The organism is Streptomyces lincolnensis (assembly GCF_021173675.1).
Lineage (GTDB): Bacteria > Actinomycetota > Actinomycetes > Streptomycetales > Streptomycetaceae > Streptomyces > Streptomyces lincolnensis_B.
In genome coordinates this window covers 305,260-360,155 of record NZ_JAIHON010000011.1, presented here as the reverse complement: position 1 = coordinate 360,155, position 54,896 = coordinate 305,260, and the positions used below count along the sequence as shown (strand labels likewise).

Here is a 54,896-nt window from a genome sequence, read left to right as displayed (position 1 = left end):
CGTGCGGGCTCTCCTCGGCCACGCGCCGGTAGACGGGCAGGGCGCCGGCCAGCGTGACGATCACCAGCACGATGGTGGCGATGGGGGACAGGAGTCCCGCCGCGAGGGCGGCGATGCCGGGCTGGTAGCCGAGGGTGGAGAAGTAGTCGACACCCGTCAGGCACATCACCCGCCACCAGCGCTGGCCCTTGTGCGGGGGCTCCGGCTCGGCGTGCGGTCCCGTGTGGCCGCCGCTCCTGCCCATGTCGGAGAGGCCTTGGAGCATCCAGGAGCGCAGACGACTGGGCGGTGCGTGTTCGGTGGTGGCCATCGGGCGTGCTCCTGAGGTGCTCTCAGCTCGGTTCGGCCGCCGGTGGACGGCGGGTTCAGCGTATGCGGAGAGTGACGCCGGGGCCCACGGATGCAGTGGATGCGTGCGTCAAGCTTCCGTTAAGACTGGCCTGGTGAGCACCGTCGCGCACGGTGTGCGGGCCGGTCGGCGGGGCGGTCACCCAACGTCATGTCGGGGGTGGGTGTCCCCAGCCTTGATTCCGGTCCGTGGGAGGCCCTGTCGCGCCTCCGCGCCCTCTCGCGGGTGCGCTTCGTAATGTTCGCCGGTCAGGCCGAATGTTTCGCATGGGCGAATGCCCGCAGGGGCGGGGCGGCTTCGGTACGGGGCCCTCGGGCGCCGCTCGGGCGCCGCTGATCGGAGCGGACCGGCGGTGGCGGCGTCTGGTGCGGCGGGTCGCCGTAGACGGCCGCGGCGCCCTGGGGGACGTACAAGTCGACGGCCCGACCGAAGAAGCCGACGGCGCCCCTGGTGCGCGTACGGGCGCCCGTACGCCTGAACCCGGGGCTTTCCGGAACAAGTTGGTGAGGGGTGCCTCGAACATTCCCCGCGTACAGGGGGTTGCCACCGTTTGGGCGCTGTCTCTAGGGTGCGGCAACATAACGAAGCTTTCTGGATCTGTTCCGAAACTTTCGGTTCCCAAGGACGGACATGGACGCTCCGTCCCGTACTCAAGGAGCGCATCATGGGCGATCCGGCACTGTCCCGCCGCGGCTTCCTGGCGGTGTCCGCCGCAGCGGGTCTGGGCATGACGGCACTGAGCGGCTGCGGCGACGACTCGGACGGAGGGTCGTCGGACGGGACGACCACGATCGAGTGGTGGAACATCTCCACCACTCAGCCGGCGAAGAGCGTCTGGGCGGGCCTGGCCAAGAAGTTCGAGGCCCAGAACCCCAAGGTGAAGATAAAGATCGTTCAGCTGGAGAACGACGCCTACAAGTCGAAGATGACGGCGCTCATCGCCTCGGGGAAGCTCCCCGACATCTTCCACACCTGGGGCGGCGGGGTCCTCAAGCAGCAGGTCGACGCCGGCCTCGTGGAGGACCTCACCGAACGGACCAAGCCGTGGGGCGACGGTCTGCTCTCGGTCGCCAGGGAGCCGTATCTGCTCGACGACAAGGTCTACGGCATCCCGTTCGACATCGGCATGATCGGCTTCTGGTACAACAAGGCCCTCTTCCAGCAGGCCGGTATCACCGAACCCCCTGCCACCTGGGCCGCCTTCCTGGAGGCGGTGTCCAAGCTCAAGGCGAAGAACGTCATCCCCATCGCCCTCGCGGGCAAGGAGAAGTGGCCCGGCATGTACTACTGGGCCTACCTCGCGATGCGCACCGCGGGTGCGGAGGCACTCCAGAAGGCCTACGACGACAAGGACTTCACCGGTCCCGAGTTCGTCCAGGCCGGCGCGCACCTCAAGGCCCTCGTCGACCTCCAGCCCTTCCAGAAGGGCTTCCTCAACGCCGCCTACTCCACCCCCACCGGCCAGGCCGCCGCCGTCGGCAACGGCAAGGCGGCGATGGAGCTCATGGGCCAGTGGGCGCCGGTCGTGCAGGCCGACTCGGGCAAGGGGCTCGGCGACGACCTCGGCTTCTTCCCGTTCCCGGCCGTCGAGGGCGGCAAGGGCGCGATCACCGAGGTGTTCGGCGGAGGCGGCGGGCACGCCCTGCGCAGGGGCGCACCGCAGGCGGCCGTCGACTTCCTGAAGTTCTTCGCCTCCGAGGCCACCGACGTGGAACTGGTCAAGAAGACCGGCGTCATCCCGGTGGTACCCGGCGCCGAGAGCGCCCTGACCGACCCCAACATCAAGCAGGTCGAGGCCCAGCTGAAGGGCGCCACCGGGTTCCAGCTCTATCTGGACCAGGCGTACGCGCCCGCCGTCGGCCAGGAGGTCAACGACAGCGTGGCGGCGCTGATCGCCGGCTCCAAGTCCCCCGAGCAGGTCGCCCAGTCGATCACGCAGACCACGAAGGAAGAGCAGTAGCCGGCGATGACCTCCACGTTCCTCGCAGACAAGCGGAGCGGTCCCGACGCAGACCACCCGCCCCCGGAGACGGTCAGGGCCCGGGGGCGGGTCCGTCGGCGCGTGCTGCACTGGCTGACCGCGGTCGGCTTCCAGGTGCCCGCCCTGGTGCTGTTCATCGGGCTGGTCCTGCTGCCGATGCTGTTCGCGCTGTACGCCGCCTTCTTCCGCTGGGGCGGCTTCGGCATGCCCTCCGACTACATCGGCACCGACAACTTCACCCAGCTCTTCGACAACCCGGTCTTCCTCGGCGACCTGTGGCGCTGCCTCGTCCTGGTGCTGCTCTCGCTCGCGCTCCAACTGCCGTTCGCGCTCGCCATGGCGGTGCTGCTGAACCAGCGGCTGCGCGGCCGGGCGGTCTACCGGATGCTGTTCTTCGCGCCCTACGTCCTGTCCGAGGCCATCACCGGCGTGCTGTTCGCCATGATCTTCGCCCCGGACGACGGACTGGCCGACCATCTCCTGGGCGGCATCGGCCTCGACGGGCTGGGCGGGGAGTGGTTCGCCGATCCCTCCTACGTCATGGCGACCCTCTTCCTGGTCATGATGTGGAAGTACTTCGGCTTCCACATGATGCTCTACCTGGCCGGACTCCAGTCCATCCCGAAGGAGTTGACCGAGGCCGCGCTGATCGACGGCGCCAGCCCCTGGCAGCGGTTCCGCAACGTCACCCTGCCGCTGCTCGCGCCCACCCTGCGCATCAGCATCTTCCTGTCCGTCATCGGCTCGATCCAGCTCTTCGACCTGGTGTGGGTGATCACTCAAGGCGGTCCCGACCACCACTCCGAGACCATGGCCGTGACCATGTTCCAGTACGGCTTCAAGCGCTACCAGGTCGGCTACGCCAGCGCGATCAGCGTGGTCATGTTCGGCATCTGCCTCGTCTTCGCCCTCGCCTACCAGCGGTTCGTGCTCCGCCGCGACCTCGAAGGGGCCACCACGACGATGAGGGGAGACGGCAAGTGAGCCGCAGCAAGACCACGGCACGGACCCTGCCACTGCACCTGATCCTCGTCCTCGTCGGCGCGCTGATGATCGTGCCGCTGGTGTACGCGGTCCTGTCCGGTTTCAAGTCCACCGCCGAGCTCTCCAGCAACCCCTTCGGGCTTCCCGAACACTGGCTGGCCGGCAACTACACCGACATCCTCGGCGGTGGCGACTTCTGGCGGCTGGTCGGCAACAGCACCCTGATCGCGGTGGGGACGACCGTGCTCCTGGTGGCGGTGTCCGCGCTCTCCGCCTTCTCCTTCGCCCGGTTCGCCTTCCGAGGGCGGGAGGTGCTGTTCACCTTCTTCACGATGGGGCTGATGTTCCCCTTCGCGGTGGCGGCCCTGCCGCTGTTCCTGCTGCTGCGCTCCCTGGGCCTGCTGGACAACCCGCTCGGGGTGATCCTGCCGCAGGCCGCGTTCGGGCTGCCGATGACGATCATCATCCTGCGCGCGTTCTTCCGTGAGATCCCGGGCGAGTTGGAAGAGGCGGCCACCCTCGACGGGTGCAGCTCCTTCGGCTTCTTCTGGCGGGTGCTGCTGCCCATGGCCCGGCCGGCGCTCGGCACGGTCTCGGTGCTCGCCGTCGTCACCAGCTGGAACAACTTCATGCTGCCGCTGCTGGTGTTCACCGACAGCACCTGGTGGACGCTGCCGATCGGCGTCCAGCAGTTCCAGGGCCAGTACTCCGCCGAGTACGCCCGTGTCTTCGCCTATCTCGTCCTGGCGATGGTCCCCGCCCTCGCCTTCTACTCGGTCGCCGAGCGCCAGCTCGTCGGCGGACTCACCGCGGGCGCCACCAAGGGATGACCCCGCTGCCCGCGGCCGTACGGCTCGCCCACACACCCGCACGTGAGGAGTCGCACCATGCGCACCAACCGTCTCAGACTCGTCGGCGCCGCCGCCGCGATCCTGGTCGCCGCCGGGATCGGCGCACCCGCCGCCCAGGCCCGTGACACGGCCCCCGACCGGGCCCTGGGCAACACCTCCGCCCAGGCCCACGGCAAGCAGCCCACCCTCGCCGAACTCGCCCAGCGCCACGGCCGCTACTACGGCAGCGCCACCGACAACCCCGAGCTGGTCGACGAGCCGTACAAGGCCATCCTCGGCAGCGAGTTCGACCAGATCACCCCGGGCAACGGCATGAAGTGGTACGCCACCGAGCCCGAGCAGGGCGTGTTCGACTTCTCCCAGGGCGACGAGATCGTGAACCTCGCCCGGGCCAACCGGCAGAAGGTGCGCGGCCACACGCTCGTCTGGCACAGCCAGCTGCCCGACTGGCTGACCTCGCGCGAGTGGACCGCGCCCGAGCTCAGGGCCGTACTGAAGAACCACATCCAGACCGAGGTACGGCACTACCGGGGCAAGGTCTTCGCCTGGGACGTGGTCAACGAGGCCTTCAACGAGGACGGAACCTACCGCGAGACGATCTTCTACAAGACGCTCGGCCCCGGCTACATCGCCGACGCCCTGCGCTGGGCCCGCCAGGCCGATCCGAAGGTCAGGCTCTACCTCAACGACTACAACATCGAGGCGGTCGGCCCGAAGAGCGACGCCTACTACACCCTGGCCAAGCAGCTCAAGGCCCAGCGCGTCCCGCTCGACGGCATCGGTCTCCAGGCCCACCTGGCACTCCAGTACGGCTATCCCACCACCCTGGAGGACAACCTCCGCCGCTTCTCCCGGCTCGGGCTCGACACCGCGCTCACCGAGGTCGACATCCGGATGATCCTGCCGGCGACCGAGGAGAAACTGGCCCAGCAGGCCGACTGGTACCGGGACGTCACCGAGGCCTGCCTCGCGGTGCGCCGGTGCGTGGGCATCACCCTGTGGGACTACACCGACAAGTACTCGTGGATCCCGGCGTTCTTCGACGGCGAGGGCGCGGCACTGCCGTGGGACGAGCAACTGGCGCCGAAGCCGGCGTACTTCGCGATACGGGAGGCGCTGAAGAAGTAGACGTCGGCATCGCGGACCGTTCCCGGGTGCCCCCTAGGGGAGGGCACCCGGGAACGCCTGTGCGCGGGGGGCGTCGACGGTCAGACGGGGGCCGTGCTCGCCCGGACCACCAGCTCCGTGCCCAGCTCGATCCGCGGGGAGTCGGGCTGTTCGTCTCGGGCCAGACGCAGCACCGTGCGGACGGCCAGCTTGCCCATGTCGGCGAGCGGCTGACGCACCGTCGTCAGCGGCGGCGCCGACCAGCGGACTTCCGGAAGGTCGTCGAAACCGACGACGCTCATGTCCTCGGGGACCCGCAGCCCGCGCCGCCTGAGCGCCTCGATCGCGCCCAGCGCCATCTGGTCGCTGGCCGCGAACAGCGCGGTCGGCGGCTCGGGCAGGTCCAGCAGGGCGTTGCAGCCGGTGAACCCGGACTCGGGATGGAAGTCGCCGGGGACCACGAGGGAGCCGTCGACGGCGAGACCGGCTCCCTCCAGGGCCGCGCGGTAGCCGTCGAAGCGGGCCCGGGAGCACAGCAGCCGGGGCGGGCCCGCGATCAGGCCGATCCTGCGGTGCCCCAGGGACAGCAGGTGCTCGGTGGCCGCCATGCCGCCCGACCAGTTGGCGGCGCCGATGGTGGGGACGTCGAAGGCGGGGGAGCCCGCCGGGTCGACGACCACCAGCGGGACGCCGAGGATGCGCAGTTCCTCGTGCAGGACCGGCTCCAGGGCCGAGGTGACGAGGATGACGCCGTCGGAGGCGCGGGCGCGCAGATTGCGCAGCCATTCACGGGCGTCGCCGGTGCGCCCGTGGATCGCCGAGACGACCGTGCCGACGCCGGAGGCGTGGGCGATCTCCTCGACACCTCGGATGATCTCCACCGCCCAGGGGCTGTCCAGGTCGTTGAAGACGAGGTCGAGCAGCGCGGCGCGGGTGCCGGGGGCGGCCGGGCGCTTGCGGTAGCCGTACCGTTGCAGCAGGTCCTCGACCCGGGCCCGGGTCGACGGCGACACGTCGGACCGTCCGTTGACGACCCGGGAGACCGTCGGTACCGAGACTCCGGCCTCCCGGGCGATCTCCGTGATGGTGACCTTGCCCCGGGCCTCGTGCGCCGGCTCGGCGTCGGCCTCGCGTGCTGTCACTTCCCCACCTCCGTCGGAGTCCCTGCTCGTCGAGCAGGTCCACGAAACTTCCAGGAGTCTTCCGGAAAGTGGGGGTACACACAAGGGATTACAGGGAGTGATCGACCCTGGACATGCGTCGGGGCCGGTGCGCAGTCGGTTGCTGCGAGCCGGCCCCTGGAGTACCGCGGGCGGCGGGGTCCACCGCCCGTGCCGCTCAGGCGGCCGTCATCACCTGCACGCCGCCCAGCGGGCGGTGCGGAGCGATGACCCGTCCGTCCGGCAGGAGCTCACCGGTGTCCTCGAAGAGCAGAACGCCGTTGCACAGCAGACTCCAGCCCTGCTCCGGGTGGTGTGCCATGAGGCGGGCGGATTCCCGGTCGGCGGATTCGGCTGTCGGACACGGTGGCTGGTGCTGGCACATTGGTGGGATCTCTCGCTGTGTCGTGGTCATCTCGGTCCCCCGTTGCGAAACTCGGTCCGAACCCAGTGTTGCCCCACGGGCGTCAATCCGCAGGGATTTCGCATCACCATCTCTTCACAGGTTGATGACGCATCCCGCGTTCGGATGGTTCATCCCAACTGCACTGTCCCTTCGGGTGGTTCGGGATGGCCGGAAGAGGCTAGTCCGTGCGGGTAAGGGGCGCGTCCCGGCTCGTTCGAGCCTTTAACCGCTCGTACGAGCAATAGAGGTTCCGGGGGATTGTGCGAGGACGACTCTATGGGTGCCGAATACACAGTCGTACCCCGCTACCGGGAATTCGGCGGCGGGGTACGAGGGCGGTGCGCGGAATCTCAGGCCGGTGAGCCGAGCAGCGGGGCCGGGCTCGGGGTCACCCGGTGGGTCAGCACCGGGAGGAGCTCGGAGACCCGGTGCGGCCGGTGGGCGGCGATACCGGGCGGTGCCGGAGCCAGGGGGACGAGCAGGTCGGTGGCGGCGGGGTGGCCGGTGGCGGCGTCGGAGGCGCAGTCGCCGTGCAGCCAGAGCGTGAGCATGTACAGGCCGGGGATGGACAGCAGGCGCGGCTGGTACGCCTGTGTCATGGCCTCGGCCTGGCGCAGCGCGCGCTCGGTGGAGGCGATGTACGGGCCCTCGAAGAAGTGCGAGAAGGTCCAGCCGTCCGGCGTCAGCATGGTCTCGGCCGCGGCCGCCGCACGGCCGCCGCAGTTGATCAGGAAGCGCCAGCCGGCCAGCCGCGTGGCGGGGACGCCCGCCGGATCGACGCCGTCGAGGATGTGCACGGGCAGCGGAAGTTCGGGCGTGGCCGGTCCCTTCGCGTGGAGCAGGGAAGGGGTACGGGCCTCGCGGACCGCGGTGGGGGAACCGAGGGCGGTGAGGACGGAACGCAGGGCGGGCGCGGGAGCCGGGGGGACACGCAAAGGCATGGTGGGTCGCCTCTCATTCGACAGGCACGGGGGCGCGCGGGCGGGGCGGGGGCGGACGGCGCTGTCAGCTCACGGGGTCAGAGAGGCCGGAGTCGTGGTCCGGTGACCAAGGGGTGCGGGTGAGGCCTGCCGCACGTCACCCGACGGCAGGTTCGAGGGCCCGAGCGCCGGCCTTCTGCCTTGTTCGCGGAGTTTATACGACACATGTTCAGACGATGTTTCGTCTAGCCGCTTTCGCCGGGTCGGGCAAGGGTTCATTCGGTCGGCGATTCGCGGGAATCATCCCGATTCCAGGCCGGGCGCACAGTGATGACCTCGGGTAATGCTCCGGCGGCGGTCGGCCCATTCTCGTCGGCGTTTTTCACGAGTTTCTCGGGGAACTCGAAACCGCACACTGCACCATGCCCGGTGAATGTGCCACCGGTCACATCCGCCAGAGTAGCGGCTTCCGGGCCCGTCCGGGACGTTATCGATCGTCCTCGCTGGGCATCATCCCACCTGACCCGGGACCGACCGGCGGCCGGATTGATGGCCCGCCCATCCGAGGAGGGACGCTTCGATGGGGGAGAAGGTCGTGGCAGGCCAGTTCGACCTGTCCGATCGCCAGCGCTACCGCGACAAGCTCCGACAGTGCCTGACGGGGCTGGAGCGACTCCTGGCCGAGAAGCGGTTCGACCGCCCCAAGAACCTCATGGGGCTGGAGATCGAATTGAATCTCACGGGTGCGGACGGCATGCCGAAAATGCTCAACGCGCAGGTGCTCGAACGTATCGCAAGCCGAGATTTCCAAACAGAACTCGCCATGTTCAACCTGGAAGTCAACATAGCTCCCCACCGGTTGGGAGGCCGGGTATTCGATCGGCTCTCCGAGGAACTCCGCACCTCGCTGGCATATGCCGACAGGAAAGCCGGTGAACTCGACGCGGGAATCGTGATGATCGGCATTCTGCCGACGCTCGACCGGGACGACCTGGTGTCCTCCAATCTCTCCGACGTCGACCGCTACGCACTGCTCAACGACCAGATCGTCGCCGCCCGGGGCGAGGAGTTCGCCCTCGACATCGACGGCGTGGAGCGGCTGACCTGCACCTCGAAGTCCATCGCGCCCGAGGCCGCCTGCACCTCGGTGCAACTGCACCTCCAGGTCACCCCGGGCCGCTTCGCTGACGTGTGGAACGCCGCGCAGGCCGTCGCCGCCGCGCAGATAGCCGTCGGCGCCAACTCCCCCTTCCTGTTCGGGCGGGAGCTGTGGCGCGAGTCCCGGCCGCCGCTGTTCCAGCAGTCCACCGACACCCGCCCGCCCGAGCTCCAGGCCCAGGGGGTGCGGCCGCGGACCTGGTTCGGCGAACGGTGGGTCTCCTCGGCGTACGACCTCTTCGAGGAGAACCTGCGCTACTACCCCGCCCTGCTGCCGATCTGCGACGACGAGGACCCGCTGGCCGTCCTCGACGCCGGGGGCGTCCCGAAGCTCTCCGAACTCGTCCTGCACAACGGCACCGTCTACCGCTGGAACCGCCCGGTCTACGGCATCGCCGACGGCGTCCCGCATCTGCGCGTCGAGAACCGCGTCCTGCCCGCCGGCCCCACCGTCACCGACGTCGTCGCCAACGCGGCCTTCTACTACGGCGTCGTCCGCGCTCTGGCCGAGGAGTCGCGGCCCGTGTGGACCCGGATGCCGTTCGAGACGGCCGCGGCCAACTTCGACGCCGCGTGCCGGTACGGGATCGACGCGCGGCTCGTCTGGCCCCGAGGGGGCCGGTACGGCGGGACGTACGAGATCGACGCCGTCAGTCTCGTACGCGACGAACTGCTGCCGCTCGCCGAGGCCGGGCTGGACGCGTGGGGCGTCGAACCCGCCGACCGCGACCACTACCTCGGCGTGATCGAGGAGCGGTGCCGGCGCCGGGTCAACGGCGCGTCGTGGCAGTCGGCCACGTTCCACCGGGCCCTGGAGACCGGACTCTCCCGCGATGCCGCGCTCGCCGCCACGACCCGCCGCTACCGCGAGCTGATGCACAAGGGCGAGCCGGTGCACACCTGGCCGGTGGGGCTGCCGGAACCGGTGCCGCTGGGGTGAGTGCCCCGGGGTCCCTGGTCCCGGGGGTCAGCGCCCGTCGGTGTCCCGGGTGCCCGCCGCGACGACGGCCTTGAGGATGACCGAGTGGATCTGGGAGGGGTCGTCGACCTGCTGGCCGGAGCCGCCGGTGGACCGGGCGATCAGTTCGGCGTCCTCGCGGTCGGCGTCCGGGCCCACGGCGATCATGATCAGGGGGACCGGGCGCTCGGGGTTGGTGAGCCGCTCCAGCCGGGCGACGAGGTCGGCGCGCGCGATGCCGCCCGGGTCCTGGTTCACCCCGTCGGTCAGCACCACCAGCGCGTTGAACTTCCCCTCGACATAGGAGGAGGTGGCCGCCCTGTACGCGGCGAGCGTGGTGTCGTACAGGCCGGTGGCACCGTCGGGGACCGGCGCCAGGTCGCTGAACGCGGCCGAGAGGCGCTCGCGCTGGGTGCCGCCGTCCACCCGGTCGCCCAGCCGGCGGGTCGGCACGAGGACGCGGTGGTCCTTGGCGCCGTCCAGCCGCGTGGAGAAGTCCCACAACCCGATCTCGTCCTCGGGCGTGAACGTGGCCAGAGCCTGGAGCAGGGACGCCTTGGTGACGTCCATCCGCGACCGGTCCGTGCCCGGCACCCGCTCCGACATCGACGAGGAGGCGTCCACGACCGTGGTGATCCGGGCGCTCTGCACCGTGATCGTCCACACGCCCAGGGTCTCGTCGAGCGCGGTCTCGGGCGCCGGCTGGACGACGGGTGCCTCGTACGGCTGCGGACGACTGCCGCCGGCACCCCTGACCAGTGTGTCCGCCACCCTCTCGTCCGACGTCCTGAAGCCGCGGCTCTCCAGCAACTGCCGCTGCGCCGGCCGGTCCAGATAGTTCATGAACCGGATCGCGGCCCGGCTCTCGTCGGTCGTCAGCCCCGACCCGTCGACCAGCGTGTACGGATAGTCGAGCCGGGGCGAACCGTCCTTCGGGTAGAAGAAGTCCAGGCTGCCGCCGCCGTCGGCGGAGTTGTACGCGAACGCGGCCTGCTCGGTGAGCACCAGCGCCTGGTTCCGCTTCGGGTTGCCCTGTTCGGTGCCCGAGGAGTCGCGCGGCAGTGTGTCCAGGACCTGCCCGTCGGTGTCGGAGGTGCGCTGGGACAGGGCCTTCATCATCGCCGCGGCCCGGGTGTCGCCGCCCGCGCTCCCGGCGGCGGAACCGGCCAGCCGCGTGAGCGCGAGCAGCCCGGTCGCGCTGCGCGCGGGATCGGCCGCGCCGAGCCTGAGCGAGTCGTTCCGCAGGGCCGCGCCGGCCAGTTCCGACCAGCTGTACGTCTTCTTCGGCCAGCCCAGCGACTTCGCGGCGGCCGGCACCATCGCCATCCCGATCGGGGTGGAGGCGACATTGCCCACCTGGGACACGTCCGACCCGCCGCGGTCCGTCCGCAGCCGCTGGACCCACAGATCCGAGTCCGGCACCCACACCTGGAAATCGCTCTTCTCACCCGCCAGCAGTTCGTCCGCCACCTTGTACGCGTCCCGGGCGCTCACCGCGACCGCCAGACACCGTCCGTCGGAGGTCAGGTCGTCGTCCCGCGCCCGCTGCGCCGCGGTCCGCAGCGCGGGAGCCAGGTCGGGGGAGGCGGCGAGCCGCAGCCGTACGGGGTCGTCCTGGCAGGAGGCGCCGAAGGAGAACAGCCCGCCCCGGACGGCGGCCGCCGTGCCGCCGGCGACGGTGAGGACGAGGGCCGTCGCCAGGATCACCGCACGACGATGCGTCCGGGGCCGGGGGTCGCCGGCGCCCGCCCCATACTGATCGGGCAAGCTGTGACGTCCCATGACGGTGGTGCCCCTCCCAGTCGGCCTGCGGAACCTCGGCCGGAGTCCGGCCGTACGGCAGGCAGGAGGGAGGTACGCCCCGTACGGCGTCCGTCCCCCCGACGGCCTGTCGCGCACGATGTTCGTATGTGGTTTCGAGACCTTAGCGGGACGGCGATGGGGATGCGGCGGGAATACTGAACTGGAGTCAGGTGTGCAGTCAGAGACGGGCCCGGTGGCCGAATCTTCTCCTCCGGAGCGGCTCTCGCGACGGATCCTCCGGGACGAGGTCCTGCTCGTTCTGGGAGTCTCGCTCGGTGCGAGCGGTGTATCCGCTCTGATCAGCTTTGTCGGATCGGTCACCAGGCCGGGAGGTCTCAAGGACCAGGCGGCCACGCTCAACGCGTCGGCCGCGCCCGGCCGGCCGTGGCTGGATCTCGCCTGGCAGCTGTTCGGGATCACCTCGGCGCTGGTGCCCGTCGCCCTGGTCGCGCACTTTCTGCTGCGCGAGGGCCAGGGCCTGCGCACCCTCGGCTTCGACCGCACCCGGCCCTGGCCGGACCTCGGCCGCGGGGCCGGGATCGCCGCGGTGATCGGCAGTACCGGAATCGCCTTCTACCTGGCCGCGCGCGGTCTCGGCTTCAACCTCACCGTGGTCCCCGAGGCGCTGCCCGAGGTCTGGTGGAAGTACCCGGTGCTGATCCTGTCGGCGATGCAGAACGCGATCCTCGAAGAGGTCATCGTGGTCGGCTATCTGCTGCGCCGGCTCGGCCAGTTGGGCTGGACGCCGGGCACCGCGCTGGTGGCCAGTTCGGTACTGCGCGGCTCGTACCACCTCTACCAGGGCATCGGGGGCTTCATCGGCAACATGGTGATGGGCGTGGTGTTCGTGTACCTGTACCGCCGCTGGGGGCGGGTGGGGCCCCTGGTGGTGGCCCATTCCCTGCTCGACATCGGGGCGTTCGTCGGATACGCGTTGCTCGCCGGGAAGGTGGGCTGGCTGCCGACGGCGTGACCCGACGGCAGCTCTCTCCCCGTGCTGACGGCAGCTCTCTCCCGTCCTAGGCGAGCAGCTCGCCGTCGATCACCGTCACCGCGCGACCGCTCAACAGGGTGCGCTCGCCCCGCAGTTCGGTGCGGACGCGGCCGGAGCGGGGGGAGGCCTGGAGGCCGGTGAGCTCGGTGCGGCCGAGGCGCTCGGACCAGTACGGGGCGAGCGCGGTGTGGGCGCTGCCGGTGACCGGGTCCTCGTCGATGCCGATGTTCGGGAAGAAGCAGCGGGAGACGAAGTCGTAGCCCCGGCCGGGGTCCTCGGCGCGGGCGGTGGCGATGATCCCGCGCTCGGAGTGGGCGCCCAGGGACTTGAGGTCCGGGGCGAGGGCGTGCACGGTCTTCTCGTCGGCGACCTCGACCAGCAGATCCCCGATGTTCGGACCGGTGTCGAAGGCGGTGAGCGCCTCGGCACCGAGCGCCTCCGTCACCCCGGGCGGCAGTTCTACGGCGGTGAGCGGCGCCGTCGGGAAGTCCAGGGTGATCGAGCCGTCCGCACCGGGAGCGGCGACCAGGACACCGCTGCGGGTGGCGAACCGCACCGGTCCCTCGTGGGCACCGGTGGAGTACAGGACATGAGCCGTGGCGAGGGTGGCGTGGCCGCACATGTTCACTTCGGCGGTGGGCGTGAACCAGCGCAGCGCCCAGTCGGCCTCGCCGCCCTCGGGCAGGCGGTGGGCGAAGGCGGTCTCGGCGTGGTTGACCTCCAGGGCGATCTTCTGGAGCCGCTCGTCGTCCGGGAAGGCGTCGAGGATCAGGACCCCGGCCGGGTTGCCGGCGAAGGGACGGTCGGTGAAGGCGTCGACGATTCGGATGCGCATGCCTTGATGCTGGGCCATCCCGAGGCCGACGGACCAAGGCCAATTACGGTTGAGTGGACCGATTTCGGGGGCCGTTACCGTCGTCACGCCCCGGTTTTGCGGGCCAGGAAGGTACCGCTCCGCCGGGTGGCTCCCTCGGTGGGCTCCTGCACCAGCCGCGCGGTGACGACGAACCCGGCCTCTGCCAGCAGCCCGGCGATCCGGTCCGGCGGCAGCAGATGCGACTCGTAGGAGACGGGGTGGCCGCCGTACGCCTCCGTCGGACGCAGACGCTCGCCGTCGCCCACGTGACCGGCCAGCATCAGACGGCCGCCGGGTGCCAGCGTGCGGTGGAACTCGGCGAACACCGCCGGCAGGGAGTCGGGGGGTGTGTGGTGCGTGGCGTAGTAGGCCAGGACGCCACCGAGTTCGCCGTCGCCGGTCTCCAGGGCGGTCATCGACCCGACCCTGAAGTCCAGACCCGGACGTGCCCGCCGGGCGAGCTCGATCATCCGCGGCGACAGGTCGACGCCGAACACCCGTACTCCCAGGTCCGCCAGGTGCGCCGTGACCAGCCCGGGACCGCACCCCAGATCCGCCACCGGCCCGAGGTCGTCCGTCCGCACGACCTCGGCGAACGCGGTGAGCAGCGCGCGGGACAGCGGATCCAGTTCCGTGGGGCGCTTGACGACGGTCAGGTAGGCGGCGGCGACGGTGTCGTACGACTCCCGGATCGCGGCGAGATAGGAGGGCTCGGTCACCAGCGCGACTGTAACGGAGGGTCGGTGAGGACCGCCCACGGCTGATCTGTCCGCGATCCCTGGTCAGGAGGCGGGCTCGCCGAACCAGCGGGAGAGGTGGGCGTCCAAGTCCCGCTGATCGTCGCCGATCCAGGCGACGTGGCCGTCGGGGCGTAGCAGGACGCAGGGAACATCCAGTGCCGCGGTGGGGTCCGCGAGGTGATCGACCCGGTCCGACCAGCCGCCCACGGTCAGGCGTTCCGTGCGGTCCAGCAGCAGGCCGCGGCCGCGATGCAGCAGGGCGTAGAGACGGCCGTGTCGTACGTCGATGTCGGGCAGGCGGCGGCCGAGCAGGTCGGGGCCCTCGCCGACGTCGTAGCGGATGCCGGTCGCGGTGATCTTCTCGAAGAGCCGGCGGTTGACCTCGTCGACGTCCATCAGTTCGGTGAGCAGCCTGCGCACGGCCCGGGGGCCCGGTTCGGTGGAGTGCAGTTCCGTCTGGGCGCGGGTGTTGTCCAGCACGTCCTCGGCGACCGGACGGCGTTCGGTCTGGTAGGTGTCCAGCAGCGTTTCCGGCGCCCAGCCGCGGATCCGTGCGGCCAGTTTCCAGCCGAGGTTGAACGCGTCCTGGATGCCCAGGTTGAGGCCCTGCCCGCCGGTGGGCGGATGGATGTGTGCCGCGTCGCCGGCGAGGAGCACCCGCCCGACCCGGTAGCGGTCGGCCAGCCGGGTGGCGTCCCCGAAGCGGGACAGCCAGCGCGGGGAGTGCACGCCGAAATCGGTGCCGGCGACGGCGCGCAGCTGTTGTCTGAAGTCGTCGAGAGTGGGCGGTTCCGCGCGATCGCCGACTCCCGCGGCCGGGACGACGACGGGGACGACGATGCTGTACGCCCGCTCGCCGAAGGGCCTGAGCCAGAAGCGCTTGTCCATCGCGCCGATCTCGGTCACCTTGGCGGCGATCTCCTCGCGGGGCACCCCCACTTCCATCTCGCCCATCAGGGTCTCGGTCCGGGAGGGTTCACCGGGGAAGCCGACGCCGAGCAGCTTGCGCACCCTGCTGCGCCCGCCGTCACAGCCGACGAGCCAGCGCGAACGCAGCTGTCGGCCGTCGGCCGTCTCGACGGTCACCCCCTCGTCGTCCTGCTCGAAACCGACCACCGTGGCGCCGTGCCGGATCTGCGCACCCAGTCGGGTCGCATGCTCTTCGAGCAGCTGGACGATGACCGGCTGCGGGATGCCCAGCAGATACGCGTACGCGGGATCCAGGCCCTGGGGCGCCGGCTTGTCGATGGCGGCGAAGAGCCCGTCGGCAGGGCGCCGCCGTCCGTGTTCGCGCACGCGGTCCAGCAGTCCGCGCATCGCCATCAGTTCGAGGCTGCGCATGTGCAGAGCGACGATGCGGACGAACGACACGGGCTCGGTCTCCTGCTCCAGAACGAGTACCCGCACATCGTGCAGCCGGAGTTCGGCGGCCAGCGTCGCGCCGGTCGGTCCGCACCCGGCGATGATCACGTCGAACATGAGGTGGTGCCTTTCGGGAGTGCCTGATGGGGGAGGCGCTCCCGGCGACACCTACGTCGATCGCCCGACCGTGACCGGAAGGGGGAGCACCCACGTCGATACAGCGTTCATGGGTCTCACCTCCTCGGGCGGTGTCGCGGTCGACCGCACGCTACAAGCTCGGCATCGTCCCGTCCAAGCGTTTTCGAGTCTTGCCATGCGAACTATTCCGATATATCGTTGAGGTATCGCGACAGATCAACGATGGAATGGAGTGATGGCGATGCACAGCCACGGATACGAGCGTGGACATGGTGGAGCCGGGCGTCCGGGCCGAGGCGGTTTCGAGGGCCTGCGAGGTGCCTTCGGGCCCTTCGGGCCGGGTGGCCCCGGTGGTCCCGGCTTCGGCGGACCGGGCTTCGGTCCCGGGCCCTGGGGGCCCAGGGGGCGGGGTGGACCTCGGGGGAGGGCGCGGCGCGGTGACGTGCGCGCCTCGATCCTGGCCCTGCTGAAGGACCGGCCCATGCACGGTTACGAGATGATCCAGGAGATCGCCGAGCGCAGTGGCGGGGCGTGGAAGCCCAGTCCGGGCTCGGTGTACCCCACCCTCCAGTTGTTGGAGGACGAGGGCCTGATCACCAGTGCGTCCGAGGGCGGCAAGAAGCTGTTCTCGCTCACCGACGCCGGCCGCGAGGCGGCCGAAGAGGGCCCCGACGCGCCCTGGGAGGAAGCCTCCCGTGGCGTCGACTGGGAAGCCCTCGGTGAGATCCGGCAGGCCGGCTTCGGTCTGATGGAGGCCTTCGGGCAGGTCTGGAAGACCGGCAGCAAGGAGCAGCGTGAGAAGGCGCTCGGCGTCATCAACGACGCCCGCAAGAAGCTGTACCTGATCCTGGCCGACGAGGACTGACGGTCCTACGGCTCTGAAGAGGCGCCCCGCGGGAACGTTCCCGCGGGGCGCCTCTTCGTTTTCTCGTGGGGCGTCGGGGCGTCAGCCCACCAGGCCCGCCAGTTTCCGCAGCGACTCGTTCAGCGCGGCGGTCGCCGAGTCCTTGAGCTTGCCCGCCATCAGGGAGACCGCGGCGCCCGTGAACTCCCCGTCGATGCGGACCAGCGTGGCGTCGCCGTCCGGGACCAGGGTGTAGCGCGTGGCGACGGTCACCGACATCGGGCCCTTGCCGCGGAGGGCGAGCACCCGGGCCGGTTCCGCCTGTTCGACGGTCCACTCGACCTCGGCCGGGAAGCCCATCATCTTCATGTTCTCCTGGAAGGTCGCGCCCGCTTCCAGGACCGTGGGGCCGCCCTTGGGGAAACTCGTGTGGGTGGCGTTCCACTCCCCGTACGAGGGCCAGTCCGTGAGCTGGGCCCACACCTTCTCGGCCGGTGCCCCGATGCGGGACTCCGCGCTGACTTCGGCCATGCGACCACCTCTTCGTGACGGGCTACGGTGTCGCGGAACGTAGCGGCAGGACCCGGAACATTCAATACTGACGAACCGTCAGGATGGGTCAGCCCACGCGCTCTATCACGGCCGCGTCGAACAGGTCCCACGCGCGCGGGAACGCACTCTCGTCGTGGCAGTGCCAGGCGTCCCAGAACAGGTCGGCGAGCAGCGCGTCCTCCGGGGCGTACACCCGGTACACGTACTGCTTGCCGTCGACAGCCGGCAGCGCCACCAGCCAACACCTGCTCTCCATCTCCGTATGGGACGAACGGCGGCGCATCCCGGTTGCGTGCGGGGCGCAGGGCAAGGCGGCGCGCGCCCTTCGTGGGCGGAAGGGCGTGATCTCATCCGTAAGGAGGAGATCGTGGCTGTCCGGGTCCCCTTCCCGTGGGACGCGGAAATGCTTCCTTTCGTGGATGACCGAAGAGGGCGGGGCTGATGAGGTAGGGGATGTGCACCCCCGTATCCCCCGGCAGTCGGCCCTCCAGCCCGGCAGCCGGCGCCCGGTCCACACGGACGGCGATGCCAGCCTCGGCGCGGAGCTGGCAGCGGTGGTCTCCGGTGCCCGGCGGCGGGCGGTCAGGGACGGGGACCGGCAGATCGACACGGCTCATCTGCTGCACTCGCTCCTGGAGTTGGACCCCGGGGTGCGGACCGTCTTCGACGCCGAACCGCAGTTCGCCCGCCTGCTCGGCTATCTCGTGCAGCGCAGCATCGGCTACGGCCTGCGCTGGCAGGGCAGCGTGGAGGACTCCGGCGCCGTACCCGTGGTGACCCGTGCGGAGGGCTACTCGCCGCTGGCCGCCGGGGCGATGGAGTACGCCCGTGCGCGCGCCGACCGACGCGGCGGCGGCCCGCCCCTCGGCCTGGACCTGCTCGCCGCGATCGTCGTCGACCCGGAGGCTCGGGCGGTCGAGGTGCTGGAGCGCGCCGGGGTCGACGCCCGTGCGCTGCTCGCGCGGATCGACAGCCGCTCACGACGGGCCGTCTGACAACGCGCGTCGTTCGGCCGCGCGCCCCTTCTGGCCGCGCGCCGTCGATCCGAGCGTGCCCGCCCCTTGATCCGGTCCGCTCGGTGAGACAGGTGTCATGCGGGATGACGCTCATGTCGCCGCCTGCCATCATGTGCCCGTGCATACGTCTGAGAGCATCCAGAACCACCGGAACAGGGGCACGGGGCTGAGCCTCGCGCTCGTGTCCGCGCTCGCCTTCGGCGGATCCGGTGTGGCGGCCAAACCGCTGATCGAGGCGGGTCTCGACCCGCTGCACGTGGTGTGGCTGCGGGTGGCGGGCGCCGCCCTGGTGATGCTGCCGCTGGCCGTGCGCCACCGCGGACTGTTGCGCAGCCGTCCCGGTCTGCTCCTCGGCTTCGGCCTGCTCGCCGTGGCGGGAGTCCAGGCCTGCTACTTCGCCGCGATCTCCCGCATTCCCGTCGGTGTCGCCCTGCTCGTGGAGTACCTCGCGCCCGCTCTCGTGCTCGGCTGGGTGCGGTTCGTGCAGCGGCGGTCGGTGACGCGTGCCGCCGCGCTCGGCGTCGTGCTCGCGGTCGGCGGGCTGGCCTGCGTGGTCGAGGTCTGGTCGGGTCTCAGCTTCGACGCCCTCGGGCTGCTCCTCGCCCTCGGCGCCGCCTGCTGCCAGGCCGGCTACTTCGTCCTGTCCGACCAGGGCGGCGACTCCGGCGACCGGGCACCCGATCCGCTCGGTGTCATCGCCTACGGCTTCCTCGTCGGCACCGCCGTCCTGACCGTCGTGGCGCGTCCCTGGCAGCTGGACTGGTCCGTGCTCGGCCGCGCCGCGGACATGGACGGCACGGCGGTCTCCGGCGGTCTGCTGCTGGCCTGGATCGTGCTCTTCGCCACTGTCGTCGCCTACGTCACCGGAGTGCGCTCGGTGCGTCGGCTCTCCCCGCAGGTCGCCGGAGTCGTGGCCTGCCTGGAGGCGGTCGTCGCCACCGTCCTCGCCTGGATCCTGCTCGGCGAGCACCTCTCGGCCCCGCAGATCGTCGGCGGCGCGATCGTGCTGGCCGGCGCGTTCATCGCGCAGTCGTCGGCGCCGGCCAAGGGCTCGACGGATCCGGTGGCGAGCGGTGGCGCGGAAAGTGAGTTGTCGGCGCGCGAAACCGCCGCATAGCCTGCCCGCCATGCACACGAACGCGCTCGTCCTTCCGCCTCCGGCCGCCTGAGGCGGGCCTCCGGAAAACCGGGGTGTCCTCGGAACACCCCTGAGCCCGGCCCGACGCCGGGCGGACGGTGCTGCCCGCAGACGAAGTCCGTGGACCCCGCCGAGCGGGTGTCCTTCCCCGAACTTCCGCGCACGGTGCGCCCCTTGAGCGCGCCACGCGCGTCTGCGGAGAGAACGCGTGTCGAATCCTGTCTCCGGCCTGCCCGTCGGGCGAGGCCTCCTCTATCTGATCGTCGCCGGAACCGCCTGGGGCACCGCGGGCGCGGTCGCCTCGATGGCCTACCGGTCCAGTGACCTGGGACCCGTAGCCCTGTCCTTCTGGCGGTGCGCGGCCGGACTGGTCCTGCTGCTCGCCGCCCGCCGCGCTCGTCCGCGTGTGCGGAACGCCGTAGCCGAACCACTGCGCCGGAAGGCGCTGCGGATCGGGGTGACGGGCGTCGGTCTGGCGGTGTTCCAGACAGCGTATTTCGCGGCCGTCGCCGCCACCGGGCTGGCCGTGGCCACCGTCGTCACCCTCGGCGCCGGGCCCGTCCTCATCGCGCTCGGGGCGCGGCTGACCCTGGGGGAGCGGCTCGGGCGCGGCGGGATCCTCGCCGTCGCCGGCGCGCTCGCCGGCCTCGGGGTGCTGATGCTGGGCGGCGGGGGCGCCACCGTACGTCCCTGGGGCGTCCTGCTCGGGCTGGTCTCGGCGGCGGGCTGCTGTGTGATGACCCTGCTCACGCGCCGCTGGGGCGCGGACGCGGGAGCCGACGCCTTCGGTACGTCCGTCGGGGCGTTCGCGGTCACCAGCCTCTGCCTGCTGCCCTTCGCCCTGTCCGAGGGCCTGGTCCCGCACACCGCCGAACCCGCCCTGCTCCTGGGCCTGTTGGTCTACATCGCGGCGGTGCCCACGGCCCTCGCCTATGCCCTGTACTTCGCGGCGGCCGTCGTCGTCCGGCCGGCCACCGTGTCCGTGATCATGCTGCTGGAGCCGGTGAGCGCCACCGTGCTGGCCGTCACGCTGCTGGGAGAGCGGATGACCCCGGCGACGCTCGTCGGCACCCTGCTGATGCTCGGTTCGGTCGCCGGTCTCGCGGCCGCCGAGGCGCGCGGGGCGGTACGGAAGGAGGAACCGGTGTTCGTCTGAGACCGGGGGCCCTTCGTCGCCGCAAGGCTCTGCCGAAGGGCCCCTCGCTCAGGCTCCGCGTCGCCGCAGCAGGTGCTCGTGCGCCGCCGCGTCACCGGGGCCGCCCCGGGCGGCGAGCTCGCCCAGGATGCGGTCCTGCACCTGTGCCGACCTGTGGCTCGCGTACTTGAACTTCGCCCGCACGCCGGTCACTTCGAGCCGCAGGCCGCGAATCCCCGACAGCATCCGCCCGTACGGCACCTCGCCGACCGCCACCGGCACGGAGCCGCCCTCCGGCTGGAAGTGGCCGACCTGGCGGTTGAGGAGCGTGGCCTTGGCGGCCGGGTCGTCCACGACATGGGCCCGGCACCGCAGTTGCACCGCCGCGTAGAAGCTCGTGGGCGTGCCGTGCTCGGACGGGCCGTCCGGGTCGGCCTGCCAGGGGCCGGGCACGTACGCGTAGTCGTCGACCACGCTCAGCAGGACCACCGGGTCCGCCTCCAGCGCGCCCCACAGCGGGTTGGGCCGGGCCAGGTGGGTGAGCACCTCGCCGCGCTCGGGGTCGTAGACGAAGTGCAGGGGCTGGACGAACGGCGGCTCGCCCGCAGGGCCGTTGACGCAGAGCTGGCCGAAGTCGTGGACGGCGAGCCATCGTTGCCACTCGGTGTCGTCGTGGGGCGCGTCCCAGGGGTGGATCAGCATCACAGGACCGCCAGGTAGTCGGGGAGTTCGGTGCCGGGGTCGAGGTCGGCGTCGGCGACCGGGGCGGCGTAGCCCTTGCGCAGCGGGACGACGCCGGCCCAGTGGGGGAGGGCGAGGTCCTCGGGCTCGTCGTCGACACCGCCGGTGCGGAGCTTGGCGGAGACCTCGTCCAGGTCGAGGCGGATCACGGCGGTGGCGGCCAGCTCCTTCTTGTTGGCCGGCCGGGAGTCCGCGGCCCGGCCGGGCACGACGTGGTCGACCAGCGCGTCCAGCGCGGCCCGCTTCTCCTCCGGGTCCCGCACGTCGTGGGCGACGCCGTGCACCACCACCGACCGGTAGTTGATCGAGTGGTGGAAGGCCGAGCGGGCCAGGATCAGCGCGTCGACATGCGTGACCGTCAGGCACACCGGCAGGCCCGGGTCCGCCTGGCCGGTCATCCGCAGGGGGCGCGAGCCCGTCGAGCCGTGGACGTAGAGCCGGTCGCCGACCCGGGCGTACAGCGTGGGCAGCACGACCGGGGAGCCGTCCCGGACGAAGCCGAGATGGCAGACGTAGCCCTCGTCGAGTATCGAGTGCACCAGGTCCTTGTCGTAGGAGGCCCGGTCGGCGGAGCGCGTGGGGACGGTGCGGTCGGTCGGGGTGTAGGCGGCGGATGTCCTCGTCGGCTGGGTCCCCTGCATGGCGTTCTCCATTGCACTAGTGCATACTTGTCTTTGTGCTAGGAGAGTATCGGATCGAAGGTCGGGGCGCAGCGGAGATTGCGGCCAGTGTCGAGCGCGCGGTCGGGGCCGGTGACCTGGTCCCGGATCAACTGCTGCCGCCCATGCGGGAGTTGGCGGCGCGGCTGGGGGTCAATCCCAACACCGTCGCGGCCGCCTATCGGATCCTGCGGGAGCGCGGGGTCATCGAGACCGCCGGGCGCCGGGGCAGCCGGGTGCGGCCCAAGCCGGCCACCACGGGCCGGGAGCACATCCGGGTGGAGGTGCCCGAGGGCGTGCGGGACGTGTCGAGCGGCAACCCGGACCCCGCGCTGCTGCCCTCCGTGGCGAAGGCGTTCGCGGCCGCCGCCGAGCAGAGCGACCGCGAGCCGGTCCTGTACGGGCACGCGGAGCTGGAACCGGGGCTGGCCCGCCGTGCGCGTGCGGAACTGGCCGCCGACGGGGTGCCGGACGGCCCCCTCGCCGTGCTGTCCGGGTCCCTCGACGCGATCGAGCGGGTCCTCGCCGCACACCTCAAACCGGGAGACACCGTCGCCGTCGAGGACCCGGGCTGGGGCAGCCTCCTCGACCTGGTCCCGGCCCTCGGCCTGCGTACCGTCCCGGTCGGCGTCGACGACGACGGCCCCCGCCCCGACGACGTCCGGCGGGCCCTGGAGGCCGGGGCGCGCGTCCTGATCGTCACCGGCCGGGCGCAGAACCCGACCGGCGCCGCGGTGAGCGCCCCACGCGCGCGTGCCCTGCGTTCCGTGCTCCGCGCCCACCCGGAGACCCTGCTCATCGAGGACGACCACGGCCACGGGATCGTCGACCTGCCCCTGCACTCCCTCGCGGGCGTCACCCACCACTGGGCCTTCGTCCGCTCGGTCGCCAAGGCCTACGGCCCGGACCTGCGGCTCGCCGTCCTCACCGGCGATCCCGTCACCGTCGACCGGGTCCGCGGACGGCAACGGCTCGGGCCCGGCTGGGTCAGCCGCATTGTCCAGCGTGCCGTGCTCCGGCTGTGGACCGACGGCGCCCTCGACACGACCGCGGTGGCCGCCGCCTACCGCGAACGCCGGACCCTGCTGATCGACGCCCTGGCCGACCACGGCATCGAGGCCCACGGCCGCACCGGCATGAACGTCTGGATCCCCGTCCCCGACGAGACCGGCGCCGTCGCCCGCCTCCTGCACGCCGGCTGGGCCGTCGCCCCCGGAGCCCGCTTCCGCATCGCCGCCCCACCGGCGGTCCGTATCACCGTGTCCACGCTGACCGCGCGGGACGCCGAGGCCCTGGCAGCGGCGGTGGGAGCGGCAACCGGCCCCACACCGGCCCGACGGTACGGCTAGACACGGGCTTGGGTCTCCGCCCTTCAGGGGCGCGGGGAACTGCGCGACAAGCCACAATGCACCCGCAGCCGCACACGGATGGCGACACACCACCCCATTAGGCGCCCCGCCGAACCTGAGTAAGCGCCGCCCCCGCCAGAACGATCACCGCCCCCACCGGCGTGGACCAGCTCAAGGACTCACCCAGCAGCACCACACCCGCAATCGTGGCGATGACCGGAATGAAGTACGTGACCATCTGAGCCGTCGTGGGGCCGACCTCGGAGACGAGCCGGTACTGAAGCAGAAAGGCCACCCCCGTCCCCACCGCCCCCAACGCGACGACGGCGAGCAGCGGCACCACCGCGAACCGCCCCGGCAGCGAGGTGAACAACGGCGTCACCACACCGAGTTGGACCGTGGCCAGCAGCAACTGCGCCCCGCTCATGGACAGCGGCGACCGTCCGACCCCCGCCAGCGTGCGGCGGACGTAGATCCAGCCGACCGGATAGCTGAGCGAGGCCAGCAGCGCCAGCCCCGTGCCGGTGGCATCCACGCCGTGGAAGCCCTGCCACGCCCCGAGGGCCGTCAGCACACCCAGGAAACCGAGCCCGAGCCCCGCCACCCTGACCCGGCTCGGCCGGTCCTCGGAGAGGGCGACCAGGGACAGGGCCATGCCCCACAGCGGCGAGGTCGCGTTGCAGATCCCCGCGAGCGTGGACGGGATCGTCAACTCGGCGTAGGCGAACAGCGAGAACGGCAACGCGTTGAGGAAGAACGCGGCGACGGCCAGATGCGCCCAGACGCGTATGCCCCGCGGCAGCCGCTCCCGCCTGACCACCATCACCGCGGCGAGCACCGCCGTACCGAACACCAGTCGCCCGAACGTCACCTGGAAAGGGGCGTAGCCCTCCGTGCCCACCTTGATGAGCAGGAAGCTGAAGCCCCAGATGAGCGCGAGGACGCCGAAGCGCAGGCGCCAGTCGAGCGTTCGGCGGGGCCGGATGACGGAACGGGCAGGGGTGCTGGTGGCGGAGGCGGTGGTCATGGACGTAACGATGAAGCAGCCCACCTCTTAGAACAAGCGAGATTTCGCGACCGGTATCTCGTAGTATCGCTTACATGTTGAACCTGGAGCGCCTGCGCACCCTCGACGCCCTCGCGCGGCACGGCTCGGTCAGTGGCGCGGCCGAGGGCCTGCACATCACGACGTCGGCCGTCTCCCAGCAGATGTCGAAGCTGGAGCGGGAGGTCGGTCAGCGGCTCCTCGCCAAGAACGGCCGGGGTGTGCGGCTCACGGACGCGGGCCGGCTGCTCGCGGAGCACGCCGCGCGCATCCTGTCGCAGGTGCAGCTGGCCCAGTCCGACCTGGAGGCCCAGCGCGGACAGGTCGTCGGAGAGCTGAGGCTGGTGGCGTTCCCCAGCGCCCTGCGGGGGTTGTTCCCCGCCGCGCTCGCCGCCCTGCGCGCCGACCACCCGGCCCTGCGCCTGCGTTCCCGGGAGCTGGAACCGGAGGAGGGGGTGAAGGCGGTGCTCCGGGGCGACGCCGACCTCGCGGTGGTCCTCGACTGGTACAACAAGCCGCTGCCCATGCCGCAGGGGCTCGCCAAGGCGCCGATCCTCGACGACCCCGTGGAGATCGCCCTCGCCGCGGGACACCCCCTCGCGGGGCGGGACGAGGTCGACCTGGAGGACTTCGCGGACGACGACTGGGTGGCCTGGCCGGAGGGCGAGTTCTGCCACGAGTGGCTGCTGTACACGCTGCGCGCCAAGGGCATCGAGCCCCGGATCGCCCATCGAGCCGAGGAGCACCACACCCAACTCGCCTTGGTGGCAGCAGGGTTGGGTGTCTGTGTCGCGCCCCGGCTCGGCCGCGACCCGATGCCGCCGGGCGTGCGGGCCGTGCCGGTGCGTCAGCGGGTGCGCCGGTACATCTACGCCGTGTGGCGCCTGGACGCCGACCGCCGCCCGTCGATCCGGGCGGCGGTGGAGGCACTGCAGGGCGCGGCGGGGCGGGTGGTCTGACGGGCACCGGATCAACCGCCCCAACAATGAACCGACCTGGGGCCTACACGGACCCCAGCTTCCGGAAGTCCCAGGAGACGATCTTGTCCGGCGTCAGTCGCACCCACGCGTGCCGGCCGTCGTGCGGGAGCTCCTCCATGTGGAAGTTCTTGCGGGCGAACAGGGTCTCCGGCGCGTCGAGTTCGGCCCGCAGCTCGCCGGTGCGCGGTATCTCGCCCACGAACTCGACCGTGCCGGACAGCTCGACGCCGCGCAGTTCGTCGTACTCCTCACCCGTGTCGACCACGATCGCGACCCGCGGATCGCGCCGCAGGTCCGCCCAGCGCTTGCTGCGCACCACCGAGTAGAGCCACATGGACGTGCCGTCCCACGCGAACCACAGGGTGCTCACATGCGGGGCGCCGTCCGCGGACACGGTGGCGACCCGGCAGGTGCGCTGGCTGGTGAGGAACTCGTCCAGCTCACCGGGCGTCATCATGATCTTGCGACCCCGGCGCTGAGTGACGGTCATGCATCCCCCTCTTTCTCTCACGTCGTGTCAGAGGAGATCCTGTGATCCTCTGACATCACGTCAGAAAAGGATGGGTCGTCTTCCGTCCCCGCGCAATGGTGGCTACCCTCGCCCGCTCCACGCCGTGCGCGACAAGGGGGCGACCATGCCGTCGTACGACCGGCTCAACGACCTGCTCGACCCCGAGACCACCGTCCTGCTCACCGTCGAGTGCCAGCAGGGCGTGGTCGGACCCGACAGCGCCCTGCCCGAACTCGCCGCGGTGGCACGCTCCTCGGGTGCCCTCGCCAACGTGGCCCGGCTGGTCGCCGCCGCGCACGAGGCCGGCGTCCAGGTGATCCACGCGATCGCCGAACGCCGTCCCGACGGCCGGGGAGCCAACCGCAACGCCCGCCTCTTCCGGGCCGCCGAACGCCTCCCCGTCCAGCAGCTCTCCGGCACCGCCGCGGTCCGGGTCGCGGGCCCCATCGAGGTCACCGAGGAGGACTTCGTCGTACGACGACTGCACGGCCTCTCGCCCCTCCAGGGCACCGATGTCGACGCGCTGCTGCGCAACCTGGGCTGCCGCACGCTGGTCGTGACCGGTGTCTCGGCCAACGTGGCGATCCCGAACGCCGTCTTCGACGCCGTGAACCGCGGCTACACCGCCCTCGTACCGACGGACGCCATCGCGGGGGTGCCCTCCGACTACACCCCCGCGATGATCCGGAACACCCTCGCCCTGGTGGCGACCCTCGCGACCACGGACGAGGTGCTGGCCCGTCTCCTCCGGGGACCGCGCGGGGCGGGGCGCTCCTGAACCCTCACGCGAGGGTGATCGAGTCCCCGCTCACCGTGATCTTCTCGGCGGGCAGCGCCTGGGTTGCCGGGCCCTTCTTCACGCTGCCGTCGGTGACGGAGAACTCGCTCTTGTGACAGGGGCAGGTGATCACACCGTTGGCGATCCCCGACACGGCACAGCCCTGATGGGTGCACTTCGAGGAGAAGGCCTTGAACTCGCCCGCCGTGGGCTGGGTGACCACCACGCCCTGATCCTTGAAGATCTTGCCGCCGCCCTCCGGGATGTCCGCGGTCTTTCCCAGGACGGCGCCGGAGGACCCGGAGGACCCGGCGGAACCGGACGAGGCGGAGGACGACGATGACCCTCCGTCGTCCGACCCGCATGCGTTCAGCGTGAGGGCGAGCCCCGTCGCGCCCACCGCCGCCACGACGGTGCGGCGGCTCGGTGCCGAAGCGGGATGAAGCGATTCGCTGGCCATGCTGACGTCCCCTTCCACGGGTACCTCTCGAACTGCCCTCAGGTACGCGCCCGGAGTGCCGGTTGTTCAGCCGCACCCCAGTAGCCTGGGGCGATGCTCAAGGAAGTCATCGCGACCCGCTTCATCACGCCCCTGCGTGAGGGTGGCTCGCTGCCGGGGCTCGTCGAGGCCGACGATCTCGGGACGTACGTCATGAAGTTCACCGGCGCCGGGCAGGGCCGCAAGACGCTGGTCGCCGAGGTCGTGTGCGGGGAACTCGCCCGACGACTCGGCCTCCGGGTGCCGCGGCTGGTCGCGATCGACCTCGACCCGGACCTCGGCCTCGGTGAACCCGACCCCGAGGTGCAGGGCCTGTTGAAGTCCAGCGGCGGCACCAACCTCGGCATGGACTTCCTCTCCGGCGCGCTCGGCTTCGACCCGCTCGCCTTCGCGGTCGACGCCGAGGAGGCGGGCCGGATCGTCTGGTTCGACGCGCTCGTCAACAACGTCGACCGCTCCTGGCGCAACCCCAACCTGCTGCGATGGCAGGGCGAGGTGTGGCTCGTCGACCACGGCGCCACCATGATCTGGCACCACAACTGGCCCGGCGCCGAGGCATCCGCGGCCCGCCCCTACGACGCCTCCGACCACGCCCTGGCCCCCTTCGCGCCGGACGTCGCCCGGGCCGCCGCGGACCTGGCCCCCCTGGTCACCGAGGACCTCCTCGCCGAGGTCACCGCCGAGATCCCGGACGTCTGGCTCACCGACGAGCCCGGCTTCGACACACCCGACGACCTGCGACGGGCCTACGCGCGCCCGCTGCTCGCGCGCGCCGCCGCCGTCCACGACCTCGTCCACGGCATCGGAGGGAACCGGTGACCGAGCGCCACATCATCAAGGGCGGCCGGAGCGACGGCCGCGACGTCTTCGAGTACGCCCTCCTGCGCGTCGTCCCCCGCGTCGAGCGCGGCGAGTGCATCAACGCCGGCGTGCTCGTCTACTGCCGGGCCAGGTCCTACGTCGGGGTGCGCACCCACCTCGACGAGGCCCGGCTGCTGGTCCTCGACCCGGACGCGGACGTGGCCGGTGTACGGGCCGCGCTGCGGGCCGTCGAGGGCGTCTGCGCGGGCGGCACGGCGGCCGGACAGGCGGCCGGTGACGACCCCGGACGGCGCTTCCGCTGGCTGATCGCACCGCGTTCCACCGTCGTCCAGCCGGGGCCCGTGCACACCGGGCTCACCACCGATCCGGCGGCCGAGACCGAGCGGCTGCTGGAGCTGCTGGTCAGGTAATGGATCACCTGCCGGTCGGGTAATGGATCACACCCGGCTCGTGGGGCGTTGACACCGCGTGCCACTGCTTCTAGCGTCACGTCTGCCGAAGGTACTAAGCGGTCGCTCACCCAGCGGACGCACTCTCTCTAGGGCGAGGAGAACCAGGAATGTCCACCACTGAGCAGCGGGTCGCCGTGGTCACCGGCGGAGCGCGCGGCATCGGGGCCGCCACCGCCGTACGACTGGCCGCGGAGGGCCGCGCGGTCGCCGTGATCGACCTCGACGAGGCCGCCTGCAAGGACACCGTGGAGAAGATCACCGCGGCCGGCGGCACGGCCCTCGCGGTCGGCTGCGACGTCTCCGACGAGGCCCAGGTCGAGGCGGCCGTGGCCCGTATCGCCGCGGAGCTCGGCGCCCCGACCATCCTGGTCAACAACGCGGGCGTGCTGCGCGACAACCTGCTGTTCAAGATGAGCGTCGCCGACTGGGACACCGTCATGAACGTGCACCTGCGCGGCGCCTTCCTGATGTCCAAGGCCTGCCAGAAGCACATGGTGGACGCCGGCTTCGGCCGGATCGTCAACCTCTCCTCGTCCTCGGCGCTCGGCAACCGCGGCCAGGTCAACTACTCGGCCGCCAAGGCCGGGCTCCAGGGCTTCACCAAGACCCTCGCCAAGGAGCTCGGCAAGTTCGGAGTCACCGCCAACGCCGTCGCCCCCGGCTTCATCGCCACCGAGATGACCAAGGCCACCGCCGACCGCGTCGGCATGGGCTTCGAGGACTTCAAGGCCGCGGCCGCCACCCAGATCCCCGTCGCCCGCGTCGGCGAGCCGGACGACATCGCCAACGCGATCGCCTTCTTCACCGGCGAGGCCGCCGGCTTCGTCTCCGGCCAGGTGCTGTACGTGGCCGGCGGACCGCTCGACTAGGAAACGGGAAACGGGACCATGACTGCACTGCCTGAACTCTCCGGCAAGGTCGCCCTCGTCACGGGCGCCAGCCGCGGCATCGGCTACGGCGTCGCCGAGGCGCTCCTCGCGCGCGGCGACCGCGTCGTCATCACCGGCCGCAACGAGGACGCCCTCAAGGAGGCCGTCGAGAAGCTCGGCGCCGACCGGGTCGTCGGTGTCGCCGGCAAGGCCCACGACGAGGCCCACCAGGCCGTCGCCGTCGAGCGCGCCATGGAGGCCTTCGGCCGCGTCGACTACCTGGTCAACAACGCCGGCACGAACCCGGTCTTCGGCCCGATCGCCGACATGGACCTGAACGTGGCCCGCAAGGTCTTCGAGACCAACGTCATCTCGGCGCTCGGCTTCGCCCAGCGGACCTGGCACGCCTGGCAGAAGGACAACGGCGGCGCGATCGTCAACATCGCCTCCGTCGCGGGCGTCTCCGCCTCGCCCTTCATCGCCGCCTACGGCATCAGCAAGGCCGCGATGATCAACCTGACCGTCCAGCTGGCGCACGAGTTCTCGCCCGGGGTCCGGGTCAACGCGATCGCCCCGGCCGTCGTGAAGACCAAGTTCGCCCAGGCGCTGTACGAGGGCCGGGAGGCGGAGGCGGCCGCGGCCTATCCGCTGGGCCGGCTCGGCGTGCCCTCCGACATCGGCGGCGCCGCCGCGTTCCTCACCTCGGACCAGTCCGACTGGATCACCGGTCAGACGCTCGTCGTCGACGGCGGCATCTTCCTGAACGCCGGCGTGGGCTGACCTTCGGCAGCACGGCACGGGCGCCCGTCGACACCGGGCGTCCGTGCCGTCCCACCGCGTCCGCGGCCGTACGGCACGGGCTGCTCTCACGGCCGATGACAACGTCGTCATGGAAATTCGATCAACAGGTCGATTCGAAGGTGGGTTCAGCGGGCGGAGCGCTGCGGTAAGGTCTGCCAACTCTTGGTACGGCATTTCGAGGAGCAAGCGCGTGTTCATCCGGAACCGGTACCTGCCGCCGCTCGCGGCCGTCGCGTCCATATCCGTGCTGGCCGGATGCGGGGTGTTCTCCTCGGACGCCTCCGGAGACGACAAGCCGGTCGTCGTGGGGACCACCAGTGCCCCCGCCACGCTGGACCCCGCCGCCTCCTGGGACAACTCCTGGGAACTGTTCCGCAACGTCTACCAGACCCTCCTGAACTACAGCCCCGGCACGTCCGAGCCCGAGCCCGACGCCGCCGAGAGCTGCGAGTTCACGGACAGCTCCAGCACCGTCTACAGCTGCACCCTGCGCGAGGGCCTGAAGTTCTCCGACGGCGACCGGCTGGACGCCAAGGCCGTCAAGCACTCGTTCGACCGGATCAGGTCGATCAACGTCAACGGCGGCCCCGCCGGACTGCTGGGGACCCTGGACCGGGTGCAGGCCAAGGGCGACCGTGAGGTCGTCTTCCATCTCAGCCAGCCCGACGCCACCTTCCCCCTGGTACTCACCACGCCCGCCATGTCGATCGTGGACCCCGAGGAGTACCCCGCGGACGAGCTCCGCAAGGACGGCGGGATCACCGGCTCGGGGCCCTACAGCCTCTCCTCCTACGAGGAGGGCAAGAAGGCCGAGCTGGTCCGCAACGGCAACTACAAGGGCATCGCGGACCGCAAGAACAGCGCCGTCACCATCCGCTACTTCCAGCAGTCGACCGAGATGGTCAAGGCCCTCAAGGACAAGCAGATCTCGGTCATCTACCGCGGTCTCGGCGCCTCGGACACCGTGGACATCGAGGTCAACCAGAAGGCGGAGGGGCTCCAGCTCGTCGCGAACCCCACCACCGAGATCAGCTACCTGGTGTTCAACCCCAGCGACCCGTGGGCCGCCAAGCCCGCGGTCCGCAAGGCGGTCGCCCAGGTCATCGACCGCCCGGCGCTCGCCCACAACATCTACAAGGACACCGTCGAGCCGCTGTACTCGATGGTCCCCAGAGGTCTGGTCGGCCACACCACGGGGTTCTTCGACGACTTCGGCGCCCCGAGCGTGACCAAGGCGAAGGAGATTCTCACCCAGGCGGGGATCACCGACCGCGTCCCGCTGACGCTCTGGTACACCAGCGACCGCTACGGCTCGACCACCAAGCCGGCCTTCGAGGAGCTGAAGCGGCAGCTCGAAGCCTCCGGCCTGTTCACGGTCACGCTCAAGAGCCGCCCCTGGAAGACCTACGTGGAGGGCTACCAGAAGGGCGAGTACCCGGTGTTCGGGCGCGGCTGGTTCCCCGACTTCAACGACGCCGACAACTTCATCGCGCCCTTCGTGGGCCAGCAGAACGCGCTCGGCACGCCGTACGACTCACCCGAGATCACCGGCAAGCTGCTGCCGCAGTCGCGCGCGGAGAGCGACCGGGCGGCCGTGTCCGACCAGATCGAGGCCGCCCAGCAGATCCTCGTGGACGACGCCCGGCTGCTGCCGCTGTGGCAGGGCAAGCAGTACGTCGCCGCGAACGAGGAGATCGCCGGCCTGGAGAAGGTCATCGACCCGGCGACGATGATGGTCATGTGGGAACTGTCCTGGAAGACCAGCTGGTAGCAGCCCGGTTGTGCGGTCAGTGGGGCCGGCTGTCAGTGGTCGCCTGTAGGTTCTGAGGACTGGAAGCGACCGCCCGACGGGGTGGCCCCACCGCAGTGACCGCACACCGTAAGGAAGTTGACGTGACCGACATCGCCATGCTGCCCGAGTCCTGGCGCGGGGTTCTGGGCGACGAACTCCAGCAGCCCTACTTCAAGGAGCTGACGGACTTCGTCGAGGAGGAGCGGGCGAAGGGCCCCGTCTACCCTCCGCGCGAGGAGGTCTTCGCCGCCCTCGACGCGACGCCGTACGAGGGCGTGAAGGTCCTCGTCCTCGGCCAGGACCCCTACCACGGCGAGGGCCAGGGCCACGGTCTGTGCTTCTCGGTCCGCCCCGGGGTGAAGACCCCGCCCTCGCTCCGCAACATCTACAAGGAGATGAAGGAGGAGCTCGGGCACGAGATCCCGGACAACGGCTATCTCATGCCGTGGGCCCGGCAGGGCGTCCTGCTGCTCAACGCGGTGCTCACGGTCCGCGGCGGCGAGGCCAACTCGCACAAGGGCCGCGGCTGGGAGAAGTTCACCGACGCGGTGATCCGGGCGGTGGCCGAGCGGCCCGACCCGGCCGTCTTCGTGCTCTGGGGCAACTACGCGCAGAAGAAGCTCCCGCTGATCGACGAGAGCCGGCACATCGTGGTCAAGGGCGCGCACCCCTCCCCGCTGTCGGCGAAGAAGTTCTTCGGCTCCCGCCCGTTCACGCAGATCAACGAGGCGATCGCCCAGCAGGGCCACGAGCCGATCGACTGGCGGATCCCGAACCTGGGCTGACCTCGCGACCGGGCCGGTTCCCGCCCGACCGGCCCGGTGCCGCCTGACGGGGATTGTCGGTGGCTGCGGTTAGGGCCTGTCCGGCGGATCAGGTCGCATGCGAGTCACGGTGCCCGATCAGTGCCGGTGAGCGGGGGTCTGGTGCGTGCAGTTGCAAGGCGGAGGAGGGCGTCGACGCGGAGCGTCGGCAACCGACGACAACGCGGCAGATGTGCGTGCCAGGCCCGCGCGTCCGCGACATGATCCGCCGGACAGGCCCTAGCGTCGGGACGGACAGCCCACGAGTGTGCGGAGGACGCGGTGGCGGAGCGACAGGGGCAGGCGGCCGTGGACGGATTCATGACGCGGATCGGGCAGGTCGCCATGCTGCATCACGCGGGCGACCGTGAGGAGGCCCGTCGGCGCTTCCTCGATCTCTGGACGGAGATCGGCGAGGACGGCGACCCGCTGCACCGCTGCACGCTCGCCCACTACATGGCCGACACCCAGGACGACCCCTTCGACGAACTCGCCTGGGACCTCAGGGCGCTGACGGCCGCCGAGGAGCTCACCAACGACCGGCTCCAGGCCTACGAGGGTGCGCTCGCGGTGCGCGCGCTGTACCCGTCGCTCCATCTGAACCTGGCCGCCGACTACGTGAAACTCGGCCGCACGGAAGCCGCCCGCACCCATCTGCGCCGGGCGCGGAGAGCGTCCGACGCCCTGGGCGACGACAGTTTCGGCGACGGGGTACGGGGAGCGATCAGCCGCCTGGAGCTACGGCTCGGCGAGGGGGACGGGTCCGGTGGACGGGCGTAGGGCCTGATGGGACGGGATGGGACGGGTCCGGTGGACGGGCGGGCGTAGATCCTGACGGGACGGTTCCGACGGGCGAGAGGCCGCCGAGGCGGCGGCCCGAAGCGGCGGCCCGCGCACCGCTCCGGTACCTCAACGCCCGTACGTCTGCTCGCAGATCATCGCCTCCGGGCTGTCCGCCCGCCACTTGCCGTACTGCTTGCCGAGGGCGCAGACGTCCTGCTGGTTCCGGGGAATCTTCCTGGCCACGTCGGGGATCTCGACCTGTGGCCGCCCGGGCCGGCGGACCTCGGGCCCGCGCTGTTCCGGACGCTCGGGGCGGACGGGGTGCGGGCGCGGCGGCTGCTGCGGGCGTGCGCGGAGCGAGGGGGCGACACCGTGCGTCGCGGCCGTGGACGCCGTCGGGGTGGGCCGGCGTGACGGGCCGATCATTTCCAGGGCCTCGCGGGCCGGTGCCTGCACGATCTGCGGCTCCGACGGCCCGTCCGGCCGGGGCACCGACGGCTGGGACGGCGCCGCCGGCGGGCCGGACGCGGGCGGCCGCTGGATCGTCACACAGCCGGCGAGAGCCGAGACAGCCACGGTGACCAGGAGCGTTGCGGTGGTGGTCGTTCGTTGCACCCGCGCAACTCTGGTGGGTCGAGCCGCTTTTGGGACAGTGGACAAGCGGAGGTTGCCCCACACGGGTGATCTCCGGCCCCGTACGGAGGGCGTGTGCCCGTCCGGGGTGACGTCAGTCCCCGATGGCGCCGTCGACGCGCTCGCGGATCAGGTCGGCGTGGCCGTTGTGCCGGGCGTACTCCTCGATCATGTGGGTGTAGATCCAGCGCAGGTTGAACTGATCGCCGGTGCGCTTGCTCCTGCCCTCGGAGACGTCGTCCAGACCGAAGCGGGCCGCGTTGTTCCGGGCGGTCTCGATCTCGGCCTGCCAGGTGGCGTACGCCTCCTTCCAGGTGTCGGCCTCGGTGAGGTGGAACTCGCCGTCCGGGTCGGCGTCGCTGTAGTAGATCGGCCCGGGATCGTCGTCCACCAGGACCTTGCGGAACCAGCCCCGCTCGACCTCCGCCATGTGCCGCACCAGCCCCATCAGGGACAGCTCGGACGGCTCGACCGCGGCGGTCCTGAGCTGCGCGTCGGACAGCCCCTCGCACTTCCAGGCCAGGGTCTGCCGGTGGTAGTCGAGCCAGCCCTCCAGCATGGTGCGTTCGTCGGCGGTGGTCGCGGGTTCGGCGCGTTCAGTGGTCATCCCCGCATCCTGACCCAACTCACCCCTGGTCACCAGCGATTTCCGGCGCCGGGGACGGCTCGCAGGCCGGTGGTCTCCGTGACGGCCGTATGCTTCCGGCAGAACCCGGCAGCAACCGTTGGAGGAGAGCTTTGTGAAGGTCGGCTGCATCGGACTCGGTGACATCGCTCAGAAGGCGTATCTGCCGGTGCTCGGCAGCCGTCCCGACGTCGAGTTGCACCTTCAGACCCGCACCCCCGCGACGCTCGCCCGGGTCGCCGACAGCCTGCATCTGCCCGAGGAGCGGCGCCACGCCGACCTGGACGCGCTCCTCGCCGTCGGGCTCGACGCGGCCTTCGTGCACGCGCCGACCGCCGTGCACCCGGAGATCGTGACGCGGTTGCTGGAGGCGGGCGTACCGACGTACGTCGACAAGCCCCTGGCGTACGAACTGGCCGACTCCGAGCGGCTGGTGGAACTCGCGGAGGCACGCGAGGTCTCGCTCGCCGTAGGCTTCAACCGGCGCTACGCCCCCGGGTACGCGCAGTGCGCCGACCACCCGCGCGAGCTGATCCTGATGCAGAAGAACCGGATCGGGCTGCCGGAGGAGCCACGGTCGATGATCCTCGACGACTTCATCCACGTCGTGGACACCCTGCGGTTCCTGGTGCCCGGACCGATCGACGACGTGACCGTCCGCGCCCGCACCGAGAACGGGCTGCTGCACCATGTCGTGCTCCAGCTGGCCGGGGAGGGCTTCACCGCGCTGGGCGTGATGAACCGGCTCAGCGGATCCGCCGAGGAGGTCCTGGAGGTGTCAGGGCAGGACACCAAGCGCCATGTCGTCAACCTCGCCGAGGTGATCGACCACAAGGGCCAGCCGACCGTGCGGCGGCGCGGCGACTGGGTTCCGGTGGCCCGGCAGCGCGGCATCGAGCAGGCGGTGCTCGCCTTCCTCGACGCCGTGCGCGCCGGCAAGGTGCTCAGCGCCCGGGACGCGCTGGCGACTCACGAACTGTGCGAACGGGTGGTACGCGCGGTGCGGGAGCGGGCCGCCTGAGCCGCAGGACCCGCACCCCCTCGGCGACGGCCCACCCGGCGAGGACCAGCAGCGCCCCGTGCAGCACCCAGTCGCCGTGGCGGACGTACGGCGTGACACCGCCCGCCAGCGGAACCTCGTACACCCGGGTGGTGCTCGCGTCCGTACCGAGCCACGGGCCGACGCGCCGGCCGCTCGCGTCGTAGACGGCGGAGACGCCCGTCAGCGTGGCGTGCACCATCGGGCGGCCCGTCTCGGCGGCGCGCAGGGCGGCGAGCGTGGCGTGCTGCTCGGGGGCCCAGCTCTGCTGGAACGTCGACGTGGCGGACTGGCCGACCAGGATGTCCGCGCCGTCCTCGGTGAGATGGCGGGTCATGTCGGGGAAGGCGGTCTCGAAGCACACCATCGGGCCGATGCGCAGCCCGTGCCCGGCGTTCATCACCACCTGCTCGGAGCCCATCCTGCGGTCCTCGCCCGCCGCCTTGCCGACCGAGGTGGCCCAGCCGAGCAGGGAGCGGGCGGGGATGTACTCGCCGAAGGGGACCAGCCGCATCTTGTCGTAGCGGTCGCCGGTCAGGCCCTCGGGGCCGACGAGGACCGAGCTCTTGTAGATGCCGGGCTTGTCGGAGCGCCGGGCGTCCACGTTGACCAGGATGTCGGCGCCTGTCGCGCGGGAGAGCGCGGCGATTCTGCGGGCCAGGTCGGGCCGGTCGCCCAGGTCGAAGCCGACGCTGCTCTCGCCCCACACGATCAGGTCGAGGTCCTGTCCGGCGAGCCGCCGGGTCAACTGCTCCTCACGGTCGAAGCGCTTGTCGCCGCCCGTCACCACACCGGGCTGGACGACCGCGATCCTGGCCGTGCCCTCGGTCGCGGGGCGCGGCGACCACACCCAGGCCGCCGAAGCCGCCACGGCCGCGGCGGCCAGTCCGGCCAGAGCCGGCACCCGCGCCGCGCGGAGCGCGGCCAGGACGGCGACCGCCACGTTCACCGCCACCACCAGGAAGCTGAGCAGCCACACCCCGCCCACCGAGGCCAGCCGCAGCGCCGGTTCCACCTGCCACTGGCTGGCGCCTAGCACACCCCAGGGCCCGCCGAGCCCCTGCCAGGACCGCACGAGTTCCACCGCCAGCCAGCCCGACGGCAGGACGACGAGCGCGACGGCGATCCCGGCCCGCGAGGGCGCCCCGGCGAGACAGCGGCGCACGAGCCAGCCCCACGGGACCCACAGCGCGCCGAGCAGCGCGGCGATGACAAACGTGAACACGTGCAGGCTCGGCAGCAGCCAGTGGTGCATCGCCAGCATGAAGCCGAACCCGCCGCACCAGCCGTCGTACGCCGCTCGCTTCCCGGTCGGTGCCGAGCGGATCAGCAGGATCCAGGGGACGAGGGCGACGTAGGCGAACCACCACAGCGACGGGGCGGGGAAGGCGAGGACAGGCAGGGCACCCGCCACCGCGGCGGCGGTCGAGCGCCGCCACGGGGAGGCGAGCCAGTGGCCGAACGTCTTCATACGGCACCTCCTACCCCGTGGGTGACTCCAGTGTGCGCGTCGTGAGCCGCCCCGGGCCCGAAGGACGCCGGCTCAGTTGATCACAGGTGCCGGGGCGGGACTCGGCAGGCGCCGCCACTTCTCCCGTACGACGACCTCCCGCAACCGCCAGCCGTCGTACGTGCGCAACAGCCCGAAGTCGTACCGGCCGCCGCACACGAAGTCCGGCGCGGCGCCCTCGCCCTCTCCCTCGGCGACGCGCATGGGATTGACGTAGTCGGCCCGGACGCGGGCCGTGTCGCCGGTGTCCTGGTCGTGGACGCCGAAGCGGAGTCGGCGGTTGACGATCAGATGCTGGCGCATCGAGAACAGCCGCAGGCTCTCCGCGAGCCAGTCGGCGACCCTCCCGGCGTCGCCCTCGATACCGCCGGCCGAGCGGTAGTCCGCCCGCCCGTCCGGGGTGAACAGACCTCGGTACGCCTCCCAGTCGCCGTCGTCCACGGCCATCGCGTAATCGGTGATCAGTTCGTCGACGGCCAGCCGGTCCATCACGGTGGCGAGCTCCACACGCTGAGTCATCGGCTCAGTGTTGGGCATCGTGGGGGCGCCGCCAAGGGGGGCGCGGGGATATTCGGTGGCCGCGACCGGCCGCGGGGGCCGAGTCTGTGCACGTGAACGATCAGTCGGTCAGCACCACCGGCCAGGAGCCCAAGTACCGTGTGCGCGCCCGCCATACGGAGTCCACGATCACCGTCTACCAGACGTAAGCGCACATGCCTGAGCGCCGGGCCGCATCAACTCCGTTGGTTGAGCCCGCCGAAGCGTAGATCATGGAGCCGTGAAGTGGACGAAGAAGGCGGCTCCGGTCGAACAACCGGCACTTGAGCCCGAGCTCTCGGCGTACCAGCGGGCGATGCGGAACCGGCTTCTCGCGGCCCCCGTGACGGCCGCTCCTGAACCCTGGCGGCCCGTCTTCGAGTACACATACGGTGTTCCTGTCGGCGGACTGATCGGGATCGGCTTCGCGACGCATCCCGCCGGCGGCCAGGATCTCGTGATGGTCGTCTCCCACGACGGTCACGGTCTCTTCGACGCCGTCACCGGGGAGAAGATCGCCAGGGACCGCGACCCCGACCCGGAGGACAGCACGCCTGACGCGGTTGCAGACCTCTCCTGCCCCGGACTGGGGCCGATCACCGGAAGCCGCGTGCGCATCGCGGGGCTCTTCGGCGGAGGGCTGCACACCACCACCGCAGACGGGTGGGCCCTGGAGGTCGTCACCCCGGCCTGGCCGAACGAGCGTGTCCTGCTGTCCCGCGACGGTGGGCTCCACGCGGGTCCGCACGGAGAGCAGTGGTGGCACATCTTCCACTCGAACTACTCCACCTTCCGCGCAGCCGGCTTCTCGCCCTCCGGACAGACCATCGCCGTGGCGACGAGCAGTGACCTTTTCCTGTGGACACGCGAGCCGGTGGACACGCTCTTCGGCGGCGCCGAAGCCTGATCAGACCGGAATGCGCATCAGTCCTGGGAACGCCCTCCGCCAATACGCTCCGCAATCCGTCGGCGTCCGTGTCTTGCGGGCAACGTTGAAGCGAAGCGAGGTCACACATCGAATTGGTTCCACTCGATCGCGGCATCGGCCAGCGGGGCGAGGGCGCTGCGGTGGGTGGAGCCGGCCCAGACACTGAAGCTGTCGTCATCTGCCGAGCCCGAGACGTGCAGGACGAGCCCAGGGGCCACATAGAACTGGGTCGGGTACCAGGGACAGAAGGGACGCAGGGGCACGTGGTGCAATCCTTCGGTGAGCAGCCGGACGTGTTGCCCCGTCGGTTCGTGGGGGAGCGCCAAGTAGTCGGCGCCCATTGCGGCTTCGAAGAGGGCGAACTGGAGGAGGAAGCCGCTGAGCGGCTCCTGCTCGGCGATCGGAGGTTCGTCGTACCCCCGGAACCAGACGGTCGGATCGGCTTCGGGGCCGTCCGGCATCCGCGGCAGTGACCAGACGAACCCTCCCTGGTTCTCCTCACCGAAGACGATCAGGTCATTTGGATCCGCCCGGAGCTTGGATGCGGGGACAATCCGGTTCTGCACTCCGAGGACGGCCGGGTGGCGCCTTGCCAGGTCGTAGAAGTGCCTCAGTTCCTCCGGCAGGTCGAGTGTGGGTGCCTGCACCGATGGTTGTGCGGGAGCCTCGGACATCGCGGGATACCAGCCGGTGATGAACTGTTCGAGCGCGGTTGCTCTGTTGCCGTTCACGTTGCTCAGCCATTCCAGGCTCGGGAGGGCTGGCGGAGGCAGGGGAGGACGGACACGATCCAGGTCGGGCCTGCTCAACGAGGTGTCGAGCCGAAAGATGCAATCGGTGAGAACATGCTCGGCGTGACCCGGACGCAGTTCCGTTCCGGCCCGAGCGACGCTGCCGGTGCCGAGATACACGAGGCCTTCCGGTACCCGGGCCGTCAGATGGACAGGCAGCCTCACTTCGGCTGTGCCGCGTTCCCAAGGCTGATCCACAAGTCTTTGCCTGACCGGCGTCGGTGCCGGCCCGAGGAGGCGGACCTCCTCGGCGTTCCACACGCTGCTCCGGTCGCGTGCGTCCCCCGCTTCCACGATGATCACCGTCCCGGCGTTGCCGATGACGGCGGTGGCGCTGCCGAAGGTGTAGTTCTCCCTGGTCGCCGCGTCACCGGCGAGCGCAAAGGCCTGGACGTCGTTCAGGAGCGACATGAGAGGGGCCGCGGAAGAGTGATCAACCATGCGCACATCTTCCTTGACGGTCGGATGGTGCCTTTCGCCGCGTAGGCGGCCGGCTGCCCGCCGGGAAAGTCGGCTCAGCTCAGTCGAACGCCACGACCAAGCGGACGCCGTCATCACCGAAGCGGCCTGCCAGGGCCTTCATCACGGCGAAGACATGCGACCAGTGCGTTTCAGGGCCCAGGACAGTGCCTGCGGTCAGCGGTTCGTATGTGCACATGACTTCGTCGGTGCTCCACTCCACACGTTCCGTCGCGTTGTGCAGGTCCGCGGGAGGCACGCCCACCGCGGACAGAGTTTCCGGGGGCCAGGAATCGGAGACGAGTTGTTGGTGCCGTGTCGATGGCAGCGACGTCGTGTGCCAGGTCAGTCGGCCGACGAACTGATCAGATGGTGTGGCGAGATCCATTGAAGCGATCTCCGCCCAGCTGACCCAACTCGCGCTGTGAAGGTCGCCCGCTGCAACCCAGGTCTCCAACTGCGAACGAATCCCGCTCGACAGATCGACGGGCAGGCCGCGGCCTGGTGCGAGCGGCTGGAAGCCCGCGTAATTGCGTACTCCGAAGAGGTAACCGAAGGCCGCGTAGTCGGTCTGGTCGTACAGTGGCCAAAGATCCATGGCGGCCACCCACGGCTCGCCGTCGTAGTAGTCGGTGTCGACGCCGGGGTGACGAAACTCGATGCCGCCATGGATGTCCGTACTCACGAGGCGGCACCGTAACAGCGTCGGCGTGGACTCTCTGGCGCGGGCAGGGCCGCCGTGTCAGGCCGCCTCTACGACGTCGCTGCGGATCGCGGCCGCCCATTCGACCACCAACAGCTCGTACTCCGCGCGCTCCTGGGCCGAGAGGGTGCCGCCCGCGCGCATCCACAGGGCGCGGATGTGTTCGTTGACTTCGGCAGCAGACCGCACGGAACCAGAGGTCATGGAATCGGGGAGCATGGGAACAAGCGTAGGCGCAAGAACTGACGGTCCGCTACCGGGCGGCTACTGATGCCGTATGTCATTGGTCACGGATTTTCCGCGCCGGGGTCGGAACTCCGGCGCGGAGGGGGCGAGTTGACGGTCCGGCCGTCGGGCGTCAGCCGGCCGACTCGGCAGCGTGGGGGCTCAGCGCGCCCGTCGCGACCAGCGCGATGATGACGATGCCGAGGGCGATGCGGTACCAGACGAACGGCATGAAGCTCTTGGTGGAGATGAACTTCATGAACCAGGCGATGACCGCGTAGCCGACCACGAAGGCGATGACCGTGGCGAAGATCGTCGGGCCCCAGGAGACGTGGTCGCTCTCCATCGCGTCCTTGAGCTCGAACAGGCCGGAGGCGAGCACCGCGGGGATGGCGAGGAGGAAGGAGTAGCGGGCCGCGGCCTCGCGCTGGTAGCCCATGAACAGGCCGCCGCTGATGGTGGCGCCGGAGCGGGAGACGCCCGGGATGAGGGCGCAGGCCTGGCAGAGGCCGTAGATCAGACCGTCCTTGACGCTGAGGTCCTCCAGCGACTTGCGCTCCTTGGCCGCGCGGTGCCGGCCGCCGGTCTCGTCGCGGGCCGCCATCCGGTCGGCGATGCCGATGACGATGCCGACCACGATCAGCATCGTGGCGGTGATGCGCAGATCGCGGAAGGGGCCCTCGATCTGGTCCTTGAGCGTCACGCCGAGGACGCCGATCGGGATCGAGCCGACGATCACCAGCCAGCCCATCTGGGCGTCGTGGTCGCGGCGCATCTCCTTGTTCGTGAGCGACCGGACCCAGGCCGAGATGATCCGCCCGATGTCCTTGCGGAAGTAGATCAGGACGGCGGCCTCGGTGCCGATCTGGGTGATCGCCGTGAAGGCCGCTCCCGGGTCCTTCCAGCCGGAGAAGGCCGCGGTCAGCCGCAGGTGCGCGCTGGAGGAGACGGGGAGGAACTCGGTCAGCCCCTGGACGAGTCCGAGGATGAGGGATTCAAACCAAGACATGAAGTTACGGAGTCCAAGCGCTGATCGTGGAAGGAGCGACGGGCGCACACCAGCTCGCCTGACGAGGCGATCGGGGCGCGAGGGGCAGCGTAGCGTCCCTCGGTGACAGGTCCGGCACAGGGGCGGGGGAGAGGGGACCGGGAGCGCTAGGCCGCCGTCCGTCCCGTCACCGTCCAGCCGGGGGACTGTGGACGGGCCGTCAGGTCCTCGTGGGAGACCGCTTCGCCGCAGGCCGCGCAGGTGACGACAGGGATCAGCTCGTGGTGGCAGCTGTGCTCGACCACCATCGGGCGGTCGTCGTCCTGGCGGATGTGGCGGTCGCCCCACGCCATGAGGGTCAGCAGGACCGGCTCCAGCTCCAGCCCCGCCGGGGTCGGCCGGTACTCGAAGCGCTGCGGGCGCTCGCTGTAGAGGCGCTTGGTCAGGATGTCGGCCTCGACGAGCCGGCGCAGCCGGGTGGCCAGGACGTCGCGCGGGGCGCCGATGTTGCGCACCAGCTGGTCGAAGCGGCCGTTGCCGAGGCAGACCTCGCGCAGGACGAGCAGGGAGTACTTCTCGCCGACGAGCGCCAGGGTGTCGGCGATCGAGCAGGGGCGCGGGTCCTTGGGGGCGGCCATGACCTCAGTCTAGGGGAGGGTTTGTTTTTCCAACCCGCAAGGCTATGGTGAGTTTGGATTTCCTACTCACCGGTAGGGAGGGCTGGTATTCAGAGCCCGCAGTCGTAGCTCGTAGTCGTGGAGGCCCGCACCATGCGTGACGCAGTCATCGTCGAAGCCGTACGCACCCCCGTGGGCAAGGGCAAGCCGAACGGCGCCCTCGCCCACGTGCACCCCGTCGAACTCCTCGCCCACACCCTGCGCGCCCTCGTCGAGCGCTCCGGCGTCGACCCGGCGCTGATCGACGACGTCATCGGCGGCACCGTCGACCAGGTCGGCGAGCAGGCCATGAACACCACCCGCTACGCCGTCCTGTCGGCGGGCTTCCCGGAGTCGGTCCCCGCGACCACGGTCGACCGTCAGTGCGGCTCCTCCCAGCAGGCCGTGCATTTCGCGGCGCAGGGCGTCATGGCGGGCGCCTACGACCTCGTGGTCGCCTGCGGGGTGGAGTCGATGAGCCGGGTGCCGATGTGGTCGAACGTGCCGCCCGGCAAGGACCCCTTCGGCCCCGGTGTCGCCGAGCGCTACCGGGACGGCATCGTCCCGCAGGGCATCAGCGCCGAGCTCATCGCCGCCAAGTGGTCCCTCACCCGCGAGCAACTGGACGCCTTCGCGGTCTCCTCGCACCACAAGGCCGCCGCGGCCTGGGACGCCGGTCTCTTCGACGCCGAGGTCGCACCCCTGGACGGGGTCGCCCGCGACGAGTGCGTACGGCCGGGCAGCACCCCCGAGACCCTCGCCGGACTGAAGCCCGCCTACTACGACCCCGCCTACGCCGAGCGCTTCCCGCAGATCGAGTGGAACGTGACCGCGGGCAACGCCAGCCCGATCAACGACGGCGCCTCGGCCGTGCTCATCACCTCCAGCGAGACCGCGGCACGTCTCGGCCTGCGCCCGCTCGCACGGCTGCACAGCTTCGCCGTCACCGGCTCCGACCCGATCCTCATGCTCACCGGCGTCGTCCCGGCCACGGAGAAGGTGCTGCGCCGGGCCGGTCTCTCCCTGGACGACATCGACCTGTTCGAGGTCAACGAGGCGTTCTCCAGCGTGGTGCTCGCCTGGCGGCAGGAGACCGGCGCCGACCTCGACCGCGTCAACGTGCACGGCGGCGCGATCGCCCTCGGCCACCCGCTCGGCGCGAGCGGCACGCGTCTGACGACGACGCTCGTGCACGCGATGCGCGAACGCGGGGCGCGCTACGGCCTGCAGACGATGTGCGAGGCGGGCGGACTCGCCAACGCGATGATCCTGGAAGCCGTGTAGCGAAGACTGGGCCGGGGGCCGGGGGCCGGTGTCGGGGCAGGTCCGGCGGTTCAGTGGCCGCGCAGGTGGTGCCTCTTGCGCCAGGCCACGATCGCGCCCGCCAGCGCCGGCAGCGCGATGCAGGCCATCGCGATCAGGAAGGCCGGCGAGGTCGGCGTGGAGGCACGGGCGCCGGCGACGACGTATGCGGCGGTGTTCGGGATCGACCCGAGCGCCGTCGCGAGCAGGAACGGGACGTAGCCCATGCGGGAGACGGAGGCGCAGTAGTTCGCGGCCCAGAACGGCACACCGGGGAACAGGCGCGCCGCCAGCATCGAGCGGAAGCCGTGCCGGCTCAGCTGCCCGTCCGCGGCCTTCAGCCAGCGCCCCCGCAGCAGTGGCCGCAGCGCGTCCTGGCCGAGCACCCGGCCGAGCGTGAAGGCGATACCGGCACCGATCACCGTGCCCGCGATCGCCGCGCCGGTGCCGAGCTGCGAGCCGAAGAGCGCACCCGCGGCCAGGTTGAGCAGCGGGCGGGGCACGAACGCCACCGTGCACAGCCCGTACGCCGCCGCGAAGACCAGCGCCGCCGCGGCCCCGCCGAGCTGCGGCGGCCACCCGTCGGCCAGCAGCCGCTGCGGTTCGAAGAGCAGGACGGCCGAGGCGGCCCCCACCAGCAGGGCGATCAGCAGGGACAGCCGCGACCAGGGGGACAACAGCGCTCTCGTGCAGCGCGCGGCGAAGCCCGACGGAGCCGGGACGGCGAGGTCCGCGGCGGGGACGGCGACGGCGAGTTCCGAGGCGGTGGCCCGGGGAGAGGCCGTGGCGGTGCCGCCAGAGCGGGTGGTGGCATCGAGCATCCGGTGACACTAACCGACAAATGTGTGTGATCGCCGTATGGATCCTGTGCGTTGTGCGCCCAGGGGGTCGCGAAAAACCATTCGACGTGGGACAACGCGTCGGCAATGATCTGCGTCATGTTCCGGTACGCCTTCGTTCTCGCAGCATCCGCAGTCGCGGATGCTCCGAAGGCTGCCGTTCCCGTCTTCCTGGCCGCAGCCGACGGCGCCCGAAGCTGACCCTCTCCGGATTGTCCGGCGGACCCCGCAGGGGGAGGGTCGGCGAGTCCTTGGGGGTCCCCACACTTCACCGCAGACGCTTCGAGGTATCGCCATGCCCAAGACGGCATACGTCCGCACCAAACCGCATCTCAACATCGGCACGATGGGGCACGTCGACCACGGCAAGACCACCCTGACCGCCGCCATCACCAAGGTTCTCGCCGACCGCGGCGCCGGCACCTTCGTGCCCTTCGACCGCATCGACCGGGCCCCGGAGGAGGCCGCGCGGGGCATCACCATCAACATTGCGCACGTCGAGTACGAGACGGACACCCGGCACTACGCCCACGTGGACATGCCGGGCCACGCCGACTACGTCAAGAACATGGTCACCGGGGCCGCGCAGCTCGACGGGGCGATCCTCGTCGTCTCCGCGCTCGACGGGATCATGCCGCAGACCGCCGAGCACGTGCTGCTCGCCCGCCAGGTCGGCGTGAACCACGTCGTCGTCGCCCTGAACAAGGCCGACGCGGGCGACGAGGAGCTCATCGACCTGGTCGAGCTGGAGGTGCGCGACCTGCTCACCGAGCACGGCTACGGCGGTGACGCCGTGCCCGTCGTACGGGTCTCCGGGCTGAAGGCCCTCGAAGGGGACCCGCGGTGGACGGCGTCCATCGACGCGCTGCTCGACGCGGTGGACACGTACGTGCCCATGCCCGAGCGGTATCTCGACGCGCCGTTCCTGCTGCCCGTGGAGAACGTGCTCACCATCACCGGCCGGGGGACGGTGGTGACCGGCGCGGTCGAGCGGGGCATCGTGCGGGTGGGGGACCGGGTCGAGGTGCTCGGCGCCTCCGTGGAGAGCGTGGTCACCGGCCTGGAGACCTTCGGCAAGCCCATGGAGGAGGCTCAGGCCGGGGACAACGTGGCGCTGCTGCTGCGCGGTGTGCCCCGGGACGCGGTGCGCCGCGGGCACGTCGTGGCGGCGCCGGGCAGTGTGAAGCCCCGGCGGCGGTTCACGGCGCAGGTGTACGTGCTGTCCGCGCGTGAGGGCGGGCGTACGACGCCTGTCTCCACGGGGTACCGGCCGCAGTTCTACATCCGTACGGCGGATGTGGTGGGGGACGTCGACCTCGGTGACATCGCGGTCGCCCGGCCCGGTGACACGGTGACGATGACCGTGGAGCTGGGGCGGGAGGTGCCGTTGGAGCCGGGTCTGGGGTTCGCCATCCGTGAGGGGGGCCGGACTGTCGGTGCGGGCACGGTGACAGCCGTGGAGTGAGGGTGGCTGGTGTGCGCGGCACAGGCACAATTGGGAGGTGACCGAGTCTCTGCCCGTCGCCCGTCCCGTCGACCACGGGTTCGCCAAGCTCATGCCCGATGTCGATCGGGCGCGGGCCTGGCTACTGACGGTCGACGGGGCGCCGCAGTCGTACGTCGATCTGGATGATCCGGCGCATCTGGAGTTCGAGTACGCGCGGCGGCTCGGGCATGTGCTGGACGTCGTCGCCGAGGAGGGCCGTCCGCTGGACGTGCTGCATCTCGGCGGGGGCGCGCTCACGCTGCCCCGGTACGTGGCCGTGACGCGGCCCGGCTCGCGGCAGGACGTGGTCGAGGCCGACCGGGGGCTGCTGGAACTGGTCCTGGAGCACCTGCCGTTGCCCGAGGGCTCGGGCGTCGCCGTGCACGCGGCGGACGCCCGGGCCTGGCTGGAAAACGCGCCCGCCGACTCCGCCGACGTCCTCGTCGCCGATGTCTTCGGCGGGTCGCGTGTCCCGGCGCACCTGACGTCCGTCGCCTACGCCAGGGAGGCCGCGCGGGTCCTGCGGGGCGACGGCGTCTACCTGGCCAACCTCGCCGATGCCGTGCCCTTCCGCTTCCTGCGGTCCCAACTGGCCACCTTCGCGGGCGAGTTCGAGGAGCTCGCGCTGCTCGCCGAACCGGGCGTGCTGCGCGGGCGCCGGTTCGGCAACGCGGTGCTCGTCGCCTCCCACCGTCCCGTGGACCTGCCCGCGCTGGCCCGGCGCACCGCGGCCGACGCCTTCCCCGCCCGGGTCGAACACGGGGCGGGGCTGCGGGACTTCATCGCGGGCGCGAAGCCGGTGCGGGACGAGGACGCGGTGCCGTCACCCGAGCCTCCTGCCGGGGCGTTCGGCATCGGCTGATCCGTCCGGGCCGCCTCGGTCGGTGGGGAGGGCCCGGCAGCGCTGTCTCCGCCGGGCCCTCGGGCTGCGGTCCGGACCGACAGCCCCGAACCGCCCGGATCAGCCCGTCGGTTCGCCGTGCACCCGTACGGTGCTCAGGATCTTCAGGATGGTCTCCTTCGGCACCTCGCCCTTGACGCCCTTCGCCCCGAAGAAGTTGAAGGAGATGAAGTCACCGGCGGAGTTCTTGAAGCCGAAGGTGAGCGCCTTGCCGTCGCTCGCGCACTTGCCCTTGGCGGGGGTGTTCGTCGACGACGCCCAGGCGTAGCTGCCCTTGATGCCCGACGCGGTGGTGAAGGGCGTGGCCTTCTTGTCGGTCGTGACGCTCTTCTTGTCCGGCTGTGTGTAGCCGCCGTAGACCCACCAGGCGGGGGTGTTGAGGGCGACCTCGTCGGTGTCCTTGGCGCCGTTGGCTCCCTTGACGCCGACCGCGGCCAGTTCCGTGGTCTCGGTCTTGCCGTTCTTGTCCTCGTCGGAGGAGCACCAGTTCGACTTGTAGATCGCCGGCGCCGACATCGTGATGATCGGCTTGAGTTCGTCGGAGTTCTCCTCCTCGAACGCGATGGCCGATGTCGTGGACTGCACCTCCCAGTCCGCCGGTACGTCGAAGGCCGCGCCCCACTTGGGGTTGACGACGATCTTCCAGCCCGTGATGGTCGCCTGCTCGCTCTCCCCGCCGCGCGGGTTGCCCTCGGAGGGGGAGGCGCTCGGCTCGGCGGACGGGCTCGCCGACGGCTTCGCGTTCTTGCCGGTGCCGCCGTCGGCCTCGTCGTCCTTGTCACCGCCCAGCACCAGGAAGCCGGTCACCCCGGCAGCCACGACCACCGCCACGGCGGCCACGATCGCGACCACCTTGGTGCGGTTTCCGCCACTGCCCGGCGGCTGCGGCGGCTGCGGCATGCCGGCCGGAGCCGGAGTGCCCCACTGGGGCTGCTGCCCGTAGGGGTTCGGCTGCTGCTGGTAGCCGGGCTGCTGGTACGGATTCGGCTGCTGGTACCCCGGCTGCTGGTACGGGTTGTTCTGCTGTTGCGGGTTCTGCTCGCCCCCGGGCGGCTGCTGTCCTGGCCACATGAGCAGTCACCCTAGTGCCGCGAGGGACACGTTTCGGTCACCGGGCCTTGTCAGGGACGTAGCAAATCGGTGTGCTTCGTCAACCTGCCCCGGTCCGGCCGTGTCCCGCCGGCCCTCGCTCAGTCCGCGTCCGGCATGAAGATGCGCACGGTCTTCATGATCTTCACGACCGTGGTGTCGGGGACCTCCTCACCCACACCCGTGGCGCCGACGAAGGACCAGGAGGCGAAGTTGCCGCGGGCGTCCTTGAAGGCGAACGTCGTCGCCTTGCCGTCGGTGTCGCACTTGTCCTCCTTCACGACTCCGGAGGACCGGGAGGTGGCGACGCTGCCGGTGAGTCCGGAGGCGGTGGTGAAGGAGGTGACCGGGTCGGTGGTGACCTTCTTGCGGTCCGGCTGGGTGTGCATGCCGTAGACCCACGTCGCCGAGTCCTCGCGCGCCACCTGCGCGGTGCTCTGGACGTTGTTGTTGCCCCTGCTCCCGGCGCTGGCGAGCGGCGCGTAGTCGATCTCGCCGTCCTTGTCCTCGTCGGTCCCGCACCACTTCTCCTTGAGGTCCGCGGGGGCCTGCATGGCGACGAGGGGGATGTCGTCCGGGTCGTCGTTCTCGGAGACCCAGGTGATGAACGTGCGCGGCTTCAGCGCCCAGTCCGCCGGCACCTCGAAGGCGACGCCCGCGTTGGGGTTCACCACGACCTTCCAGCCCGCCACGGTCGGCTTCTGCTCGTCCCCGCCCCGCGGATTGCCGGAGGGCGGGGGAGAGGGCGAGGGGGTGGCGGAAGGGGAGGGCGACGGACCGGGCGCGGCCTCGTCGTCGGTGCCTCCGCCCAGCAGGACGGCCCCGGTCACGGCGGCGGCCGCCACGACGGCCAGGGCGGCGGTGATCGCGATCGCCCCGGTCCGCCGTCCGCCGCCCGGCGGACCGGGAGGGGCGGCACCGGCCGGGGCGGTGTGCCACGCGGGCGGCTGCTGCTGGAGATACGGGTTCGCCTGCTGGTACCCGGGCTGCTGGTAGGGGTTCCCGGCGGCCGGAGGCTGCTGCTGCGGGTCCTGCCCGCCCCCCGGCGGCTGTTGTCCTGGCCACATGGGCCGTAAGGATACGACGATCATCACACCCACCTGGCCAGACAGTGCTACTCGCGGGTAACGTCGCTGCCATGAGCGCAGACCAGATGTCGATCGGCGAGATGCTCGCCGCCACGGTCCCGATGGCCAGGACCCTGAAGCTGGAGTTCCTGGAGACCTCGCCGGACAAGGCCGTGCTGGCACTTCCCGACCAGGGCGAGTACCACAACCACGTCGGCGGCCCGCACGCCGGAGCGATGTTCACGCTGGGCGAGTCGGCGAGCGGGGCGATCGTGCTCGCCGCGTTCGGGGACCAGCTCTCCCGCGCCGTGCCGCTCGCGGTCCGTGCCGAGATCGCCTACAAGAAGCTCGCGATGGGACCCGTCACGGCGACCGCGACCCTCGGGCGCCCCGCAGCGGAGGTCGTCGCGGAACTCGACGAGGGCAAGCGGCCGGAGTTCCCCGTGTCGATCGCCATCCGGCGCGAGGACGGCGCGGTGACCGGTGAGATGACGGTCGTCTGGACCCTGCGCCCCAACGGCTGACCGGCACCGCGTGCGGAGGGCCCCGGCATCGCCGGGGCCTCCCTGTCTCTCGTGCCTCGCGGTCTTCGTGCCTCGCGTCCCCTCAGGCCGCGATACGGCGGTCGCCGGTGCCGCTGTTCTCCAGCCCGGTGACGAACTCCTTGAGCCAGGCCGTGAACTCGGGCCCGAGATCGGGGCGCGCGCAAGCCAGCCGGACCACCGTGCGCAGGTAGTCCGCCTTGTCGCCGGTGTCGTAGCGCAGTCCGTCGAAGACGACCCCGTGCACCGTGCCGCCCGTGGCGAGGTCCTGGAGCGCGTCGGTCAGCTGGATCTCGCCGCCGCGGCCGGGCGGGGTGCGCTCCAGGGTGTCGAAGACGGCCGGGTCGAGGACGTACCGGCCGATGACCGCGTACGCGCTCGGCGCGTCCTCGGCCGAGGGCTTCTCGACCAGGCCGGTCACCCGGACCACGTCCCGCTCGCCGGTGGGGTCCACGGCGGCGCAGCCGTAGAGGTGGATCTGCTCGCGGGGCACCTCCATGAGGGCCACCACGCTCCCGGCGTGCTGCTCGCGGACGTCGAGCATCCTGCTGAGCAGGGTCTCGCGCGGGTCGATCAGGTCGTCGCCGAGCAGGACGGCGAAGGGTTCGTCGCCGACGTGGCGGCGGGCGCAGAGCACCGCGTGTCCGAGGCCGAGCGGCTCGCCCTGGCGGATGTGGTGGATGTTGGCCAGCCGGGCCGGGTCGCGCACGGCGTCCAGCCGGACGGTGTCGCCCTTGGCGGCGAGGGCCTGTTCCAGTTCGTAGGCGTTGTCGAAGTGGTCCTCGATGGCCCGCTTGTGCCGGCCGGTCACCATCAGGACGTCGTCGAGCCCGGCCGCGGCGGCCTCCTCGACGACGTACTGGATGGCCGGCTTGTCGACGACCGGCAGCATCTCCTTGGGAGTCGCCTTCGTCGCGGGGAGGAAGCGGGTGCCGAGGCCGGCCGCCGGGACGACCGCCTTGCGGACGGGACGGGCGGGGCCTGGGGTGGAGGTCGTGTGGGGGACGATCATGCGGGCCATGCTGGTCCACGTGGATGAGAGGACACCGAGAGGAAGCTCTCAGTCCGCTGTGGAGTGCCGCCGTGCGGTCGCGGTCGCGCGGAAGTTGGAGATTTCGTGTGCCGACGGGCCTGCGGCGCACACAACTTGACGGGCCTGTTCCGGGGATTTTTCGAATGCGGGTGCGGATACCGCCGGTAACATTTCTGGAGTGGTCCCGTTTTGAACATGCGTCACTCGAACTTCTTGTTTCCTCTGCGTCAATTGTGCGAAAGTGAGCGCCCCGTTACCCACGGGTTCCAAAAGCCGGGCCGCACCTGACGCGGCATAGGTATGCACCAATCAGTCACCTCTTTCCTATGGGCGCGCATTTTCGTATGCCGTCCTGCGGCATGGAAGGAATTGGTCGAGTGGAATCCCCCTACCCCCCACGCCCCCCTTACCCGCCCCGACCCGGCGCAAGCCCGGGGGAGTCCGACAGGGAACTCGTCGCCCGGCTGGGCGGTCCCACCGCGGACGCCCATGCCGTCGCCCTGCTGATGGCCCGGCACTGGCGAGCGGCCCATGAGTACGCCGTCATATGCCTGGCCTCCGGGGAGGGAACGGCGGGCATGGCGACCGCGGCCGCCTTTCACCGGGTACTCGGACGGGCGGGCGGTGGTGCCGTGCGGCCCCAACTCCTGCGCGCGGTACGGGACACGGTGAAGGAGTGGGCCGCGGACGGCACCCTTTCCGCCGTACTGCCGGAACTCCGCAAAACGACCGGCGGTCGCGGTCTGCGGGCGGCGAGGTCCGCCACGCCCGAAAGGCGGCGGCTCGCGGAGCGCGCATTCCAGGCCCTTCCGGGAGCCTCGCAATGCCTGTTGTGGCATGTGGAGGTGGAGGCCGAGCCGATATCCGTACCGGCCGGTCTGCTGGGGGTGGACACGGCCAGGGCGGCGGCCGCTCTGGAGCAGGCGCGCGAGCAATTCCGCACGGGTTGTGTACGGGCCCACCGCGAACTCGCGCCCAGTAGTGAATGTCGTTTCTACAGCCGTCTCCTCGATGTCCCGATTCGTCGGGGAGGCGCCCTGCTCCCGGATGTCCAGCAGCACCTGACGTCCTGCCGCTACTGCCGGCACGCCGCCGAGCAGCTCAGTCATTTCGAGGGCGGCCTGGAGGTGCTGCTCGCCGAGACCGTGCTCGGCTGGGGCGCCCGCCGCTATCTCGACTCCCGGCCCGGCCGTGCCGCCGACGACGCGCCCCGGGCCGCCCGTCCGGCGGCGCGCCCCAGAGTGGGCGGACGGCACCGGCCCTCCGCCGGGCTCCTCGCGCCGGGCCGCAGACACACCAGGGCCGTGCTCGTGGGTGCCGGTCTGACCTCCCTCGCCCTGCTGGCCACGGTGCTCGTCGCCCGAGGCTGGTCCGAGGAGGGCGGTGCCGCAGGCCCCGGCCCCACCTGGGGAGCGGTCAGCGGCAACTCCGTCGTGCCCGGGACCGCGGGCACCTCGGACTCCGGCGCTTCCTCGAATTCCTCGGACGATTCCGCCTCGGTCCGCTCGCCGTCCGCCGCCTCGGTCGGCGAACCCGTGGAGGTGAGCCACGGCAGGCTCCGCAACTCCGCCACCGGGCTGTGCCTCGACGTCCTCGACGGCAGGACCGGGGACGGCGCCGCCGCCGTGCTAGCCGCGTGCTCGACGGCCGGCTCGCAGCAGTGGGCGTACCAGGGCGACGGTCTGCTCCGCTCGGCGACCGCCCCGACGCTCTGCCTCGACGCGGACGCCGACGAGGGTGCCGTCGTCCTGGCCGACTGCGTGGTGCACGCGGGCGAGGTGCGCTACGACTTCACCGTGCGGGGCGAACTGCTGCTGCGCCGGGGCGGAGGGCTGCTCGTCGCCCCCGGGCCGGGCAGGACCGTCGTCGTCACCGAACGCGACGACTCCGCGAAGCAGCGCTGGACGCTGGAGGGCGCGGACGCGGAGCCGAACGGCACGACGGCCGGACCGTCGTCGGGAAGCGGCACACCGGGCGGCCCGCTCGACGAACTCGACACACCGGAGGCCCTCCCGTCGCCCGGCACCGACGACGGCCCGCGCACGGCTCCCGAGGATCCGTCGTCCGGCCCGGAGGCGTCGCCGGAGCGGTTCGAGACGCGACGGGTCGTGGAGGCGGACTGCTGCACGGAAGACGCACCGGCCGCACCGGCCGCACCGGCCGCACCGGCCGCACCGGCCGCACCGGCCGCACCGGCGGGTCCGGTGGGTCCGGTGGCTCCAGCGGAGAAGGTCGGAGGCGCGCTCGACGGTGCGGTGTCGGCCGTGACCGGGGCCGGCACGGCCGCCGTCACCAAGGTGGCGGCGGGCCTGCCCCTCGACGGCCTTCGCCGCTGACACGGCGGCCCCACCTGTCACGAGTCCCGGGGCCAGGACCGCACGACCTTCGCCTGACCTCCAACTCGGCCAGCCAGTAAGGGTGTTGGGAGGTTACGCGCGACTCGCCCTGGCCCGGGACAACGGCGGAGAGTCACCGTACGAGTGGCCGAGCGCAGCCTGTCCTCGTGGTGCCCGAAGCGTCACGATGGGGTGCTGGGGACCGGGCGACGACAGGTGCGGGTGGGAGTGCCGGCCCGGGATCCGAAGCTGCGGACGAGCGTGGAGGTGGGCCGATGATCCGGCGCGTCACTGTCGTACTGGCTGCGCTGGCGGCCTCGTTGCTCACCCCCACGGCCGCCGTGGCCGCGCCCCAGGGCGACCCGGTCGTACGCACCGACTCCGGCCGGGTGCGCGGTGAGACCACCTCCGAGGGACGGCAGTTCCTCGGCATCCCCTACGCCCGGCCACCGGTGGGCGCCCTCCGCTGGAAGGAGCCGCGGCCCGTCGAGCCCTGGCGCGGTGTCCGCGATGCCCGGGAGTTCGGCAACACCTGTGTGCAGATGGCGAGTTGGGACCCCGGCTACGAGCGGCCCAGCCACACCGAGGACTGTCTCGACCTGAACGTGTACGCCCCCGAAGGCGCCGCCCGCCGAGCGGTCCTGGTCTGGTTCCACGGCGGCGGGCTGACCGCGGGCGCGGGCCGGGACGTCGTCCCCGACACCTTCGCCCGGCAGACCGGCACGGTCGTCGTCACCGCCAACTACCGCCTCGGAGCGATGGGTTTCCTCGCCACCGCCGGTCTCGACGGCGAGGCGGACGACGGGGTCTCGGGCAACTTCGGCATGCTCGACCAGCAGGCCGCGCTGCGCTGGGTGCGGGCCAACATCGCCGGCTTCGGCGGTGACCCGGGCCGCGTCACGATCGCGGGCGAGTCGGCGGGCGGCCGCTCGGTCTGCACCCAGCTCGCCTCACCGACCGCACGGGGCCTGTTTCGGGCGGCTGTCATCCAGAGCGGCGCGTACGACGACTGCGGGGCGCGTGAGCAGCGGGCGGCGGTGACCGAAGGAGCCGCCTTCGCGAAGAAGCTGGGGTGCGCGAGTGTGGCGTGTCTGCGCGCCAAGGCCCCCGCCGAGATCCTGGCCGCGCAGGGCGACTTCGACTGGGGTCCGGTGGCCGGCGGGGACTTCCTGCCGATGCAGCCTTCGGAGGCGCTCGCGCGGGGTGCCGCCGCCGGGGTGCCCGTGATGAACGGGGCCAACCAGGACGAGGGGCGGATGTTCGCGTTCGCCCGGTTCGATCTGAACGGCACTCCGATCACGGCCGAGCAGTATCCGGCCGTGATGCGCGAGGAGTTCGGTGAGCGCGCGCTGCGGCGCTACCCGCTGTCGGCGTACCCGACGCCGACGCTCGCGTACGCCACCGCCTTCGGCGACCGCTACTTCGCCTGCACCGCCCTGCGCCTGGACGACGTGCTCGCGGAACACGGCCCGGTCCACCGGTACGAGTTCGCCGACCGCACCTCCCCGCCCTTCGCCTCCCTGCGCAACCTGAACACCGACTTCGACTTCGGCGCGACCCATGTGAACGAGCTCCAGTACCTCTTCAGGCACTTCGGGCTCGACTCACCGCTGAACGCCGAGCAGCAGGTGCTCGCCCGGCAGATGGTCCAGTACTGGGGCTCCTTCGTGCGCGGCGGTGTGCCGCGCGCCGACGGGCAGCCCGCGATGCCCGGCCGGCCGGGGGCGGTGCTCTCGCTGCGGACGGCGTCCCAGGGCGGGATCGCCGTGAGCGGGACTACCGGACGGGAACACCAGTGCGACCTGTGGGGCCCTGAGACGCCGTCGTGACCCGGTAGGCTTCCCCGGCGTGCGCCCGTGTCACGGGCGCAC

General features: G+C 71.1%; 57 protein-coding genes (1 of these 57 running past the window's edge). 28 read left to right on the top strand and 29 right to left on the bottom strand.

Features of this window, described 5'->3' with window-relative positions; translation table 11 throughout:
• Positions 1–310, bottom strand: partial view of an APC family permease gene (locus K4B79_RS32535; RefSeq protein WP_232030889.1) — the beginning only. The gene continues 1,643 nt to the left of window position 1, outside the view; only the first 310 of its 1,953 coding nucleotides appear in the window; it begins with the start codon at positions 308–310; its stop codon lies beyond the left edge, outside the window.
• Between the two features lie 703 nt (positions 311–1,013).
• Here K4B79_RS32535 and K4B79_RS32530 point away from each other — a divergent pair.
• The 4 genes from K4B79_RS32530 to K4B79_RS32515 all read left to right on the top strand — a co-directional run bounded on the left by K4B79_RS32530 (position 1,014) and on the right by K4B79_RS32515 (position 5,293).
• On the top strand, positions 1,014–2,309 hold the full coding sequence (locus K4B79_RS32530; RefSeq protein ID WP_232030888.1) for an extracellular solute-binding protein: 1,296 nt from the start codon (positions 1,014–1,016) through the stop codon (positions 2,307–2,309).
• 6 nt (positions 2,310–2,315) lie between these two features.
• On the top strand, positions 2,316–3,314 hold the full coding sequence (locus K4B79_RS32525; RefSeq protein ID WP_232030887.1) for a carbohydrate ABC transporter permease: 999 nt from the start codon (positions 2,316–2,318) through the stop codon (positions 3,312–3,314).
• 65 nt (positions 3,315–3,379) lie between these two features.
• Positions 3,380–4,144, top strand: a complete 765-nt coding sequence (locus tag K4B79_RS32520; protein WP_232030916.1) for a carbohydrate ABC transporter permease — start codon at positions 3,380–3,382, stop codon at positions 4,142–4,144.
• Between the two features lie 57 nt (positions 4,145–4,201).
• On the top strand, positions 4,202–5,293 hold the full coding sequence (locus K4B79_RS32515) for an endo-1,4-beta-xylanase (RefSeq protein WP_232030886.1): 1,092 nt from the start codon (positions 4,202–4,204) through the stop codon (positions 5,291–5,293).
• A gap of 80 nt (positions 5,294–5,373) precedes the next feature.
• Here the strand turns inward: K4B79_RS32515 and K4B79_RS32510 are convergent, their stop codons facing one another.
• From K4B79_RS32510 to K4B79_RS32495, 4 genes are all read right to left on the bottom strand, one after another.
• Positions 5,374–6,414, bottom strand: coding sequence for a LacI family DNA-binding transcriptional regulator (locus K4B79_RS32510; protein WP_232030885.1), 1,041 nt, complete (start codon positions 6,412–6,414; stop codon positions 5,374–5,376).
• A 196-nt stretch (positions 6,415–6,610) separates the two neighbouring features.
• The gene (locus K4B79_RS32505; protein WP_232030915.1) at positions 6,611–6,817 is read right to left on the bottom strand and encodes a DUF5999 family protein; all 207 of its coding nucleotides are present in this window, start codon (positions 6,815–6,817) and stop codon (positions 6,611–6,613) included.
• Positions 6,818–7,188: 371 nt separating this feature from the next.
• Positions 7,189–7,779 carry a hypothetical protein gene (locus K4B79_RS32500; RefSeq protein ID WP_232030884.1) on the bottom strand — a complete coding sequence of 197 codons (591 nt, stop codon included), beginning with the start codon at positions 7,777–7,779 and terminating at the stop codon, positions 7,189–7,191.
• 254 nt (positions 7,780–8,033) lie between these two features.
• Positions 8,034–8,207, bottom strand: coding sequence for a hypothetical protein (locus tag K4B79_RS32495; protein WP_232030883.1), 174 nt, complete (start codon positions 8,205–8,207; stop codon positions 8,034–8,036).
• 131 nt (positions 8,208–8,338) lie between these two features.
• Between K4B79_RS32495 and K4B79_RS32490 the strand changes: the two genes are divergently transcribed.
• The gene (locus K4B79_RS32490; protein WP_232030882.1) at positions 8,339–9,856 is read left to right on the top strand and encodes a glutamate-cysteine ligase family protein; all 1,518 of its coding nucleotides are present in this window, start codon (positions 8,339–8,341) and stop codon (positions 9,854–9,856) included.
• A gap of 27 nt (positions 9,857–9,883) precedes the next feature.
• Here the strand turns inward: K4B79_RS32490 and K4B79_RS32485 are convergent, their stop codons facing one another.
• The gene (locus K4B79_RS32485; protein WP_232030881.1) at positions 9,884–11,656 is read right to left on the bottom strand and encodes a substrate-binding and VWA domain-containing protein; all 1,773 of its coding nucleotides are present in this window, start codon (positions 11,654–11,656) and stop codon (positions 9,884–9,886) included.
• A 193-nt stretch (positions 11,657–11,849) separates the two neighbouring features.
• Between K4B79_RS32485 and K4B79_RS32480 the strand changes: the two genes are divergently transcribed.
• Positions 11,850–12,650, top strand: a complete 801-nt coding sequence (locus K4B79_RS32480; RefSeq protein WP_232030880.1) for a CPBP family intramembrane glutamic endopeptidase — start codon at positions 11,850–11,852, stop codon at positions 12,648–12,650.
• Positions 12,651–12,696: 46 nt separating this feature from the next.
• On the opposite strand, the gene K4B79_RS32475 is transcribed toward K4B79_RS32480, so the two are convergent.
• The 3 genes from K4B79_RS32475 to K4B79_RS32465 form a co-directional block, all read right to left on the bottom strand.
• On the bottom strand, positions 12,697–13,506 hold the full coding sequence (locus tag K4B79_RS32475; protein WP_232030879.1) for a PhzF family phenazine biosynthesis protein: 810 nt from the start codon (positions 13,504–13,506) through the stop codon (positions 12,697–12,699).
• An 83-nt stretch (positions 13,507–13,589) separates the two neighbouring features.
• Entirely contained in the window at positions 13,590–14,246 is a 657-nt protein-coding gene (locus K4B79_RS32470) for a class I SAM-dependent methyltransferase (RefSeq protein ID WP_232030878.1), read from the bottom strand.
• 63 nt (positions 14,247–14,309) lie between these two features.
• Entirely contained in the window at positions 14,310–15,746 is a 1,437-nt protein-coding gene (locus K4B79_RS32465; protein WP_232030877.1) for an FAD-dependent monooxygenase, read from the bottom strand.
• 262 nt (positions 15,747–16,008) lie between these two features.
• Between K4B79_RS32465 and K4B79_RS32460 the strand changes: the two genes are divergently transcribed.
• Entirely contained in the window at positions 16,009–16,632 is a 624-nt protein-coding gene (locus tag K4B79_RS32460) for a PadR family transcriptional regulator (protein ID WP_232030876.1), read from the top strand.
• Positions 16,633–16,713: 81 nt separating this feature from the next.
• Here the strand turns inward: K4B79_RS32460 and K4B79_RS32455 are convergent, their stop codons facing one another.
• Both K4B79_RS32455 and K4B79_RS32450 read right to left on the bottom strand, forming a co-directional pair.
• On the bottom strand, positions 16,714–17,142 hold the full coding sequence (locus K4B79_RS32455; protein ID WP_232030875.1) for a type II toxin-antitoxin system Rv0910 family toxin: 429 nt from the start codon (positions 17,140–17,142) through the stop codon (positions 16,714–16,716).
• An 88-nt stretch (positions 17,143–17,230) separates the two neighbouring features.
• Entirely contained in the window at positions 17,231–17,419 is a 189-nt protein-coding gene (locus tag K4B79_RS32450) for a hypothetical protein (RefSeq protein ID WP_232030874.1), read from the bottom strand.
• A gap of 199 nt (positions 17,420–17,618) precedes the next feature.
• Here K4B79_RS32450 and K4B79_RS32445 point away from each other — a divergent pair, with 199 nt between their 5' ends.
• The 3 genes from K4B79_RS32445 to K4B79_RS32435 all read left to right on the top strand — a co-directional run bounded on the left by K4B79_RS32445 (position 17,619) and on the right by K4B79_RS32435 (position 20,473).
• Positions 17,619–18,158, top strand: a complete 540-nt coding sequence (locus K4B79_RS32445; RefSeq protein ID WP_232030873.1) for a Clp protease N-terminal domain-containing protein — start codon at positions 17,619–17,621, stop codon at positions 18,156–18,158.
• 133 nt (positions 18,159–18,291) lie between these two features.
• Positions 18,292–19,296, top strand: coding sequence for an EamA family transporter (locus tag K4B79_RS32440; RefSeq protein WP_232030914.1), 1,005 nt, complete (start codon positions 18,292–18,294; stop codon positions 19,294–19,296).
• Positions 19,297–19,525: 229 nt separating this feature from the next.
• Positions 19,526–20,473 (top strand): DMT family transporter, encoded by a 948-nt coding sequence (locus K4B79_RS32435; protein ID WP_232030872.1) that lies wholly within the window; start codon positions 19,526–19,528, stop codon positions 20,471–20,473.
• Positions 20,474–20,521: 48 nt separating this feature from the next.
• On the opposite strand, the gene K4B79_RS32430 is transcribed toward K4B79_RS32435, so the two are convergent.
• Together K4B79_RS32430 and K4B79_RS32425 are read right to left on the bottom strand one after the other, a co-directional pair.
• Positions 20,522–21,154 carry an FMN-binding negative transcriptional regulator gene (locus tag K4B79_RS32430; RefSeq protein ID WP_232030871.1) on the bottom strand — a complete coding sequence of 211 codons (633 nt, stop codon included), beginning with the start codon at positions 21,152–21,154 and terminating at the stop codon, positions 20,522–20,524.
• Positions 21,154–21,834: a pyridoxamine 5'-phosphate oxidase family protein gene (locus K4B79_RS32425; RefSeq protein WP_232030870.1), complete on the bottom strand. Its 681-nt coding sequence runs from the start codon at positions 21,832–21,834 to the stop codon at positions 21,154–21,156. The genes K4B79_RS32430 and K4B79_RS32425 overlap by 1 nt, the downstream gene beginning before the upstream one ends.
• 35 nt (positions 21,835–21,869) lie before the next feature.
• Here K4B79_RS32425 and K4B79_RS32420 point away from each other — a divergent pair, with 35 nt between their 5' ends.
• Positions 21,870–23,201, top strand: a complete 1,332-nt coding sequence (locus K4B79_RS32420) for an aminotransferase class I/II-fold pyridoxal phosphate-dependent enzyme (protein WP_232030869.1) — start codon at positions 21,870–21,872, stop codon at positions 23,199–23,201.
• 97 nt (positions 23,202–23,298) lie between these two features.
• Here K4B79_RS32420 and K4B79_RS32415 read toward each other — a convergent pair whose 3' ends face one another.
• Positions 23,299–24,228, bottom strand: coding sequence for a DMT family transporter (locus K4B79_RS32415; RefSeq protein ID WP_232030868.1), 930 nt, complete (start codon positions 24,226–24,228; stop codon positions 23,299–23,301).
• A gap of 74 nt (positions 24,229–24,302) precedes the next feature.
• Here K4B79_RS32415 and K4B79_RS32410 point away from each other — a divergent pair, with 74 nt between their 5' ends.
• Positions 24,303–25,205, top strand: a complete 903-nt coding sequence (locus K4B79_RS32410) for a LysR family transcriptional regulator (protein ID WP_232030867.1) — start codon at positions 24,303–24,305, stop codon at positions 25,203–25,205.
• A gap of 43 nt (positions 25,206–25,248) precedes the next feature.
• Here the strand turns inward: K4B79_RS32410 and K4B79_RS32405 are convergent, their stop codons facing one another.
• Positions 25,249–25,716, bottom strand: a complete 468-nt coding sequence (locus tag K4B79_RS32405) for a pyridoxamine 5'-phosphate oxidase family protein (RefSeq protein WP_232030866.1) — start codon at positions 25,714–25,716, stop codon at positions 25,249–25,251.
• A gap of 145 nt (positions 25,717–25,861) precedes the next feature.
• Between K4B79_RS32405 and K4B79_RS32400 the strand changes: the two genes are divergently transcribed.
• Positions 25,862–26,515, top strand: a complete 654-nt coding sequence (locus tag K4B79_RS32400; protein ID WP_232030865.1) for a cysteine hydrolase — start codon at positions 25,862–25,864, stop codon at positions 26,513–26,515.
• A 4-nt stretch (positions 26,516–26,519) separates the two neighbouring features.
• Here K4B79_RS32400 and K4B79_RS32395 read toward each other — a convergent pair whose 3' ends face one another.
• Positions 26,520–26,975, bottom strand: a complete 456-nt coding sequence (locus K4B79_RS32395) for a Rieske (2Fe-2S) protein (protein WP_232030864.1) — start codon at positions 26,973–26,975, stop codon at positions 26,520–26,522.
• A 93-nt stretch (positions 26,976–27,068) separates the two neighbouring features.
• Here K4B79_RS32395 and K4B79_RS32390 point away from each other — a divergent pair, with 93 nt between their 5' ends.
• The 7 genes from K4B79_RS32390 (at position 27,069) to K4B79_RS32360 (ending at position 33,333) form a co-directional block, all read left to right on the top strand.
• On the top strand, positions 27,069–27,833 hold the full coding sequence (locus tag K4B79_RS32390; RefSeq protein WP_232030863.1) for a HipA family kinase: 765 nt from the start codon (positions 27,069–27,071) through the stop codon (positions 27,831–27,833).
• Positions 27,830–28,246 carry a DUF3037 domain-containing protein gene (locus K4B79_RS32385; protein WP_232030862.1) on the top strand — a complete coding sequence of 139 codons (417 nt, stop codon included), beginning with the start codon at positions 27,830–27,832 and terminating at the stop codon, positions 28,244–28,246. Before K4B79_RS32390 ends, K4B79_RS32385 begins: the two co-directional genes overlap by 4 nt.
• Before the next feature lie 149 nt (positions 28,247–28,395).
• Entirely contained in the window at positions 28,396–29,157 is a 762-nt protein-coding gene (gene fabG / locus K4B79_RS32380; RefSeq protein ID WP_232030861.1) for a 3-oxoacyl-ACP reductase FabG, read from the top strand.
• An 18-nt stretch (positions 29,158–29,175) separates the two neighbouring features.
• On the top strand, positions 29,176–29,937 hold the full coding sequence (locus K4B79_RS32375; RefSeq protein ID WP_232030860.1) for an SDR family oxidoreductase: 762 nt from the start codon (positions 29,176–29,178) through the stop codon (positions 29,935–29,937).
• Positions 29,938–30,148: 211 nt separating this feature from the next.
• Entirely contained in the window at positions 30,149–31,729 is a 1,581-nt protein-coding gene (locus tag K4B79_RS32370; RefSeq protein ID WP_232030859.1) for an ABC transporter substrate-binding protein, read from the top strand.
• Positions 31,730–31,851: 122 nt separating this feature from the next.
• A complete protein-coding gene (locus tag K4B79_RS32365; protein ID WP_232030858.1) occupies positions 31,852–32,535 on the top strand; it encodes a uracil-DNA glycosylase in 684 nt (227 codons plus the stop codon).
• A 300-nt stretch (positions 32,536–32,835) separates the two neighbouring features.
• Entirely contained in the window at positions 32,836–33,333 is a 498-nt protein-coding gene (locus K4B79_RS32360; protein ID WP_232030857.1) for a hypothetical protein, read from the top strand.
• Positions 33,334–33,462: 129 nt separating this feature from the next.
• Here the strand turns inward: K4B79_RS32360 and K4B79_RS32355 are convergent, their stop codons facing one another.
• Positions 33,463–33,951: a hypothetical protein gene (locus K4B79_RS32355; RefSeq protein WP_232030856.1), complete on the bottom strand. Its 489-nt coding sequence runs from the start codon at positions 33,949–33,951 to the stop codon at positions 33,463–33,465.
• Positions 33,952–34,063: 112 nt separating this feature from the next.
• Positions 34,064–34,576: a DinB family protein gene (locus K4B79_RS32350; RefSeq protein ID WP_232030855.1), complete on the bottom strand. Its 513-nt coding sequence runs from the start codon at positions 34,574–34,576 to the stop codon at positions 34,064–34,066.
• Positions 34,577–34,709: 133 nt separating this feature from the next.
• On the opposite strand from K4B79_RS32350, the gene K4B79_RS32345 reads away from it, so the two are divergent.
• Complete coding sequence (locus K4B79_RS32345) at positions 34,710–35,615, top strand: Gfo/Idh/MocA family protein (protein WP_232030854.1); 906 nt, start codon at positions 34,710–34,712, stop codon at positions 35,613–35,615.
• Here the strand turns inward: K4B79_RS32345 and lnt are convergent.
• Positions 35,539–37,104 carry an apolipoprotein N-acyltransferase gene (gene lnt, locus K4B79_RS32340; RefSeq protein WP_232030853.1) on the bottom strand — a complete coding sequence of 522 codons (1,566 nt, stop codon included), beginning with the start codon at positions 37,102–37,104 and terminating at the stop codon, positions 35,539–35,541. The genes K4B79_RS32345 and lnt overlap by 77 nt on opposite strands.
• A gap of 72 nt (positions 37,105–37,176) precedes the next feature.
• A complete protein-coding gene (locus K4B79_RS32335) occupies positions 37,177–37,662 on the bottom strand; it encodes a nuclear transport factor 2 family protein (protein ID WP_232030852.1) in 486 nt (161 codons plus the stop codon).
• 334 nt (positions 37,663–37,996) lie between these two features.
• Here K4B79_RS32335 and K4B79_RS32330 point away from each other — a divergent pair, with 334 nt between their 5' ends.
• Entirely contained in the window at positions 37,997–38,587 is a 591-nt protein-coding gene (locus tag K4B79_RS32330; protein ID WP_232030913.1) for a hypothetical protein, read from the top strand.
• 101 nt (positions 38,588–38,688) lie between these two features.
• Here the strand turns inward: K4B79_RS32330 and K4B79_RS32325 are convergent, their stop codons facing one another.
• The 5 genes from K4B79_RS32325 to K4B79_RS32305 form a co-directional block, all read right to left on the bottom strand.
• Positions 38,689–39,840, bottom strand: coding sequence for a hypothetical protein (locus K4B79_RS32325; RefSeq protein WP_232030851.1), 1,152 nt, complete (start codon positions 39,838–39,840; stop codon positions 38,689–38,691).
• A 79-nt stretch (positions 39,841–39,919) separates the two neighbouring features.
• Positions 39,920–40,543: a hypothetical protein gene (locus K4B79_RS32320; protein WP_232030850.1), complete on the bottom strand. Its 624-nt coding sequence runs from the start codon at positions 40,541–40,543 to the stop codon at positions 39,920–39,922.
• Between the two features lie 57 nt (positions 40,544–40,600).
• A complete protein-coding gene (locus K4B79_RS32315; protein ID WP_232030849.1) occupies positions 40,601–40,780 on the bottom strand; it encodes a hypothetical protein in 180 nt (59 codons plus the stop codon).
• A gap of 139 nt (positions 40,781–40,919) precedes the next feature.
• Positions 40,920–41,795: an undecaprenyl-diphosphate phosphatase gene (locus K4B79_RS32310; RefSeq protein WP_232030848.1), complete on the bottom strand. Its 876-nt coding sequence runs from the start codon at positions 41,793–41,795 to the stop codon at positions 40,920–40,922.
• Between the two features lie 146 nt (positions 41,796–41,941).
• A complete protein-coding gene (locus K4B79_RS32305) occupies positions 41,942–42,412 on the bottom strand; it encodes a winged helix-turn-helix transcriptional regulator (protein WP_232030847.1) in 471 nt (156 codons plus the stop codon).
• 132 nt (positions 42,413–42,544) lie between these two features.
• Between K4B79_RS32305 and K4B79_RS32300 the strand changes: the two genes are divergently transcribed.
• Complete coding sequence (locus tag K4B79_RS32300; protein ID WP_232030846.1) at positions 42,545–43,714, top strand: thiolase family protein; 1,170 nt, start codon at positions 42,545–42,547, stop codon at positions 43,712–43,714.
• A 50-nt stretch (positions 43,715–43,764) separates the two neighbouring features.
• Here K4B79_RS32300 and K4B79_RS32295 read toward each other — a convergent pair whose 3' ends face one another.
• Positions 43,765–44,553, bottom strand: a complete 789-nt coding sequence (locus K4B79_RS32295; protein ID WP_232030845.1) for a TVP38/TMEM64 family protein — start codon at positions 44,551–44,553, stop codon at positions 43,765–43,767.
• Between the two features lie 313 nt (positions 44,554–44,866).
• Between K4B79_RS32295 and tuf the strand changes: the two genes are divergently transcribed.
• Positions 44,867–46,036 carry an elongation factor Tu gene (tuf, locus tag K4B79_RS32290; protein ID WP_232030844.1) on the top strand — a complete coding sequence of 390 codons (1,170 nt, stop codon included), beginning with the start codon at positions 44,867–44,869 and terminating at the stop codon, positions 46,034–46,036.
• Between the two features lie 37 nt (positions 46,037–46,073).
• Complete coding sequence (locus K4B79_RS32285; protein ID WP_232030843.1) at positions 46,074–46,919, top strand: spermidine synthase; 846 nt, start codon at positions 46,074–46,076, stop codon at positions 46,917–46,919.
• A 99-nt stretch (positions 46,920–47,018) separates the two neighbouring features.
• Here the strand turns inward: K4B79_RS32285 and K4B79_RS32280 are convergent, their stop codons facing one another.
• Together K4B79_RS32280 and K4B79_RS32275 are read right to left on the bottom strand one after the other, a co-directional pair.
• Positions 47,019–48,029, bottom strand: a complete 1,011-nt coding sequence (locus tag K4B79_RS32280; RefSeq protein ID WP_232030842.1) for a hypothetical protein — start codon at positions 48,027–48,029, stop codon at positions 47,019–47,021.
• A gap of 119 nt (positions 48,030–48,148) precedes the next feature.
• On the bottom strand, positions 48,149–49,114 hold the full coding sequence (locus K4B79_RS32275; RefSeq protein WP_232030841.1) for a hypothetical protein: 966 nt from the start codon (positions 49,112–49,114) through the stop codon (positions 48,149–48,151).
• An 86-nt stretch (positions 49,115–49,200) separates the two neighbouring features.
• On the opposite strand from K4B79_RS32275, the gene K4B79_RS32270 reads away from it, so the two are divergent.
• Positions 49,201–49,638, top strand: coding sequence for a DUF4442 domain-containing protein (locus K4B79_RS32270; RefSeq protein ID WP_232030912.1), 438 nt, complete (start codon positions 49,201–49,203; stop codon positions 49,636–49,638).
• Positions 49,639–49,720: 82 nt separating this feature from the next.
• On the opposite strand, the gene galU is transcribed toward K4B79_RS32270, so the two are convergent.
• Positions 49,721–50,668, bottom strand: a complete 948-nt coding sequence (gene galU, locus K4B79_RS32265; protein ID WP_232030840.1) for a UTP--glucose-1-phosphate uridylyltransferase GalU — start codon at positions 50,666–50,668, stop codon at positions 49,721–49,723.
• Positions 50,669–51,066: 398 nt separating this feature from the next.
• Between galU and K4B79_RS32260 the strand changes: the two genes are divergently transcribed.
• Positions 51,067–53,025: an RICIN domain-containing protein gene (locus tag K4B79_RS32260; RefSeq protein WP_232030839.1), complete on the top strand. Its 1,959-nt coding sequence runs from the start codon at positions 51,067–51,069 to the stop codon at positions 53,023–53,025.
• A gap of 275 nt (positions 53,026–53,300) precedes the next feature.
• Positions 53,301–54,854 (top strand): carboxylesterase/lipase family protein, encoded by a 1,554-nt coding sequence (locus tag K4B79_RS32255; protein ID WP_232030838.1) that lies wholly within the window; start codon positions 53,301–53,303, stop codon positions 54,852–54,854.
• The last annotated feature ends 42 nt before the right edge of the window (positions 54,855–54,896 follow it).

Excerpts from the sequence above, each read along its gene's own strand:
- K4B79_RS32465 (WP_232030877.1), bottom strand. The coding sequence starts at position 15,746 with ATGTTCGACGTGATCATCGCCGGGTGCGGACCGACCGGCGCGACGCTG.
- K4B79_RS32390 (WP_232030863.1), top strand. The coding sequence starts at position 27,069 with ATGCTCAAGGAAGTCATCGCGACCCGCTTCATCACGCCCCTGCGTGAG.
- K4B79_RS32490 (WP_232030882.1), top strand. The coding sequence starts at position 8,339 with ATGGGGGAGAAGGTCGTGGCAGGCCAGTTCGACCTGTCCGATCGCCAG.
- K4B79_RS32395 (WP_232030864.1), bottom strand. The coding sequence starts at position 26,975 with ATGGCCAGCGAATCGCTTCATCCCGCTTCGGCACCGAGCCGCCGCACC.
- K4B79_RS32275 (WP_232030841.1), bottom strand. The coding sequence starts at position 49,114 with ATGTGGCCAGGACAACAGCCGCCGGGGGGCGGGCAGGACCCGCAGCAG.
- K4B79_RS32515 (WP_232030886.1), top strand. The coding sequence starts at position 4,202 with ATGCGCACCAACCGTCTCAGACTCGTCGGCGCCGCCGCCGCGATCCTG.
- K4B79_RS32300 (WP_232030846.1), top strand. The coding sequence starts at position 42,545 with ATGCGTGACGCAGTCATCGTCGAAGCCGTACGCACCCCCGTGGGCAAG.
- K4B79_RS32425 (WP_232030870.1), bottom strand. The coding sequence starts at position 21,834 with ATGCAGGGGACCCAGCCGACGAGGACATCCGCCGCCTACACCCCGACC.
- K4B79_RS32415 (WP_232030868.1), bottom strand. The coding sequence starts at position 24,228 with ATGACCACCGCCTCCGCCACCAGCACCCCTGCCCGTTCCGTCATCCGG.
- K4B79_RS32375 (WP_232030860.1), top strand. The coding sequence starts at position 29,176 with ATGACTGCACTGCCTGAACTCTCCGGCAAGGTCGCCCTCGTCACGGGC.
- K4B79_RS32400 (WP_232030865.1), top strand. The coding sequence starts at position 25,862 with ATGCCGTCGTACGACCGGCTCAACGACCTGCTCGACCCCGAGACCACC.
- galU (WP_232030840.1), bottom strand. The coding sequence starts at position 50,668 with ATGATCGTCCCCCACACGACCTCCACCCCAGGCCCCGCCCGTCCCGTC.
- K4B79_RS32530 (WP_232030888.1), top strand. The coding sequence starts at position 1,014 with ATGGGCGATCCGGCACTGTCCCGCCGCGGCTTCCTGGCGGTGTCCGCC.
- K4B79_RS32280 (WP_232030842.1), bottom strand. The coding sequence starts at position 48,029 with ATGTGGCCAGGACAGCAGCCGCCCGGGGGCGAGCAGAACCCGCAACAG.
- K4B79_RS32270 (WP_232030912.1), top strand. The coding sequence starts at position 49,201 with ATGTCGATCGGCGAGATGCTCGCCGCCACGGTCCCGATGGCCAGGACC.
- K4B79_RS32410 (WP_232030867.1), top strand. The coding sequence starts at position 24,303 with ATGTTGAACCTGGAGCGCCTGCGCACCCTCGACGCCCTCGCGCGGCAC.
- K4B79_RS32335 (WP_232030852.1), bottom strand. The coding sequence starts at position 37,662 with ATGACTCAGCGTGTGGAGCTCGCCACCGTGATGGACCGGCTGGCCGTC.
- K4B79_RS32460 (WP_232030876.1), top strand. The coding sequence starts at position 16,009 with ATGCACAGCCACGGATACGAGCGTGGACATGGTGGAGCCGGGCGTCCG.
- K4B79_RS32310 (WP_232030848.1), bottom strand. The coding sequence starts at position 41,795 with ATGTCTTGGTTTGAATCCCTCATCCTCGGACTCGTCCAGGGGCTGACC.
- K4B79_RS32525 (WP_232030887.1), top strand. The coding sequence starts at position 2,316 with ATGACCTCCACGTTCCTCGCAGACAAGCGGAGCGGTCCCGACGCAGAC.
- K4B79_RS32430 (WP_232030871.1), bottom strand. The coding sequence starts at position 21,154 with ATGCTGATCCACCCCTGGGACGCGCCCCACGACGACACCGAGTGGCAA.
- K4B79_RS32500 (WP_232030884.1), bottom strand. The coding sequence starts at position 7,779 with ATGCCTTTGCGTGTCCCCCCGGCTCCCGCGCCCGCCCTGCGTTCCGTC.
- K4B79_RS32330 (WP_232030913.1), top strand. The coding sequence starts at position 37,997 with ATGCGGAACCGGCTTCTCGCGGCCCCCGTGACGGCCGCTCCTGAACCC.
- K4B79_RS32520 (WP_232030916.1), top strand. The coding sequence starts at position 3,380 with ATGATCGTGCCGCTGGTGTACGCGGTCCTGTCCGGTTTCAAGTCCACC.
- K4B79_RS32405 (WP_232030866.1), bottom strand. The coding sequence starts at position 25,716 with ATGACCGTCACTCAGCGCCGGGGTCGCAAGATCATGATGACGCCCGGT.
- tuf (WP_232030844.1), top strand. The coding sequence starts at position 44,867 with ATGCCCAAGACGGCATACGTCCGCACCAAACCGCATCTCAACATCGGC.
- K4B79_RS32295 (WP_232030845.1), bottom strand. The coding sequence starts at position 44,553 with ATGCTCGATGCCACCACCCGCTCTGGCGGCACCGCCACGGCCTCTCCC.
- K4B79_RS32255 (WP_232030838.1), top strand. The coding sequence starts at position 53,301 with ATGATCCGGCGCGTCACTGTCGTACTGGCTGCGCTGGCGGCCTCGTTG.
- K4B79_RS32455 (WP_232030875.1), bottom strand. The coding sequence starts at position 17,142 with ATGGCCGAAGTCAGCGCGGAGTCCCGCATCGGGGCACCGGCCGAGAAG.
- K4B79_RS32350 (WP_232030855.1), bottom strand. The coding sequence starts at position 34,576 with ATGACCACTGAACGCGCCGAACCCGCGACCACCGCCGACGAACGCACC.
- K4B79_RS32475 (WP_232030879.1), bottom strand. The coding sequence starts at position 13,506 with ATGCGCATCCGAATCGTCGACGCCTTCACCGACCGTCCCTTCGCCGGC.
- K4B79_RS32315 (WP_232030849.1), bottom strand. The coding sequence starts at position 40,780 with ATGCTCCCCGATTCCATGACCTCTGGTTCCGTGCGGTCTGCTGCCGAA.
- K4B79_RS32305 (WP_232030847.1), bottom strand. The coding sequence starts at position 42,412 with ATGGCCGCCCCCAAGGACCCGCGCCCCTGCTCGATCGCCGACACCCTG.
- lnt (WP_232030853.1), bottom strand. The coding sequence starts at position 37,104 with ATGAAGACGTTCGGCCACTGGCTCGCCTCCCCGTGGCGGCGCTCGACC.
- K4B79_RS32450 (WP_232030874.1), bottom strand. The coding sequence starts at position 17,419 with ATGGAGAGCAGGTGTTGGCTGGTGGCGCTGCCGGCTGTCGACGGCAAG.
- K4B79_RS32505 (WP_232030915.1), bottom strand. The coding sequence starts at position 6,817 with ATGTGCCAGCACCAGCCACCGTGTCCGACAGCCGAATCCGCCGACCGG.
- fabG (WP_232030861.1), top strand. The coding sequence starts at position 28,396 with ATGTCCACCACTGAGCAGCGGGTCGCCGTGGTCACCGGCGGAGCGCGC.
- K4B79_RS32325 (WP_232030851.1), bottom strand. The coding sequence starts at position 39,840 with ATGGTTGATCACTCTTCCGCGGCCCCTCTCATGTCGCTCCTGAACGAC.
- K4B79_RS32485 (WP_232030881.1), bottom strand. The coding sequence starts at position 11,656 with ATGGGACGTCACAGCTTGCCCGATCAGTATGGGGCGGGCGCCGGCGAC.